We start from the raw sequence: 54,076 nt of genomic DNA on the forward strand, positions 1-54,076 counted from the left end.
GGGCCATGATCCACGTCATGGTCACCCGCCTGGCCCGCAACACGAAACCGGCCCAGGCAACCAGCACCTGAACCGGCTTCTCAAACGCTCACTCAGATCGGGGTGCCGGTCAGCGTCAACGCCGCCTTGTCGGCTGCCCAGAGGGCCACCAGGGCCACTCCGGGCACCGCGTGGCCGGCCAGGGCGAGCAGGACGCCGCCGGTCAGGAAGCCGGCGGCCTGGACGGCGAGCTTGGCCGGGTCGGGCAGCGTCACGGCGGCACGCGGCGAGCAGAACAGGCCCCACACCACGGCGATCACCAGCGGCGTGCCGAGCCCGGCCAGCAGGCGTACCGGCCAGCCGGCACCGAGCGTGAAGCCCCAGTATCCGGCTGAGCCCAGCAGGGCCAGTTCCAGCAGGAAGATCACGCCGAGCAGCAGGGCCTTCATCGGTTCTCCCAGGAGAGGTAGGCGCGGTCCAGGCCGGCGATCATCTCGCCGAAGGAACGGTCGGTGTCGCGGGGCAGCCCGAATCCGCCCGCCGCCTCCAGCGCGACGAACCCGTGCACGGCGGCCCGGAACATCCGGATGGCGTCGGTGGCGGCGTCGCCGTCGAGGCCGTACCCGAGCAGGATGGCGCGGACCGCGCCGACCGCGCGCTGCCCGGCGACCAGGTGGTCGGCGTCGGCCGGGTCGGGTGCCCGCTGGGCGGCCGGGTAGCGGCCGGGGTGCCGCCGCGCGTACTCCCGGTAGGCGGCGGCGACGGCGCGCAACGCGTCGCCGCCGGAGCGACCCGCGGCGGCGGCCGTGAGCACGTCGGCGATCTCGGCGGTGGCGAGCACGGCGAGCTTCTGGTGCAGCGCGTCCGCGCCCCGGACGTGCTTGTAGAGGCTCGGCAGCGCGACGCCGAGCCGGGCGGCGAGCGCGGCCAGGGTCAGCTTCTCGTAGCCGACCTCGTCGGCGAGCGCGGCGGCCTCTCGCACGACAGTCGCCGGGGTCAGACCGGCCCTAGGCACGCGCGGTCACCGCCAGGAACTCGACCAGGTCGGTGGCGGTGGCGTCGGGCTGGTCGGCGTGCGGGTAGTGCCCGGAGTCGGCGACCATCCGGGCCTCGGCCACGGCGAACAGCCGGCGCGCGGCGCGCGCCTCGGCGCCCGGGTCGGGGAAGTCCGGGTCCTTCGTGCCCATCAGCACCAGCACCGGCCGGCGCACCTCGGGCGCCCGGGCGGTCCAGTGCGGGTCGGCCGGGGCGATCACGCCGCGCACCGCGGCCATCCGGCCGCGCAGCTTGGCGACGAGCTCCTTGCGGTACGCGGCGTCGTCCGCCGGCCGCCCGCAGGGGAACAGCGTGCGGTGGAACAGCCCGAACAGCCGAGGGCTGCGCAGCACCGCCGCCTGCGCCACCCGCATCAGCGGGTTCGGCTTGGGCGTGCCGACGAACGGGCTGACCTGCACGATGCCGCTGACCAGGTCGGGCGCCTCGGCGGCGGCGAAGACGATCGCGGCGGCGCTGGACGAACTGCCGACCAGGGTGGCGGGCTCGCCGCCGAGCGCCCGCACCACGGCGAGCAGGTCGCCGCCGACGTGCTCGGGGGCGTACGTGGGCCAGTGCGGGCTGGAGTCGCCGTGCCCCCGGACGTCGACAGCGGCGACCCGGTAGCCGGCCGCGACCAGCCGGGGCGTCAGGTGCCGGAAGGCGGCCCGGTTCTCCCCCATGCCGTGCGCGAGGACCACGAGCGGCCCCGACCCGTGCACCTCGTAGGCAATCGTGCCGCCGTCCCGTGCCACCTGGCTAACCATCATAGCCTTAAAGCTAATGTCATTAGCCAAGTCCGTCAAGCTTGACCTCAACCCGAGGTGAGGTCGCACGATCCCGGGCATGCCGATCACCGCCGACTCGCACGTCCGCCTCGCCCGCCCGAGCCGTGACCTCGCCGCCGCCGAACGGTTCTGGACGCAGGGGCTGGGCCTGGACGTGCTCTACCGGAGCGAGGGCGGCCACGCGGACGAGCACGACCTGGTGATGCTCGGCCTGCCCGGGGCCGGCTGGCACCTGGAGCTGGTCGGCGGCGCGACGCTCACGGAGGAGCCGCGTCCCACCGGAGACGACCTGTTCGTGCTCTACCTCGACGGCCCGGCCGACGACGAACTGGTCCCGAGACTGGAACGGGCCGGCGGGACCAGGGTCTCCGCCGGCCCGTACTGGGACAGGTGGGGTGTCACGTTCGCCGACCCGGACGGCTACCGCCTCGTGCTGTGCACCCGGGCCTGGTCGAACGACTGACTCACTTCTTCGACAGCACCGCGCGGCCGAAGAACGCCAGGTTGGCCGGGCGCTCCGCGAGCCGCCGCATCAGGTAGCCGTACCACTGGTCGCCGTAGGGGACGTACGTCCGCACCGTGTAACCCTCGCCGACCAGGCGCTGCTGCTCCTCCGGGCGGATGCCGTAGAGCATCTGGAACTCGAACCGGCCCGGGTCGCGGTCGAACCAGCGCGCCCGGTCCTCGCCGATCGCGATCAGGCGCGGGTCGTGCGTGGCGAGCATCGGGTAGCCGTCGCCGGACATCAGCACGTTCATGCAGCGCACGTACGACTTGTCCACCTCGCGGGCGGACTGGTACGCCACCGACTCCGGCTCCTTGTACGCGCCCTTGCACAGCCGCACCCGCGACCCGGCCGAGGCCAGCTCCCGGCAGTCCGACTCGGTCCGCCGCAGGTACGCCTGGAGCACCGCGCCCGTACCCGGGTGGTCCTTGCGCAGCTTCGCCAGGATGTCCAGCGTCGAGTCGGTGGTGGTGTGGTCCTCCATGTCGAGCGTGACGGTGGTGCCCGCCGCGTCGGCCGCCGCGCAGATCGCCCGCGCGTTGTCGTACGCGAGCTGCTCGTCGAACATCTGGCCCAGCGCGGACAGCTTCACGCTGACCTCGGCGGCCGGGGTGAGCCCGGCGGCGGCGAGGCGGCTCAGCAGCGTGAGGTACTCGTCCCGGGTGGCGTTCGCCTGCTCCGGGGTGGTGGTGTCCTCGCCCAGGTAGTCGAGGGTGACCGCTTGGCCGTCGGCGACCAGCTCGCGGGTTGCGCGCAGCGCGTCGTCGGTGGCGGCGCCGGCGACGAACCGGCGGACGACGTCCCGGGTGAACGGGGCCGTCGCGACGAGCCGCTCCACCTGGGAAGACCGGGAGGCGGCGAGGATGACGGAACGGAGCATGAGCCGAGCGTAACGCTCACCACCGGGCCCCCGCCGGGTGCGTCCGAGGCCCGCCCCTCCCGTCCTCCGGCCCGGCCCGGGCACCCCCGGCTGGCGGGGATCGGCTACAACGTTCACGTGGATCGACGACACCCCCGGCGCCGGCTCCGCTCGGCCTCCGTGCAGCTCGGCGCGCTGACCGCGCTGGCCCTCGCGCTCTCCGGCTGCAACAACGGTTACGACGACGACGATGACGACTGCGCGCTCGGGCCGGCCGGCGGAGGCGGAGACACCGTCGCCGTGGCCCTGCTCGTGCCCGCGCCGGCCACCGCCGCGCGCGGCGAACCGGCCCCGACCGCCGCGCTGCCCGAGCGCGGTGGGTTCGGCACCCACCTCGCCTCCTGCGGCGGCTGACGTGCGCCGCGAGGCGAGCACGCCGCGCCCCGGCTGGGACGAGACCATCCGGGCCCAGGGCCTGGTGTACGTGGACACCGAGCTGCCCGACGGCGAGATCATGTCGTACTGGGACGAGACGGCCGCGTACTCGTTCACGCTCGACGAGGTGCTCCGGCTGGAGGAGGCCACGGAGGAGCTGCACCGGATGTCGGTGGCCGCCGCCGAGCACGTGGTGGCCCGCCGCCGGTACGCCGAGTTCGGCATCCCCGAGTGGGCCGCCGAGGCGGTCGCCCGTTCGCTGCGGGAGTCCCCGCCGACGCTCTACGGCCGGTTCGACCTCTGGTACGACGGCAGCGGGCCGCCGAAGATGCTGGAGTACAACGCCGACACCCCGACCGCGCTGGTCGAGGCGAGCATCGTGCAGTGGTACTGGCTGGAGCACACCCGCCCGGACGCGGACCAGTGGAACAGCCTGCACGAACGGCTGGTCGGCGCCTGGGCCAAGATCGGCGCCGGGCTGCACGAGCCGCGGGCGCACGTGCTCTGGTCCTCCGAGGAGGAGTCGGGCGAGGACCAGATCACCGCCGGCTACCTGGCCGAGACGGCCCGCCAGGCCGGGCTGGACGTGACGCTCATGCCGATCCAGCGGGTCGGCTGGGACGGGCGGCGCTTCGTCGACGCCGACGACCGGCCGATCACCACCTGCTTCAAGCTCTACCCCTGGGAGTGGATGCTCGCCGAGCCGTACGGGCGGCCGGCGCTCGACCCGGGCACCCCCACCACCTGGATCGAACCGGCGTGGAAGCTGCTGCTGTCGAACAAGGCGCTGCTCGCCGTCCTCTGGGAGATGTACCCGGGGCACGACTACCTGCTGCCCGCGTACCTGGACTCGCCGCGCGGCATGACCGAGTACGTGGCCAAGCCGCTGCTCGGCCGCGAGGGCGGCTCGGTACGCATCGTGACCGGCGACACGGAGATCACCAACCCGGGGATCTACGGCGACGAGGGCTTCTGCTTCCAGGAGTTCCGCGCGTTGCCCCAGTTCGAGGGCAACCGGACGGTGCTCGGGAGCTGGATCGTGGACGGCGAGTCGGCAGGCGCCGGGGTCCGCGAGAGCGAGAGCCTCATCACTGACGGTTACGCGCGGTTCCTGCCCCACTACATCGACGCACCGCGTGTGCTCTGAGTCGTCTACCGTTGGTGTCGTGAACTTCGACGCGTACGCCCGGACCGGGGTCGAGCTCGTCAACGCCCGGCTGGACGACCTGGACGGCCTGCGGGCCGTCTTCTCGGACGAGCAGGGCTGGATGCGCGACGAGGTCGCGGAACGGGACCTGGCGATCTTCCGGCGGGCGCAGAAGCGCCTCCGGGACGTCTTCGAGTACGGCACCTCGGGCCGGGACAACGACGCGGTGGCGGAGTTGAACGCGCTGCTGGAGGCGTTCCCGGTGCAGCCGCGCATCTCCGGGCACGACTCCTCCGACTGGCACATGCACGTGACCAGCCGGGGCGCGTCGGTCTCCTCCGAATACCTGGCCGGCGCGGTCTGGGGCCTGTCGGTGTGGCTGTGCGAGTACGGCAGCGCCCGCTTCGGAGTCTGCGCCGACGACCGCTGCGGCAACGTCTACCTGGACACCTCGTCCAACTGCTGCCGGCGGTTCTGCTCCGAGCGTTGCGCCACCCGCTCCCACGTGGCGGCGCATCGGGCCCGCAAGCGCGCCGCGGTCGGCGAGCAGGCCGTCCCGGCGCAGCCGCTGTCCCCGGTGAGCTGACCTCCGGCGCACTCCCCGGCCCTCGGGCCGACGCGCGCCGCCGCATCCGCAAGCGGCGCCCCAGCCGTGCGCGAGCGGCCGGGGCGGCGCGTGCCGGTCAGACGTCGACAGGTGACGGCGCGGTCAGGTTGGCCCGGGCGAACTCCAGCGACTCCCGCAGGTCCGCCTCGCGGACCGCGCGGCTCTTCGCGCCCCGGGTCGTCACCTCCACCGCCACCGAGCCGGTGAACCCCCGTCCGGCCAGCGAGCGCAGCATCTCCGCGCAGGGCTGCCCGCCGCGGCCGGGCACCAGGTGCTCGTCGCGTCCCTCGCCGGTGCCGTCGCCCAGGTGCACGTGCGCCAGCCCGGAACCCATCCGGTCGGCCATCGCCATCGCGTCGGTGTGCGAGGCCGCGCAGTGCGACAGATCCAGCGTGTACGAGGCGTACCCGATCTCGGTCGGATCCCAGCCCGGCGCGTACGGGACGAACTGCCGCCCCGCCATCCGCACCGGGTACATGTTCTCCACCCCGAAGTGCAGGCCGCCGAACTGCCCGGCGATCGTGTCGAGCCCGTCGGCGAAGGTGCGCGCGTAGTCACGCTGCCAGGTGAACGGCGGGTGCACCACGACGGTGGGCGCCTCCAACGTCTCGGCCAGCTCGGCGGCCTTACGCAGCCGCTCCCACGGGTCGGGGCTCCACACCCGCTGGGTGACGAGCAGGCACGGGGCGTGAACCGACAGCACCGGGACGCCGTAGTGCTCGGCGAGGCCGCGCAGCGCGCCCGCGTCCTGGCTGACCGGGTCGGTCCAGACCATCACCTCGATGCCGTCGTAGCCGAGCTCGGCGGCGAGCTGGAACGCCGCCGCGGTCCGTTCGGGAAAGACCGAGGACGTGGACAGGAGCACCGGAACGCGGTAAGTCACACCTCCGAGGGTAGCTCCAACCGCCAGCGAGCATCGGGACGAGCAACCGCAAAGCAACCCAGAGCGCTCGTACGGTCACATCGGCGTGAGCTGATCCAGCCGGCGCAGGATGACGCCCTCCCGCAGCGCCCACGGGCAGATGTCCACGCAGTCCACGTCGAGGCGGCGCATCACCGCCTCCGCCACCACCGCGCCGGCGAGGAGCTGGTGCGCCCGCTGCGCGCTGACCCCCTCCAGCTCGGGCAGCTGGGCCGGCGGGATGTGCCGCACGAACCCCAGCACCTGCCGCAGGCCGGTACGGGTCAGGCTGCGACGCGCCCACAGACCCGCACCCGAAGGCGCGGCCCCGGCCAGCCGGGCCAGCGTGCGGAACGTCTTCGAGGTGGCGACCGGACGCTCCCAGCCCACCGCCGTCAACTGCTCCACCACCGGGTCGAGCTGCGCGTCCACGTACGCCCGCAGTTCCTCCACGGCCTCGGCCGACGGCGGCGCCGTGCCGGCCGGATCCACGGCGAGCCGCTCCCGGCTCAGCCGCCCCGCGCCGAGCGGCAGCGAGATCGCCACATCCGGGTGCTCGTCGATGCCCGCGGCCAGCTCCAGCGAGCCGCCGCCGATGTCCATCGCCAGCAGCCGCCCGGCGGACCAGCCGAACCACCGCCGCACCGCCAGGAACGTCATCCGCGCCTCGTCCGCGCCGGAGAGCACCTCCAGGCGTACTCCAGTCTCGTCGCGGACGCGCGCCAGCACGTCGGCGGCGTTCGTGGCGTCGCGGACCGCACTCGTCGCGAACGCCAGCAGATCCTCGGCGCCCAGCCCGTCAGCCGCCGCCCGGGCCATGCCGACCGCCTTGACCAGGCCGTCCGCGCCGCCGTCGGTGAGCGCGCCGTCCGGCCCGATCTGCTCGGCCAGCCGCAGCACCACCTTCTCCGAGTGCGCCGGCCAGGGATGCGCGCCGTGGTGGGCGTCGACCACCAGCAGGTGCACCGTGTTGGAACCGACGTCGAGGACACCCAGTCGCATGGGGAAGACCCTAGGGCCAACACGTTTCGTCGGCTCGGCGGCCGGGCGGGGTCACCGCGCGTACGCTGGTCCGAGTGACAGGGCAGATCGAGCTTCACGTGCTGGTGGACGACCCCGAGGACCCGCGCAGCCGCGAGGTCGGGCTGGACTTCCCACGGGAGTGGATCGAGTTCGTCGACCCGGCCGACGCGAAGCACGTCGTCCGCGCCGACCTGACCTGGCTGCTGTCCCGCTGGACGTGCATCTTCGGCAAGGGCTGCCACGGCATCGTCGCCGGGCGGGCCGCCGACGGGTGCTGCTCGCATGGCGCGTTCTTCACCGACTCCGACGACGAGAAGCGTGTCCGGGCGGCGGTGAAGCGACTGACGCCGGAGACGTGGCAGCACTTCCGGCGCGGGTTCAAGAACTGGACCGAGAACGACACCGTCGACGGCAAGACGCCGGCCCGGCGTACCGCCACCCGCGACGTGGACGCCCCGTGCGTGTTCCTCAACGACGCCGACTTCGCCGGTGGGGGCGGCTGCGCGCTGCACGCCCAGGCACTGCGCGACGGGGTGCACCCGCTGGAGTACAAGCCGGACGTCTGCTGGCAGTTGCCGGTACGCCGCGACCAGGAGTGGCACAAGCGGCCGGACAACACGAAGGTGCTGATCTCCACGCTGGCCGAGTTCGACAGGCGCGGCTGGGGCGCGGGCGGGCACGACCTCGACTGGTGGTGTACGTCCTCCACCGACGCGCACGTCGGCGCCGAGCCGATGTACGTCTCGTACGGGCCGGAGCTGACCGCGCTGATCGGCGCGCCCGCGTACGCGAAGCTGGCCGAACTCTGCGCCGCCCGGCAGCGCCAGGGTCAGATCGCCCCGCACCCCGCAAGCGAGTAAGGAAGGGCCCCTTTTTAACGCCTCCGGTAGAGGAAGGGCCCCCTTTTAACGCTCCCGCAGCGCCGCGTCGACCAGGGCGCGGGCGCTCCGCTTCGCCGCGTCGGCGACCGCCGGGTCGCCGTCGAGCACCCCGGCGGCCAGGCCACCGTCGAGCAGCAGAGTGAGCTGGCGGGCGAGCGACTCCGGTTCGGCCGCCCCGGCCTGCCGGGCCAGGTCGGTCACCCAGGCCCGTACCGCGTTCTTGTGCGCGACGGTACGGGCGTGCACCGGGCTGCCGGCCGCTGACTCGGCCGCGGTGTTGATGAACGCACAGCCGTGGTAGCCCTCGCGGCGACAGGCCCCGCCGAGCGCGTCGAACATCCCGACGAGCTGCGCCCGCGCGTCGTCGCCGGCCGCCGCGGCCGCCGCCCGCAGTGCGCCGGACCACGCCTGGTCGACCTTGTCCAGGTACGCCAGGACCAGGTCGTCCTTGCGCGGGAAGTGCTTGTAGAGCGTGGCCTTGGCGACACCCGACTCGGCGATCACCGTGTCCACCCCGACGCCCCGCGGTCCGTACGCATAGAACAGCCGGAACGCGGTGTCCAGGATGCGGTCCCGGGCGGTGCCGGCGGGCGTGCGGGCCATTGTTCCTCCTCAGTCGCTCGGCGAAGTCTACAGACAGGTACGTCTCCTCACCCTTCAACTAGACAGACCTGTCTGTTAGTCTCGGTCCCATTGAGCGTGGCATCCGTGGTCGCGCCGTTGACCGAAGGACGGATTCGACATGCGCATCGCCATACTGGGCACCGGCATGGTGGGACGGGCCATCGCCGCTCGCGTGGCCGAGCTGGGACACGAGGTCGTCGTCGGCACCAGGGACGTCGCCGCCACCCGGGCCGGCGACTGGGGCGACTGGGCCGCCGACCATCCTGGCGTCACCCTGGCCGGGCACGCCGACGCCACAGCCGAGGCCGACCTGGTGGTGAATGCGACCAGCGGCGACGGATCACTCCCCGCGCTCGACGCGGCGGGCGCGGAGAACCTGGCCGGCAAGGTCCTACTCGACATCGCCAACCCGCTCGACTTCAGCAAGGGTTTTCCGCCCACCCTGTCGGTGCTCAACGACGACTCGCTCGGCGAGCGGATTCAGCGGGCGTTTCCCCGCACCCGGGTCGTGAAGGCGCTGAACACGCTCACCGCCGACCTGATGACGCACCCGCTGCAGCTCGCCGACGGTGACCACAGCGTCTTCGTCTCCGGTGACGATGCCGAGGCGAAGAAGGTGGTCGTCGACCTGCTCACCAGCTTCGGTCACTCCGACGTGATCGACCTGGGCGACATCACCACCGCCCGGGGCACCGAGATGTTGCTGCCGATCTGGCTGCGCCTCTACGGCCGGCTGGGCACTCCCCTGTTCAACGTCAAGGTCGTGCGCTGAGAACGCGTGAAGGCCGGCACCCTCTGCGGGTTGCCGGCCTTCACTGCGGGTGTCACTTGTTCCAGTGCTGGGCGACGAGGTCGGCGGCCTGCTGCTCCCACTGGGCGTAGTGGTCGGGGTAGGCGGAGACCTGGACGGTCTGGGCGGCCTTGGTCAGGGGCATGTCCTGCCAGCCGTCGACCTGCTTGAGGCCCTTGAGGAAGGCGGTGGTGGAGTATTCGGGGTCGGTGATCTGCTCGACGGTGCCCCAACCGGAGGAGGGGCGCTGCTGGAACAGGCCCTGCGAGTCGTGGTCGTTGCGGTCACCCAGGTGGCCCAGGTTCTCCAGCTTCGACTCCTGCAACGCGGTGGCGATCGAGACGACGGCGGCGCGCTCGTCCATGCCGGCCTTCTTCGTCGCCGCGATGATCGCCTTCACATTCGCGGTCTGCTCGTCGTTCAGGTCGATACGCGACTGCTCACCCTGCACACCGTGCGGGATCAGCTTGTCACCCTGCACGCTCACACTCACCGGCTTGGCCGCATGGGTGGTGGTGTCGGCCGCGTGGGCGGCGACCGGACCGGCGAACACACCACCGGTGAAAGCCAGACCAGCAATACCCAGAACGCTCTTCCGCAGAATCGTGTTCATCACAAGTGCTCCATTCGGGGGTCGACGCACCCGGGGGATGGGCGCGTGGCACCGTCAGGCGCTCAAGAAGACTGGGGGTTCTCGGCTGCTCGCGGGGCACAGGGGGTGCCTCTGTGCGGCGCCGGAAGCATGTCCAACGACCCGCGACCCGGCGTCATTCCCGGGCCGGCTCACGTCGCCGGAACCATCGTCAACGACCAGCCGGGCACGTCTGTTCCCGCAGGCCGTGCGGCCCATCAGGGGCGGAGCCGGTGCTCGTTCGTTCACCCGTCTACAACGCCCGGCACCCGCACACGATTCCGCCGTCAGAGTGCCGCCCACCACCCCCGACCCGGACACGCACGCCCACACGCCCCGGACCCGGCACCACACCCACACGCCGGGACCGGACACCCACGGGGAACGCCGAATCGGACATCACGCCGACAGAGCCGTCCAGCACCACCGCACCGCACAGCAGGCAGCCACCCAGCCCCACACGGTCGATCATGAGGTTAGCGGCGACAAACCGGACACCAAGCGCCGCCAACCTCATGATCGACGCGATCCCAGGCCGGGCTGACCGGGGCCGAGAACGCCCGCACTGCCGATCACACGCGCGATCTTGCAGTTCGAGCCCTTCCGGCGCCCCATTCAGGCGGTTTTCGGGGTACCGAAGTGCAAGATCGGCGAGCGAGGGCCGAGGGCGGCCGCGAAAGGGGATCAGGGCTCGAACTTGTAGCCCAAGCCTCGCACCGTGACGATGTAGCGCGGGGCGGACGGCTCCGGCTCGATCTTGGAGCGCAGCCGCTTCACGTGCACGTCGAGCGTCTTGGTGTCGCCCACGTAGTCGGCGCCCCAGACCCGGTCGATCAGCTGACCCCGGGTGAGCACCCGCCCGGCGTTACGCAGCAGCAGCTCCAGCAGCTCGAACTCCTTGAGCGGAAGCTGCACCCCGGCGCCGCCGACCGTCACCACGTGCCGTTCGATGTCCATCCGAACCGGGCCGGCGGCGAGCGTCGGCGCGCCCGTCTCGTTCGACTCGGCGGTCTGCCGGCGCAGCACCGCCCGGATGCGGGCGACCAGTTCACGCGGCGAGTACGGCTTGGTCACGTAGTCGTCGGCGCCGATCTCCAGGCCGACCACCTTGTCGATCTCGCTGTCCCGCGCGGTGACCATGATGATCGGCACGTGCGAGCGCTGGCGGAGCTGCCGGCAGACCTCGGTGCCGGACATCTCCGGCAGCATCAGGTCGAGCAGCACGATGTCGGCGCCGGTCCGGTCGAACTCGGTGAGGGCGGCGGGGCCCGTCGCGGCGACGGAGACCTCGAACCCCTCCTTGCGGAGCATGTAGGACAGGGCGTCGGAGAACGACTCCTCGTCCTCGACCACCAGTACGCGGCTCAACGGGTGTTTCCTTTCCTGTGGTCAGACCTGCCGGAGCTCGGCCGGGCCGGCCTCGATCCCAGCGGAGGCGAGTGTCGTCTCCAGGTCGTCCGGGGGGCGTGCGGGCAGCCGGAGGGTGAACGTCGACCCCCCACCAAGGGTGCTCGACACGTCCACCCGGCCGCCATGGTTGCTGGCGATGTGTTTGACGATGGCCAGGCCCAGGCCGGTGCCGCCGGTGGACCGGGAGCGTGCCTGGTCGGCCCGGTAGAAGCGCTCGAAGATCCGGTCGACCTCGTTCGGGGCGATGCCGATGCCCTGGTCGGCCACGGCGATCTCGACGTATTCCTCGGTGCCGGTGACAGTCACCCGGACCGTGGTGTCCTCGCCGGAGTAGTTGATCGCGTTCTCCACCAGGTTCGCCACAGCGGTGGCGAGTTGGCTGTCACTCCCGTACACCGTCAGGCCCCGCTGCCCGCCGACGGCGATCTCCACCCGGCGCGCGGTGGCCGCGGTGCGGGTGCGGTCGACGACCTCGGCGAGCACCCAGTCCACCGAGACCGGCTCGGGCGCGGGCTGCGGTTCGGCACCCTGGAGGCGGGTCAGTTCCAGCAGCTCCTGCACGAGGCGGCCGAGCCGGGTCGACTCGTGCTGGATCCGCTCGGCGAACCGCCGCGCGGCGACCAGGTCCTCGGACAGGTCGGGCGCGCCGTCGGCGGCCGGTTCGGTGGCGTCGACGAGCGCCTCGGCGAGCAGTTGCAGCGCGCCGATCGGCGTCTTCAGCTCGTGGCTGACGTTCGCGACGAAGTCCCGGCGTACCCGCGCGAGACGGTGCGACTCGGTGACGTCGACCGCCTCGATCGAGATGTAGCCGGAGCCCAGTCCCATCGCGCGCAGGTGCACGCCGAGCGGGTTCTCGCCGCCGCTGTCGCGGCCCCGGGGCAGGTCCAGCTCTATCTCGCGCCGCACGCCCGTGCGGCGGACCTGCCCGGCGAGGGTACGGATCAACGGGTGCGCCGCGATCGACCCCGGCGTCGCCCCGGTACGGAGCAGACCCATCGCCCGAGCGGCCGGGTTCACCAGCACCGGCACGTCGTCCGGGCCGAGCACCACCACGCCCGCGCGCAGCGAGTCGATCGTCTTACGGCCGAGCCCGGATAGGCCCCCCTGCTGGTCGTCCGGAATGGTCGTCCTCCCTGCGTCACGACGGAGGAGCCCGCCGCCCCCCGACGCCCGGCGGCGCCGCCATTCGTCAACGGGTCCGGACAGCAGCGCCCCGGCGACCAGCCCGGTCACCAGCGCTCCGGCCACCACGACGGCCACCGCCCATTCCACCCGGCGATCGTAGGGTCATTGTTAACCCGGGTATCGGGCACAAGGGGACGAACCACTCTCGCTTTCGGCAAAGTTCACCTGCGGGCCCAGCGTCGTTCATCCGCGTTCACCCTGGTGCCGACCGTTCGGCCTAGCGTGGGGCGCGCACCTGCTCCTGCCGTACCCCATGGGGGTGGCGGCCACCGACCCCAGGAAGTGACGATGCGCGACGAGTTCCGGGCCGACCTGCAGATTGTCAGCCAGTTGCTGGTGGACATGGCCGAGGCGGTACGCGCGGCCATGCGGCAGGCCACCAAGGCGCTGCTCACCGCCGACCGGACGGCCGCCGAAACGGTGATCGCGCGGGACGCCGAGATCGACGACCTCTACCGGCACGTGGAAGAGCGGGTCTGTGACCTGCTGGCCCGGCAGGCGCCGGTCGCCTCCGACCTGCGGGCGATGATCACCGCGTTGCACGTGGCAGCCGATCTGGAACGGATGGGCGACCTGGCCGACCACGTGGCGAAGACGGCACTGCGCCGGCACCCGTCCCCGGCGGTGCCGGCGGAGCTGCGGCCGGTCTTCACCGACATGGCCGGGATCGCCGACCGGATGGCCGAGAAGATCGGCTCGGTGCTGGCCAAGCCGGACGCCGACGTGGCCGCCGAACTGGACAGCGACGACGACGCGATGGACGACCTGCACAAGAGCCTGTTCGGCGTGCTGCTCGGCGACGACTGGCCGTACGGGGTGGAGACGGCCATCGACGCGACGCTGCTGGGTCGCTTCTACGAGCGTTTCGCCGACCACGCGGTGAACGCGGGCGAGCACGTGGTCTACCTGATCACCGGTTCCACGTCCGCCTGACCCCGTGCCCCCGCGCGCAAGGAAGGGCCCCTTGTTAACACCTTGGGTTCTAGGGATCGTTGCAACGCCTGACCTGATCAGGGGTTGCAGTGTTCGAGATCCGTGGGGATCGCCGGCCGCAGGGACCGAAGAAGCTTCGGGCAGATGGTCTTCAGCGTTACGGACTGCTGCGCCAGTACTTCCCCAAAAGCACCGACCTGGCCGTCCACAGCCCCGACCACCTCGCCACCGTCGCCGCCGAACTCAACGGCCGCCCACGCAAAACGCTCGGCTGGGACACCCCAGCCGAGCGCCTCGCTAAGCTCCTAGCCGTCACCGACTAGCCAACGTGTTGCAACGACCCCTTGAAACCGCCCACTGAGTGTTAACAAGGGGCCCTTCCTCTACCGCAGGCGTTAAAAAGGGGCCCTTCCTTACACCCAGGCTCAGCGGCCCTGGTTGGCGACCGCGGCGGCGGCAGCCTTCGCCGCGTCCGGGTCCAGGTACGTCCCGCCGAGCACCTGCGGACGCAGGTCGGCGTCCAGGTCGTAGCGCAGCGGGATGCCGGTGGGGATGTTCAGCTTGGCGATCGCGTCGTCGGAGATCTGGTCGAGGTGCTTGACCAGGGCGCGCAGCGAGTTGCCGTGTGCGGCCACCAGCACCGTCCGGCCGGCCAGGATGTCCGGCACGATCGAGTCGTACCAGTAGGGCAGCATCCGTTCGACGACGTCCTTGAGGCACTCGGTGCGCGGCATCAGCTCGGTCGGCAGCAGCGCGTACCGGGGGTCGCCGACCTGCGACCACTCGTCGGCGTCGTCGATCGGCGGCGGCGGCGTGTCGTACGAGCGGCGCCAGAGCATGAACTGCTCCTCGCCGTACTCGTCGAGGGTCTGCTTCTTGTCCTTGCCCTGTAGGGCGCCGTAGTGGCGTTCGTTGAGCCGCCACGACCGGCGCACCGCGATCCAGTGCCGGTCGGCGGCGTTCAGCGCCAGCTCGGCGGTGCGGATGGCTCGGCGCATCAGGCTCGTGTGCACCACGTCCGGCAGCAGGTCGTGCTCGCGCAGCAGCTCGCCGCCGCGCCGCGCCTCGGTCTCCCCCTTGGTGGTCAGGTCGACGTCGACCCAGCCGGTGAAGAGGTTCTTGGCGTTCCAGTCGCTCTCGCCGTGCCGCAGCAGGACCAGCGTCCCGACGGTGGGCCCCTCGCTCGCAGTCATGCCGATCATCCTGCCGTACGGCGCGGGCGGACACGCGGCGACCTGTGGTGACGACCACCACGTGGAAAACCTGATGACCACGCCTCCGGCCCGGCACTAGGTTGTAAGGCGTCTTGAAGAGATCGGTCATTACAAAGCGGGGGGCGTCGGGATGCGGACGGTACGGGGCTGGTTCCAGGACACAGCCGGTGGCCTGCCACGGACGTTCTGGTACCTCTGGGCCGGCACGCTGATCAACCGGCTCGGCTCGTTCGTCCTGATCTTCCTGGCCATCTACCTGACCCAGGAACGCGGCTTCTCCGCCTCCCAGGCCGGACTGGTCATCGGCCTCTGGGGCGCCGGCGGCGCGGTCGGCACCACCATCGGCGGCACCCTGACCGACCGCTGGGGACGGCGGCCCACGCTGCTCACCGCGCACGTCGGCGCGGCGGGCATGATGATCGCGCTGGGCCTCGCCCGGCCGCTCTGGGCGGTCGCCGTGGGCGCGCTGCTGCTCGGCGCGTTCGCCGAGGCGGCCCGCCCCGCCTTCGGTGCCATGATGGTCGACGTGGTGCCGGACAAGGACCGGCTGCGCGCCTTCTCGCTGAACTACTGGGCGATCAACCTCGGCTTCGCCTGCGCCGCCGTTCTCGCCGGCTTCGCCGCCCAGGGCAGTTACCTGCTGTTGTTCCTGGTGAACGCGACCACCACACTCGTGACCGCGCTCATCATCTTCGCCAAGGTCGGCGAGACCCGCGGCCCGGTCACCGCGCTCGGAGTCAAGGGGATGTCCGCGCCGGCCGGGGCGCTGCGCACCATCCTCGCCGACCGGGTGTTCCTCGGCTTCGTCGCGCTCAACCTGCTCGCCGCGCTGGTGTTCCTCCAGCACATCTCGATGCTGCCGATCGCGATGGGCGACTCCGGGCTCAGCCCCGCCACGTACGGCTCGGTGATCGCACTGAACGGCGTGCTCATCGTGGTCGGCCAGCTGTTCGTACCCCGGCTCATCAAGGGCCGCAGCCGCTCACACGTGCTGGCGCTCGCGGCACTGGTGATGGGTGCCGGGTTCGGGCTCACCGCGTTCGCCGACACGGTCTGGCTCTACGGCCTGACCGTGCTGATCTGGACCGTCGGCGAGATGCTCAACTCGCCGTCGAACGCCACCCTGATCGCGGAGCTGTCCCCGGCCGCGCTGCGCGGCCGCTACCAGGGCGTCTTCTCGCTGTCCTGGCAGCTCGCCGGCGCCGCCGCGCCGATCCTCGGCGGCCTGGTCCGCGAGCACGCGGGCAACAGCACGCTCTGGCTGGGCTGCGCGGGCATCGGCGTCGTGGCGGCGGTCGCCCACCTGATCTCCGGCCCGGCCCGGGAGCGCCGCGCGGTCGCGCTGCGCGCCGTGGGCACGCCCGTCACGCCGGTCACCGCCACCGCCTCCCCGGCGCCCGAGGCAGGCGAGGCCGCTGCGACCGCACCCGCCGCGCCGGTCCGGGCCGGTTCCTGAGTACGCCCCGACGCAGCCGCCCCGAGGCCTGTGGATACCGTACGGGACGGAATCGGTAAGGAAACCTTCCTGGAGGACTGGTGCACGGCCTGCGGCGCTGGTGGGACGACACGGCCGGCGGACTGCCGGCCACGTTCTGGTACCTCTGGTCCGGCCTGCTGATCAACCGGGCCGGCGCGTTCGCGCTGCTGTTCCTGTCGCTCTACCTGACCGCCGCGCGGGGCGCACCGCCGTCGCTGGCCGGGCTGGTGGTCGGCGCGTACGGGATCGGTGGTGCGGCCGGCACGCTGCTCGGCGGCGTCCTGGCCGACCGGTGGGGACGGCGGGCCACGCTGCTCGCCGCCCACCTGGCCGCCGCCGTCCTGATGGCGGCGCTGGCGTTCAGCACGCACCTGGCGGCGATCGCCGTACTCGCCACGCTGGTCGGGGTGGCGCACTCGATGCCCAGCCCGGCGTTCGTGGCCGCCATCGTGGACGTGGTGCCCGAGGCGCGCCGCTCCCGCGCGTTCAACCTGCAGTTCTGGGCGTTCAACCTGGGCATGGCGGTGGCCTCGCTGCTGGCCGGCATCCTCGCCGAGGCGAGCTTCACGGCGCTGTTCCTGGTCGACGCCGGAGCCACGCTGGCGGCTGCGGTGGTGATCGCGCTGAAGGTGCCGGAGACGCTCACCCGGCGGCCGGCGCTCACGCCACGGGCGGTGGTGGGACGCCGTCCCGGGCTGCACACCGCACTCACCGACCGCACGTTCCTGGTGTTCGTCGGGCTGACGTTCCTGCTGGCCGTGCTGACCATGCAGACCTCGACGATCATGCCGCTGGCGATGCGCGAGGACGGTCTGCGCCCGTCGGCGTACGGGCTGGTGGTGGCGCTCGGCGGGGCGCTCATCGTGGTCGGGCAGTTGTTCGTGCCCCGGCTCATCGAGCCGTACCGGAAGTCGAACGTGCTGGCCGTCTCCACCGGCCTGATGGCGCTCGGGTTCGGCGCGCTGACGGTGGCCGACGGGCTGCCGCTCTACCTCGGCGCGGCGGTGGTCTGGACGGTCGGGCAGATGCTCGCCGCGCCGCCGAACGCCCAGATCAACGCGGACCTCGCACCGCCCGAGCTGCGCGCCCGCTACCAGTCGGTGTTCTACCTGACGTTCCCGGCCGCGTCGTTCGTGGCACCGGCGCTCGGCGGGCTCAGCCTGGAACACCTCGGCGAGCGGCACTGGCTGGTGGTGGGCGCGCTCGGCCTGCTGGCCGCCGCCGGGCACCTGCTCGCCGGGCCGCGCCGGGAGCGGCGGGTGGCCGCGCTGCGGGCCGCGGCGGCGGAACCGGTGACGTCCGCCCGCTGACGGGCTCGGGAGATGACAACGGCAGAGCGCCCACCCCGACCCCCGTCGAGATGGGCGCTCGTACCGTACGCCCGGCGGCGGCGGGCGACACTCACCCCCGTAAGCGTCGCCCGCTCGCGCCGCCGGTTCCACGGGCGGCACCGTCCCCCAACGGTGTGCTCCACCCGATCTTCGCGTCTCGCCTGCGCGGATCTGATCGATCCACCGCTCCCCCGAACGAAAACAAGCGTGACGCGGTGCAATAAAGTTAGTTCGCCCGGATTCCGGATTCAACCCAGAACGCTGTCTTGCCCGTCACAGCACCCGTGTCGGAACCCGGCTGTCCGTGTCGTCGTCCCTGGAATGGCAAACACGGCGTTCCCGTCGGCCATTCCCGTAAACCTCAGCCGTCCTCGCGATTCGGGTTCTCGGTCCGGAAGAAGTTGCTCTGCCGGCCGTCCCGCATCTGCTCCTGGTAGATCAGGTTCAGCCGCCGCAGGTCGAACGTGCGGAACCAGTCGTCCCAGGTGATCTCCCGGATCCGGCTGCTCTCCCGGTACCCGGGGATGTTGAACGTCAGCACCCCGGGCCGGCCCTCACGTTCGGTACCGGCGATGGTGGCCGGCTTCGCGCCCCGCGCCCGCGCCCAGCGCTGGATCACCTCGTGGTTACGGGTGACCAGGCTCCGGCCCGGACGCTCCGGCCGGTCCGCGAGCGACGTGATGAGCTGCGACGATCCGATCGACCGGCTGGACGCCGGGCCACGGGTCGGCGCGGCCTGCGCACCCGGCGCCTTCCGGGCCGGTGCCGCCTTGGCCCGCGCCGGGGCGCCCTTGGCGCGCGAAGGAGCGGCCTTGGCCCTCGACGGAGTCGCCTTCGCCCGCGACGAGGTCGCCTTCGCCCGAGCCGGAGCCGCCTTGGCCCGAGCCGGAGCCGCCTTCGCCCGGGACGACGCAGCCGTGGCGCGGGCAGGTGCCGCCTTGGCGCGAGCCGGCATCGCCTTCGCCCGCGACGAGGTCGCCTTGGCGCGGGCGGGCGCCGCCTTGCGCGTACCCGTCGCCTTGGCCCGGGCGCCGGTGGCGCGTGCGGCCGGCGCGGCCTTCGCCGGCGACGTGGCGTTGCGGCGGGTGGTCCGCTTCGCCGCAGTGGTCTTCTTCGCGGCGGTGCGGGTCGCCGACGGCCGGCCGGCCGGGCCGGTGCTCCGCCGGGCGGCACCGCCCTCCCCGCGCATCGTTCGCGCCAGGGTCTTCACCAGTTCCGGCTTCCGCAGCGCGGAGATCCCGGAGACCCCGCGCCGCTTGAGCTGGCTGCGGAGGTCGTCCACCTTCATCCGGGAGATCGCCGACTCCGACACCCTCGGGGTGTTCGGCGTCTGATTGCCGGTTCGCCGCTTGGTCCGGGTCGCAGTCGTGCCGCGACCTGAGCTGTTGCGCTGAGCCATGGGACACGCTCCTCGACAGTCCGTCCTCGGCCCGCGGTGGGTCCCAGTGCTCCGCACCGCGCGGGGCGGCATACCCGTCAGGAGGGCTCCGAACCTCCGGCGGACGATCCGGCAGCGGCGGAGGGCTCGAAGAGGTGCGCGAACGCGGCCAGGTTGGCTGTCGACTCGCCGCGCTTGACCCGCCACTCCCACTCCCGGCGGATGGCGGTGCCGAACCCGATCTCCAGCATGCTGTCGAACGACTCGTCCGCGTACGTCAGCACGGAGCCGAGCAGCCGGTCCAGCTCGTCGGCGTCGACCCCGGCCAGGTTGACCCGCCCGGTCAGGTAGACGTCGCCCACCGCGTCGATGGAGAACGAGACGCCGTACATGCGGGCGTTGCGCTGGAGCAGCCACGCCCACAGCTCCTCGCGGCGCTCGTCCGGCTGGCGCATCACGAACGCCTCGACCCGCAGCGCGTGCTCACCCACGATCAGGTTGCAGATCGTCTTGAGCTTGTGTGTGCCGGGCAGCGTCACCGCGTACGACGCCTCGCCGGTGGACTCCCACTCCAGCTCGCGCTCCGCGCAGACGGACTCGATCAGCGCGGCGACCTCACTCCTGCGGCTCATCGCACCCACTCTACGACCGGCGCACCGGGGCCGCCCGGTGCGCCGGTGGAGATCACCAGGAGCACAGCGCGGCCGGTTCGCCGAGCCGCCGCGCCAGCCGGGCCCGGTGCTCGGTGATCGCCTCCCCGTAGACGGCGAGCAGGCCGGAGGCGGTGCGATGCCAGGAGAAGTCGCGGGCGTGCCGCTCGGCGCCGCGACCCAGCGCGGCACGGCGTACCGGATCGGGCAGCAGGCGGGCCAGCGCGCGGGCCCAGTCGACCGGGTCGTGCCCGTCGATGAGCATGCCGCTGACGCCGTCGCGTACCGCCGTCACCAGGCCGCCCACGGCGGCGGCCAGCACCGGCGTGCCGCACGCCTGGGCCTCCAGCGCGACCAGGCCGAACGACTCGTTGTGCGACGGCACCGCGACCAGGTCGGCGGCGCGGTAGAGGGCGGGCAGGTCCGCGCCGGTCTGCGGCGGGAGGAAACGCACCCGGTCGGCGATGCCGAGCGCGTGCGCCAGCTCGATCAGCGCGGTGGGCCGGTCCAGGCCGGTGCCGCTCGGACCGCCGCAGATCACCACGGTCAGCTCGCCGGCCAGCGCCGGATCCCGTTCACGCAGCGCGGCGGCGGCGCGGACCAGCACGTCCGGCGCCTTCAGCGGCTGGATCCGGCCGACGAACGCGACCACGTACCCGTCGGTCGGCAGGCCGAGCCGGCGGCGCGCGGCCCGGGTCGCGGCGTCCCGGTCACCCGCGGCGGGACGGAACCGTTCCAGGTCGACGCCGGGTTCCACGATCGCCACCCGGTCCGGCTCGGCCGCGTACCGGTCGAGCAGGTCGCGGGCCTCCACCCGGGTGTTGGCGACCAGCCGGTCCGCCTCGGTGACCACCTGCTCCTCGCCGATCACCCGGGCCTTCGGCTCGGGACGGTCCCCGGCGGCGAGGCGGGCGTTCTTGACCTTCGCGAGGGTGTGCGCGGTGTGCACAAGCGGTACGCCCCAGCGCTCCTTGGCCAGCCAGCCGACCTGGCCGGAGAGCCAGTAGTGCGAGTGGATCAGGTCGTAGTGGCCCGGCGGACGGGCCGCCTCGGCCCGCAGCACCCCGGCGGTGAAGGCGCAGAGCTGACCGGGGAGTTCCTCCTTGGTCAGCCCCTCCAGCGGCCCGGCGGTGACGTGCCGGACGGACACGCCGGGCGCCACCTCGACCACCGGGGGCAGGTCACCGGCGGTGGCCCGGGTGAAGATCTCCACCTCGACGTCGGCCTCGGCCAGCCGCCGGGCCACCTCAAGGATGTAGACGTTCATGCCGCCCGCGTCACCGGTGCCGGGCTGGTGCAGCGGCGACGTGTGCACCGACAGGGTGGCGATACGGCGGGGCGGCGGCCACGGAAGGGCACCTCGCTGACGACCGACACCGGTGTGCAAATCCGCCACGTCCGCTCCCTCTGTCACGGTTGATGCCGCCCCGCACGACCGGCGCTTCTCGGTCAACCCGTGTGCCGGATGTCATCTTCCCCATCGGGGTACGGAAATGCTTTCCGCCGGGTCCCGGGCGTGACGGACCTCATCCCGCCGCAGGGCCCGGCGACGGGAGACAATGTCCGGATGACTTCAGTCGCCATCGTCACCGGGGCGTCCAGCGGGATCGGCGCGGCCACCGCCCGCCGGCTCGCCGCCGAGGGATTCCACGTGCTGGCCGCCGCCCGGCGTACCGACCGGCTGGCCGCGCTGGTCGCCGAGATCGAGGCGGCCGGCGGCGCGGCGGCAGCGGTGGCCTGCGACGTGACCTCGGACGCGTCGGTGGCCGGCCTGGCCGCCGCCGCCGAGGCCGCCCCCGGGCCGGTCACGCTGCTGGTGAACAACGCCGGCGGCGCCCGCGGCCTGGATCCGGTCGAGACCGCCGACGTGGGCGACTGGCAATGGATGTACGACGTGAACGTGCTCGGCACGCTGCGCGTCACCAAGGCGCTGCTCCCGGCGCTGGAGCGCTCCGGCGCCGGCACGGTCGTGATCGTCAGCTCCACCGCCGGGCACGTGGTCTACGAGGGCGGTGGCGGCTACACGGCCGCCAAGCACGCGCAGACCACGATCGCCGGCACGCTCCGGCTGGAGCTGTGCGGCCGCCCGGTCCGGGTGATCGAGATCGACCCCGGCATGGTGAAGACCGAGGAGTTCGGCCTGGTCCGCTTCGGCGGTGACACCGACCGGGCCGAGGCGGTCTACGCCGGAGTCGCCGAACCGCTCGTTGCGGACGACGTGGCCGACTGCGTCACCTGGTGCGCGACCCGCCCGCACCACGTCAACATCGACCAGCTCGTGGTCCGCCCGCTGGCCCAGGCCGCGCAGCACAAGGTGCACCGGACGTCCTAATGGAGCGTCCGCTCGGCGTGGCCACCCGGGGGACCACCAACCCCAACCGGCTCCGGCGGGTGGACAACTGGATCGTCGAGACCTGCGGCGACGCGCTGCGCGCCGCCGCCGATCCGCTCGTGGTGGACCTGGGCTACGGCGCCACCCCGGTCACCCCCGTCGAACTGCGCGCCCGGCTGGCCGCCGGCGTCCGCGCCGACGTGCGGGTGGTCGGCCTGGAGATCGATCCGGTACGCGTGGCCGCCGCCCTGCCCGCCGCCGACCCGCCCGGGCTGACGTTCGCCAGGGGCGGCTTCGAACTGGCCGGACTACGTCCCGCGCTGGTGCGGGCGTTCAACGTGCTCCGCCAGTACGACGAGAGCGAGGTGGCCGACGCCTGGCACACGGTCACCGGGCGCCTCGCGCCGGACGGGCTGCTGGTCGAGGGCACCTGCGACGAGCTGGGACGGCTCGGCTCCTGGGTGCTGCTCGACGCCACCGGGCCGCGCACGCTCACCCTGTCGGCGAAGCTGACCATGCTGGAGAGCCCTGCCACGCTCGCCGAGCGGCTGCCGAAGGCGCTGATCCACCGCAACGTGCCGGGTGAACGCGTCCACGACCTGATCGAGGCGCTGGAGCAGGCGTGGCGCTCGGCCGCCGGCTACGCCCCGTTCGGCCCCCGGCAGCGCTGGTTGCGGACGGCCGAGGCGGTGAAGGAGTCAGGCTGGCCGATCCAGGACACCCCCCGCACGTGGCGCCACGGCTACCTGACACTCCCCTGGCCCGCCGTAGCTCCCCGCTGACCCCCGCCACCCCGCCCCGTCCCGCCCCCGCCCGCCGCCCTGCCCCCATCGATCTTGCAGTTGCCGCCCCCGCAAAGCGCGTAAGTCGAACATTCCGGGGGCCGAAACTGCAAGATCGGCGAGGTGAGGGGCGAGAGGGGCGAGGGGGTCAGATGGTGCAGTTGATGAGGACTGGCTCGGGGTGGAGGGTTACGCCGAAACGAGACTGGACGCCGTCGCGGATCTCGCGCGCCAGCGCCACCAGCGCGGCCGTACTGGCGGTGCCGGAACGGTTCGTGAGCGCCAGCGTGTGCTTGCTGGAGATGGCGACGCCCTCCGGGCCCGCGTACCCCTTGCCGAACCCGGCCTTGTCGATCAGCCACGCCGCGCTGACCTTCACCGCCCCGTCGGCACCCGGCCAGTGCGGCGGCTCCCCCACCTCGGCGGCGCGTTCCCGCATCTGCTCGAACACCTCGCCCGGCAGCACCGGGTTGGTGAAGAACGAGCCCACCGACCAGGTGTCCGGGTCGGCCGGGTCGAGCACCATGCCCTTGCCGGCACGCAGCTTGCGCACTGTGGCGCGGGCGTCGGCGAGCGGCACCCGGTCGCCGACCTCGACGCCGAGCGCCCGGGCCAGTTCGGCGTAGCGGACCGGGCCGGACAGCGGGGAGCGGGTGAGCCGGAAGTCGACGGTGAGCACCACCCAGCGGTCGCTGTACTTGAAGATGCTGCCGCGGTAGACGAACCCGCAGTCGGCAGCCGGGATGCGGACCACCCGGCGTTCCGTCCGGTCGTACGCCTCGACGGCGACGATCGTCTCGGCCACCTCCTGGCCGTACGCGCCGACGTTCTGGATCGGGGTCGCGCCGGCCGAGCCGGGAATGCCGGAGAGGCACTCCAGCCCGGACCAGCCGTGCTCGACGGTGGCGGCGACGAGGTCGTCCCACGGCTCGCCGGCTTCGACACGTACCGTGACGGTGTCGCCGTCCTCGGCGACGGCCCGGAACCCCCGGGAGCGGACGAGCACGACGGTGCCGGGGAAGCCCTGATCGCCGATCACGACGTTGCTGCCGCCGGCCAGCACCAGGACGGCCTGCTCGCGGGCTTCCGCTTCCTGCACCTTCAGCACGATCTGGGTGGCGTCCTCGGCGGTCTCCAGCCGCCCGGCGGGTCCGCCGAGCCGGAGCGTGGTGTAGCGCGCCAGGGTGGCCGGATCGGTCGGTTCACCGGCAGTAGCCGGTTCGGCGTAGACGTCTGACACGCCTTTCACCCTAGGCTGAGGGGTAGCCGGAGCACCCACTGGTGGCCCGGTCACCCCCGGGAGGATGGCGATGAGCAGACTGCACCACACGAAGGACTTCTGGATCGGCGCGCTGCGTACGGAGGGCCCCGCCTTCGCCGCGGCGGTGGCCGAGGCGCCGCCCGAGACACCCGTGCTGTCCTGTCCCGGCTGGACTGTCACCGACCTCGCTCATCACCTGACCCGCGTGTACGTCTGGGCGGGCACCGTGCTGTCCACGGGCGGCACCACCCGCCCGGAGCGGCACGACCCGGAGCCGCCGGCGGGTCTGACCGCGGCGCAGTGGTACGCGCAGGAGTACGAGCGGATCACCGCGCTGCTGGAGGCGACGGATCCGGAGGCGCCGGCCTGGAACTTCGCACCCCAGCCGAAGAAGGCGGCCTTCTGGCCTCGCCGGATGGCGCACGAGACGGCCGTGCACCGCTGGGACGCCCAGCTCGCGATCGGTGCGGGTGATCCGATCGAGGCGAAGCTCGCGGCCGACGGGGTGAGCGAGGTGCTGGACACCTGGCTGCCGGCGGGACGGCGGGTGCAGCCCGGGCAGTGGCGCGGCGTGGTGCAGTTGAACGCGACCGACGCGGCGCAGGAGTGGTACCTGCGGTTGCGGGGTGAGGGGGTCGCGCTGCTGGACACCGCGACGATCCTCGACCACGACGACCACCGCGCGCGGGCGCAGGTGTCGGGTACGGCGAGCGATCTGCTGCTGGCGCTGATGGGCCGGATCAGCTTCGACACGCTGGACGTGGCGGGCGACCCGGCCCTGCTGGGGGGCCTGCGGGTCGGCTGACGACGGGCACCGGACGGAGAGGGGCGGCGGCCACCCCTCTCCGTTTCTTTTTGGACAGCTCTGAGAGCGCTCTCTTGACAAGGTCCGGGACCCTCCACCACGCTGTCGTGAGAGCGCTCTCTTAGTTCCGGAACCGCCTTCCACCACCCGTTTCGACGACCCGAGAGGTCAGGGACAGCATGCTCACCTTCACGCGCCGCCGCCTGGCGGCGGTGGCCCTGGTCGCCGCCACCGCATTGCTCGGCACCACCGCCTGCGGCGGCGGTGACGATGCCGCCGCCGACGGGCCGATAACGCTCACCGTCGACGTCTTCGGCCAGTTCGGTTACGCCGATCTCTACCAGGAGTACATGGCCAGCCACCCCGGCGTGAAGATCGTCGAGCGGGGCACCGGCGGCAACCTCGACGAGTACTCCCCGAAGCTCACCCAGTGGCTCGCCGCGGGCAAGGGCGCCGGCGACGTGGTCGCCATCGAGGAGGGCCTGCTCGTCGAGTACAAGGCCAACCCGCAGAACTTCGTCAACCTGCTCGACCACGGCGCGGCCGACCTGAAGGGCAACTTCCTCGACTGGAAGTGGAACCAGGGACTCACCGCCGACGGCAAGCAGCTCATCGGCCTCGGCACCGACGTCGGCGGCATGGCGATGTGCTACCGCACCGACCTGTTCGCCAAGGCCGGTCTGCCCACCGACCGGGAGGCCGTGTCCAAGCTCTGGCCCACCTGGCAGGACTACATCAAGGTCGGCGAGCAGTTCACCGCGAAGAAGACCGGCGCCTCGTTCCTGGACGCCGCGACCAACACCTTCAACACGATCCTGCTCCAGACCGCCGGCAACAGCAGCGGCTACAGCTACTACGACACCGGCAACAACCTGGTCGTGGGCAGCAACCCGGCGGTGAAGCAGGCGTACGACACCACGATGGACATCATCGACTCGGGGCTGTCCGGCAAGTACGGTTCCTGGTCCGAGGAGTGGGTGTCGGCGTTCAAGCAGTCGAAGTTCGCCACCATCGCCTGCCCGGCCTGGATGACCGGCGTGATCGAGGGCAACGCGGGCGCCGCGGCCAAGGGCAAGTGGGACATCGCCCAGATCCCCGGCAACGGCGGCAACTGGGGCGGCTCGTTCCTCGCCGTGCCGAAGCAGAGCAAGCACCAGGCCGAGGCGATCGAGCTGGCCAAGTTCCTGACCAGCGCCAAGGGTCAGATCGGCGCGTTCAAGGCGAAGGGCCCGCTGCCGTCGTCCCCGCAGGCGCTGGAGGACCCGGCGATCATCGACTCGAGGAACGCCTACTTCTCCGAGGCGCCGGTCGGGAAGATCTTCGCCGAGGGCGCCAAGAGCCTGAAGCCGGTCTACATGGGACCGAAGAACCAGGCCGTACGCACCGAGGTGGAGAACGCCGTCCGCTCGGTGGAGCTGGGCAAGCGCTCACCGGAGCAGGGCTGGACCGACGCGGTCGCCAACGCCGAGAAGGCCGCCGCCAAGTAACCCGAGCAGCGCGTGCGGGCGGCCACCCGGCCACGGGGGCCGCCCGCACGGCGGAAAGGAGTCCCGGGTCATGGCCGTCCAGCTCGACGCCCGCCCGCCGGTCGCACCGGCACCCCGCCCCACCCGTCCCGGCCTGGGCAACCGGCTCAGCCGGATCGACACCAAGTACTCGCCGTATCTGTTCATCGCCCCGTTCTTCCTGCTGTTCGGCGTCTTCGGGGCGTACCCGCTGGCGTACACGTTCTGGGTCTCGCTGCACGACTGGGACCTGCTCGGCGCCGAGCACCCGTTCATCGGCTTCGACAACTACACCCAGCTGCTCGCCGACTCGGACTTCTGGCACTCGGTCGTCAACACGCTGGGCATCTTCGTGATCTCCACGGTCCCCCAGTTGCTCGCCGCGCTCTGGCTGGCCAACCTGCTCAACCGGCAGTTGCGCGCCCGTACCACCTGGCGGATGGCGGTGCTGATCCCGAACGTCACCTCGACCGCCGCCGTGGCGATCGTGTTCGCGGTGCTGTTCGGCCGCGAGTTCGGCATGATCAACTGGCTGCTCGACCACGTCGGGATCAGCGCGATCGACTGGAAGGCGAACCGGTTCGCCGCGTGGGTCGCCATCTCCACCATGGTCGACTGGCGCTGGACCGGCTACAACGCGCTCATCTTCCTGGCCGCCATGCAGGCCATCCCCCGCGACCTGTACGAGTCGGCGGCGATCGACGGCGCCGGCCGGGCCCGCCAGTTCTGGTCCATCACGGTGCCGCTGCTCAAGCCGACGATCATCTTCGCGGTCATCATCTCCACCATCGGCGGCCTCCAGCTCTTCACCGAGCCGCGGATGTTCAACTCCGGCACCAACGCGATCCGCGGCGGACCGCTGCGCGAGTCGCAGACGGTGACCATGTACATGTTCGAGAACGCCTTCGCGCCGCACTACAACTTCGGCTACGGCTCGGCAGTCGCCTGGCTGCTGTTCGCCCTGATCGCCGTGGTCGCGGCGATAAACGTCCTGCTCCTGCGCCGGCTCGGCGGCGGCTCCCGCAAGGAGGTCTCCCGATGACCCGCCTCTGGTCGGCAAGCCGGCTCACCTACCTGGCGCTGACGCTCTCGGCCGTCCTGTCGATCTTCCCGATCTACTGGATGTTCGTGGTGGCCAGCCGGACCAGCGACACCATGGGCCAGGTGCCGCCGCCGCTCACCCCGGGCGGCAACCTCGGCGCCAACATCGCCCGGCTGTTCGACAACACCGACGCGTACTTCCTGACCGGCCTGATCAACTCGGCGATCGTGGCCACCACGGTGACGATCTCGGTGGTGTTCTTCTCCACGCTGGCCGGGTTCGCGTTCGCCAAGCTGCGCTTCCGCGGGCGCAACGCGCTGCTGCTGGTCATCGTCGCCACCATGATGGTTCCCACCCAGCTCGGCGTGATCCCGCTCTACCTGCTCATGACGAAACTGAACTGGAACGACAGGCTGCCCGCGGTGATCGTGCCGGCGCTTGTCACAGGCTTCGGCGTGTTCATGATGCGCCAGTACGCCGGCCAGGCCGTGAGCACCGAGCTGATCGAGGCGGCCCGGATGGACGGCTGCAACACCGCGCGGATCTACTGGAACGTCGTGCTGCCCGCGCTGCGCCCGGCCGCCGCCGTCCTCGGCCTGCTCACGTTCATGACCACCTGGAACGACTTCCTCTGGCCGTACGCGGTGCTGAACGACCCGGAGAACCCGACGGTCCAGCTGTCGCTGCGGGCCCTCTCCGACGGGTACTACCAGGACATGTCGCAGGTGTTCACCGGCACGGCCATCGCCACGCTGCCGCTGCTGCTGGTGTTCATCGTCTTCGGCCGCCAGATCATCGGCGGGATCATGGAAGGTGCGGTCAAGGCATGAGCAACGTCCGATTCCCGGAGGGCTTCGTCTGGGGCGGGGCCACCGCCGCGTACCAGATCGAGGGCGCCGCCCGCGACGACGGTCGCGGCCCGTCGATCTGGGACACCTTCAGCCGTACGCCGGGCGCGGTGTTCGCCGGCCACACCGGCGACGTGGCCTGCGACCACTACCACCGGTACGCCGAGGACGTCGCACTGATGGCCGACCTGGGGCTGCGGGCGTACCGGTTCTCGGTGTCCTGGCCCCGGGTGCGGCCCGACGGCACCGGCCCGGCCGAGCCGCGCGGGCTGGACTTCTACGACCGGCTGACCGACGCGCTGCTGGACGCCGGCCTCGACCCGATCGTCACGCTTTACCACTGGGATCTGCCGCAGGCGCTGGAGGACCGGGGCGGCTGGACCGTCCGGGAGACCGCCGAGCACTTCGCCGAATACGCGCTCGCCGTGCACGGCCGCCTCGGCGACCGGGTCCGCACCTGGACCACTCTCAACGAGCCGTGGTGCTCGGCCTACCTCGGGTACGGCTCCGGGGTGCACGCGCCGGGACGCCGCGACGCCGGTGACGCGTTCCGGGCCGTACACCATCTGCTGCTCGGCCACGGCCTGGCGGCGCGGGCGCTGCGCGCGGCGGGCGCGGAAACGCTCGGGATCACGCTCAACCTGGCCGACGTGCAGCCGGCGGACGCGGGCAGCGCCGCTGACGCCGAGGCGGTCCGGCTGGTCGACGGCCTGCACAACCGGATCTTCCTGGACCCGCTCACCGGCGCCGGCTACCCGGCGGACGTGCTGGCCCACGTCAGCCGGATCGTCACGCCGGACTTCATCAGGGACGGGGACGAGAAGCTGATCGCCGCGCCGCTGGACCTGCTGGGCCTGAACTACTACGCACCCACCTACGTGGCCGGGCGTGCGGGCGGCGCGGGCGGCGACGCGTACCCGGGGACCGCCGGGACCGTCGAGTTCCTGCCGCCGGCCGGTCCGCTGACCGACATGGGCTGGTCGATCGAGCCCGCCGGGCTGACCCGGCTGCTGGAACGCGTGGCTGCCGACCATCCCGGACTACCCCTGATGATCACCGAGAACGGCGGGGCGTTCCCCGACACCGGCCTCGACGAGCAGGGCAGGGTGGCCGACGCCGACCGGGTCGCCTACCTCGACGGGCACCTGCGCGCGGCACACGAAGCCATCGCCCGCGGCGTGGACCTGCGCGGTTATCTCGTATGGTCGGTGCTGGACAACTTCGAATGGGCCGAGGGTTACCGGAAGCGGTTCGGGATCGTCCACGTCGACTACCTGACCCAGCGGCGCACACCAAAGCACAGCGCCCGCTGGTACCAGGAGGTGATCGCCCGGAACGGGCTGTGACGAGGTGGTGGTTACGGGGATGACGACGGCACAGCGACCGACCCTGGAGGCGGTGGCCCGGCTGGCCGGCGTGTCCCGGGCCACCGTCTCCCGGGTGGTGAACGGCTCGACCACTGTCGCCGAGCCGATCCGGCAGGCGGTACGCCGGGCGGTCGAGGAACTCGGGTACGTCCCGAACCTCGCCGCCCGCAGCCTGGTCACCCAGCGGACCGACTCGGTCGCGCTGGTGATGCCCGAGGCGGCCACCCGGGTGTTCTCCGACGACCAGGTGTTCCCGGGCATCATCCGGGGCGCGGCACAGGAGCTGGAGGCGGCGGACAAGCAGCTCGTGCTGATGCTCGCCGGTTCGCCGGCCGGGCACGAACGGGTGGAGCGGTACACCACCGGGCGGCACGTCGACGGGGTGCTGTTCGCCTCGCTGCACGGCGAGGACCCGCTGCCCGGCCGGCTGGCCCGGCTCGGCATCCCGGTGGTGTGCAGCGGGCGGCCACTGGACGGCGCCGACGTGCCGTACGTGGACGTGGACCACGAGGGCGGCGTGAGCACTGCGGTGCGGCACCTGATCGCGAGCGGTCGGCGGCGGATCGCCACCATCGCCGGGCCGCAGGACATGGTCGCCGGGATCGAACGGCTGATCGGCTACCGCACCGCGATCACCGAGGCCGGGCTGCCGGAGCTGGTCGCGTACGGCGACTTCACCCGCGAGTCCGGCACCGCCGCGATGCGCGAACTGCTCGCCGCCGACCCGGAGCTGGACGCCGTGTTCGCCGCCTCCGACCTGATGGCGCACGCCGCCCTGCGCACGCTGCGGGAGGCCGGGCGGCGGGTGCCCGAGGACGTGGCGGTGATCGGGTTCGACGACATCGAGACGGCGGCGTACACCGAGCCGCCGCTGACCACGGTGCGGCAGCCGATAGTGGAGCTGGGCCGGTCGATGACCCGGCAACTGCTGCGCATCGCGGCGGGCGAGACGATCGAACAGGCGCTGGTGCTGCCGACCGAGCTGGTGCTGCGCGAGTCCGCGTAAGGAAGGGCCCCCTCTTAACGCCTCAGGTAGAGGAGGGGGCCCTTATTAACAGCCCGCCGGGTGACAGCCAGCCGGGTGACAGCCGCCGCGCGTTAACCGGTCGCGGGCGGGCGGGCGGCGGGGCTAGGGTCCGCCGGATGAGTGGAGCCGAGATCCGTCCCGCCCGCCCCGACGACGCGCCCGCCGTGGTGGCGTTGCGCGCGCTCGTCTACCCGTACCTGGTTCGCGGCGTCGAGTCGACCCGCCGGATGATCGCCGAACCACCGGCCGGCGAGGACTGGGCGGCCTGGGTCGCCGAGGCGGACGGGCAGGTCGTGGGCTGGGTGTCCGCGTACCGCAACACGCAGACCTCGACACCGGGAGTGGGCGAGATGGCCCTGCTGCACGTCCACCCGGAGCACCGCCGCCGGGGCACCGGCACCGCGCTGTTCGACACCGCGCTCGACCACCTGCGGACGCTCGGGACCACCCGGGTGCTGACCCATGCGCGAACCGAGTCGCTGCCGTTCGCGCAGCGGCACGGCTTCACACCGAGCCGGGAGCTGCGCTACTCGGCACTGGACCTGAGCACCGCCCCGCCGATGCCGCAGGCGCCGCCGGGCGTACGACTGGTGTCCGCCGCCGGGCTCGACCCGCGCCAGGTGCACCGGGTCGACGCCGAGGCGTCCCGGGACGAACCGGGCGACGTGCCGACGGACTCGCTCGGCTTCGACCTGTGGCTCCACGAGTGCTGGGACAACCCGGGGCTGGACCGGGAGGCGAGCACGCTCGCCGAGGTGGACGGCGACCTGGTCGCGCTGAGCCTGGTGAAGCGCGACGGCGACCGGATGTGGTCGGACTTCACCGGCACGCTGCCCGCGTACCGGGGGCGAGGGCTGGCCCGGCTGGCCAAGCAGGCCGCGCTGCACGCCGCCGCCGCGCGCGGGGTACGCACCGCGTACACCTCGAACGACGAGGCGAACGCGCCGATGCTGGCGGTGAACGAGCGGCTCGGCTACCGGCCGGTGGGCAGCCAGTGGTCGTGCCGGCGCACGCTCAGCTGAGCCCGGCTGCCACCCGCACCGCTGTGGCGTACGTGTCAGCGCCGAACAGCACCAGCCGCGCCTCGGTGACGTGCTCCGGAGTGGCCGCGTGCAGCACGGTGAGCGCCTGCGCCACCGCGTCCTCGACCGGCCAGCCGAAGATCCCGGCGGAGATGAGCGGAAACGCGATCCGGAGGGCACCCAGCCCGTCGGCGACGCGCAGGCTGTTGGCGTAGCAGTCACGCAGCAGCGCCGAGCGGTCCTCGCGCGGCGAGAAGACCGGGCCGACCGTGTGCACCACCCAGCGGGCGGGCAGGTCGCCGGCGGTGGTGGCGACGGCCTGGCCGGTGGGCAGCCCGCGCCCGTAGCGGGAGGCGCGCAGCGCGCGGCACTCCTCCAGGATCGCCGGGCCGCCGCGCCGGTGGATCGCGCCGTCCACTCCCCCGCCGCCGAGCAGCGACGAGTTGGCGGCGTTGACTATCGCGTCGACCTGCTGCGCGGTGATGTCCCCCTCGATCAGGACGGTGTCCATCTCAGCTCTCCTCGATCGGCTGGCCCAGCGAGCGGCGGGCCAGCAGCGCGGCCCCGGCGACGGCGGCCGGCATGACCAGCACCGCGCCGAGCGGGATCAGGAAGCACAGGAAGACCGCCACCCCGAAACCGAGCGCTGCCGGCCGGTCGGCCCGCAGCCGCGCCCGCCGGTCCGGCAGCCGCATCCCCCGCCGGTAGAACGGCGCGCCGACCAGCTCCAGCGCCAGGAACCAACCACCCACCAGGGCGCCGACCACCGGGACCACCGTCTGTCCCACCACCGGGATGAAACCAGCGGCGAACAGGGGTACGCCGATCAGCGCGGACAGCGCCACCAGGCGCAGCGAGTCGGCGAGGCTGCGTCGCAGCGAGGACCAGAACGGCACGTCCACGGCGCCGGGGGTGCCGCCGAGCCGGTCCTCGACCCGCTCGGAGATCGCCTCGTAGAACGGGTCGCCGATGACGAGTGTGACGGCGGTGAACGTGAGCACCCCGACCAGCCCGGCGACCCCGACCACCGCCAGCCCGGCGGCGACCCGCAGCAGCCCGCGCCAGGGCGACGACCAGTCGTCGGCGAACGGGGTGAGCCAGCCCGCCAGGTCGTCGACGAAGTAGAGCAGCGTGGCGAACAGGGCCACGTAGAGCGCGCCGGTGATCAGCGCCGGGATCACGCCGAGCAGCATCAGCTTCGGGCTGCGGACGTACATGCCGAAGCCGCGCAGCAGCAGGCCGGCGCCGCCGAGGAAGCGGGTGGCCGCGCCGGTGACCGGCGCGATCGTACGGGAGGCGTTCACGACGGCACAGCCTAATCTGCCGGTGCACCACAATGGGCGGGTGCGTGCGTCCCGGCTGATCTCGCTTGTGCTGCTGCTCCAGTCGCGGGAGACGATGACCGCCGCCGAGCTGGCCCGCGAGCTGGAGGTGTCCGAGCGGACCGTCTACCGGGACGTGCTGGCGCTCTCCGCCGCCGGCGTTCCGGTGTACGCGGACCGAGGCCGGGCCGGCGGCTACCGGCTGCTGGGCGGCTACCGGACCCGGCTGACCGGGTTGAGCCGGGACGAGGCCGAGGCGCTGTTCCTGGCGGGGTTGCCCGGCCCGGCCGGGGACATGGGACTGGCCGACTCGGTCGCCGCCGCCGAGCTGAAGGTGCTCGCCGCACTGCCGCCGAGCCTGCGGGACGCGCCCGCGCGTACCGGGCAGCGGTTCCACCTGGACGTACCAGGCTGGTTCCGGGAGACCGCGCCGCCGCCGGCCCTCGCCGAGCTGGCCCGGGCGGTCTGGCGGGACCGGATGGTGGAGTTGCGCTACCGGCGCGGGGACCGGGAGGTGACCCGCACGCTGGCGCCGTACGGGCTGGTGCTGAAGAACGGGGTCTGGTACCTGGTCGGCCGGGTCGGTGACGGCTGGCGGACGTACCGGGTGGACCGGGTGGTCGCGGTCGAGGTGGGCGCCGACGGCTTCGAGCGGGACGAGGGCTTCGACCTCGGGGCGTACTGGCGGGAGCAGGCGGGCGCGTTCCTGCGGGAGCTGCTGCGGGAGCGGGTGACGGTGCGGCTGGGCCCGGCCGGGTTGCGGGCGCTGCGGCACCTGGTGGACGCGCCGTTCGTCTACACCGAGGCGGTGGACGCGGCCGGGCCGCCGGACGAGCAGGGCCGGCTGGTGCTGCGGCTGCCCGTCGAGTCGGTCGACGTCGCGTACGGCCAGTTGCTGGCGCTGGGCCCGGAGGTGGAGGTGCTGGCGCCGCCGCGGCTGCGGGCACGCTTCGCCGAGGCGACCCGCCGCGCGGCGGCGCTCTACACCGATCCGCCGTCCGACGATCAGCGGTAGCCGTCCGGGTCGGCCGGCTTACCAGGCTTGACCACCTCCTCGTAGTAGCGGGCCCAGTGCGGGCGGCTGCCGTCGACGTCGGTGAAGCCGTACACCTGGGCCAGGCCGCCGCTGTCGAGAGACTGCCCGTTCCAGCGGGCCCGGTCCGGGTCGGCGGCCAGGGCGGCGACCGCGCGCCCGACGAACGCCGGCGTCTCCGACATGACGAAGTGCGGCTCGGTGGTCGCGCCGTCACGCCAGTTCGCCTCGGTGACGCCGTAGTGTTCGAGCATCGCCTCCGAGCGCAGCCAGCCGGGCGTGAGCGCGACGGCGGTGCAGCCGTGCGGGGCCAGCTCGTGGGCCTGGCTGAAGCCGAGGCGGTTCACCGACACCTTGGCGAGGTCGTAGAAGACCGACAGGCGGTACTCGCTGTCGTTGTGCTCCTTCGTGCCGTCGCCGACCTCGACGACCAGGCCGCCCGGGTTGCGGATCAGCAGCGGCAGCGCGAAGTGGCTGGTGATGATGTGCGTATCGACAGCGAGCCGCAGCGTGCGGAAACCGGCGTCGAGCGGCTGTTCCCAGACCGGCTTCTCCCAGGTGATCAGCGGGTCCGCGCCCCAGACGTCGTTCACGAGCACGTCGAGCCGGCCCTGCTCGGCGTCGATCCGCTCGACCAGGCCGCGTACCTGCTCGGGGTCGAGGTGGTCGACGGCGACGGCGATGCCGGTGCCTCCGGCGGCGGTGACCAGCTCGGCGGTCTCCTCGATCGTCTCCGGCCGGTCCATCTCGGAGCGGCGCTCGCGGGTGGTGCGGCCGGTGGCGTAGACGGTGGCCCCGGCGGCGCCGAGCTGCACGGCGATCTGCCGGCCGGCGCCCCGGGTCGCGCCCGCGACGAGCGCGACGGTTCCGGTCAGTGGTGAGTTCATGAGACCACCGTGTCACCGATACCTGACAGCGGAAGTCCGGTTTCCCCGGAGAACCGGATGGGCGATCATCACCGGTATGCACCTGCTGCTGTCCGGGATCGTCGGCTCGGTCGCGTACGGGCTGGCCGGTCCCGGCTCGGACACCGACCGGATCGGCGTGTTCGCCGCGCCCACTGTCGCGTTCCACGGCCTGCGCCCGCCGCGCGAGTCGGTGGTGACCACCGACCCGGACGTCACGCTGCACGAGGCCCGCAAGTACGCGCTGCTGGCGCTCAGCGGCAATCCGACCGCCACCGAGCTGATGTGGCTGCCCGACGACTGCTACGAGACACGTACCGGGTTCGGCGAGGAGCTGATCGCGATCCGGTCTGCGTTCCTCAGCGCGTCCCGGGTCCGCGACGCCTACCTCGGGTACGCCTCGCAGCAGTTCCGCAAGCTCGCCGGCCGGCCCGCCGACGCCGGTGGGCGGCGTCGCTCGGCGAAGCACGCCCGGCACCTGGCGCGGCTGCTGCACCAGGGCCGGGCGCTGTACGCGACAGGCGTGCTGGAGATCCGCCTCGCCGACCCGGAGTGGTTCCGCGCGTTCGGCGAACGGGTCGCCGGTGGCGCGCTGGACGAGGCGCAGGCCCTGGTGGCGGCCGCCGAGGCGGAGTTCGACCGGACCCGTTCGCCGCTGCCGGAGCGCCCGGACGAGGAGACAGTGGAACGGTGGCTGCTCGCCGTCCGGGCGGCGTACCTGCCGCGCTGAGCGGTCACTGCACGTCGAACTCGTTGCCCTCCGGGTCTGCCATCGTGGTGTGCGCGCTGCCCCGGTCGGCGACCTCGGCCAGCACCGTCGCGCCGAGCGCGGTCAGCCGCTTCACCTCGGCCGCCCGCCCGTCCGGACCGACGTGCAGGTCGACGTGGAGGCGATTCTTCACCCGCTTGGGTTCGGGGACGGCCTGGAACAGGAACCGCCGGCCCAGCCCGGTGCCGCTGGCCGGGTCGACCGGGTCGTCCGGGTGGCGTACCGCCGCCAGCTCGCGCCATGCCTTGCGGCCGTCCACCTCGACGTACGCCTCCGGCGGCACCGCACCGGCGGCGGCCAGCCGCTCGATCAGCACGCTGTTGTCCTCGACCTGGTAGCCGAGCGCCTCGGCCCAGAAGCGGGCCAGCCCGATCGGGTCGGCACAGTCGATGACGAGTTTCCAGTCCCGCGCCATGTGTCCTCCGTGGTCAGCTGGTGTAACCAGTTATAGTGGTTACGTGACGAACGGCGCAAGCGGACTCACCCTGATCAGTCCTGAAGGCACGAGATACCGCTTCGACCCGGGCGCGCTCTGCCTGGAACTGCTGACCACCGGCGGTCCGGGCGCGTTCGCCCGCTACGAGGTGCTGCACCGGCCGGACGACCTCGCGGGCTGGCTGGCCGTGTCCCGGCTGCGCCTGGACCCCGCCACCGTCACCGTCGGCACGGACGACCTGGCCGCCGCCCGCCGGCTGCGCGACGCGCTCTGGCGGGTGGCGCAGGCGCGTACCCGAGACGAGGCCCCGCCCGCCGCGGACCTGACGGTGGTGAACGACGCCGCGGCCGGGCTGCCGCTGAGCCCGCAGGCCGGCTCCGACGGCAGCCGGTCCTGGCGTACGCCGCTGACCGGCGCGCAGGTCGTCGCGACGTTCGCCCGGGACGCGGTCGACCTGCTCACCGGCCCGTACGCGGACCGGATCCGGGAGTGCGGCGCGCACGACTGCTATCTGGTCTTCGTGGACACCTCGCGGCCGGGGCAGCGCCGCTGGTGCGCCATGGAGCGCTGCGGCAACCGGCAGAAGGCACGCGCGCTGCGGTCCCGGCGCGCGCCCGGCTGACTCAGTCCGCCAGGCGCACGCGTACCCGGCGGTTGGCCCGCCCCTTGCTCTCCACCTTGACCACCTGGACCTTGCCGATCTGGGCGGTGGAGGCGACGTGCGTGCCGCCGTCGGCCTGCACGTCCAGCCCGACGATGTCGACGATCCGCACCTCCTGCTCCTCCGGCGGGATCAGGTTCGACTGGGTACGGATGATGTCCGGCAGCGCGAGCGCCTCGGCGCGCGGCAGCACCCGCACGGCCACCGACCGGTCGGCGGCCACCTCGGCGTTCACCAGCTCCTCGATGCGGGCCTTGAAGTCCGGCGGCACCTCGGGGAGGTTGAAGTCCATCCGCGCCTCGCCCGGCTCCATGTTGCCGCCCGTGACGAGCGCGCCGAAGTCGCGGAACACCACGCCGCAGAGCACGTGCAGCCCGGAGTGGGTACGCATCAGCATGGTCCGGCGGGCGTCCTCCACCGCGCCGGCCACCTCGGTGCCGACCGGCGGCACCGGATCGCCCTCGGCTGGGATCAGCCACAGGTCGTCGCCCTTGCGGGTGCCGACGATCCGGGTCTGTACGCCCTGCCAGAGCAGCACCCCGTGATCCGGCGGCTGCCCGCCGCCGCCGGGGTAGAACGCGGACCGGTCCAGCACGATGCCCTGCTCGGGATCGGCCGCCAGCACCCGGCAGGTCCACTCGCGCAGGGTCGGGTCCGCGAGGTCGAGCCGGTGGGTACGGCCGTGGTGTGTGACGCCCATGGACGGCGACGTTACCCGTTCAGGAACTCCGAGAGGCGCTCCCGCAGGTCGGCGCGCTCGGTCCAGAGCACGCCGGGCCTGTCGTACACGTGCAGTGTGGCGTTCGGCAGCGCGGCGGCGAGCCGTTCGGCGACGGCGACCGGGTGCAGGTCGTCCTCGGCGGCGGCGATGACCAGGGCCGGCGCGGTGACCGCGGCGAGCGACCCGGCGTCGTCGAGCGGGGCCTGGGCGGGCAGGTCGGCCAGCCCCGGCGCGAGCCCGTCGCGCAGCAACTGGTCGAGTCGTTGCCGCAGGTACGCCCACCCGGCCGGGGTGTTGCGCACCGACGGCGGCAGTTCCAGCGACACCGCGTCGGCCAGTGCCGAGGCGTCGCCCTCGGCCACCGCGTCGAGCAGGCCGGTGAGCCGGGCGCGGGCCACCTCACCGCGAGGTGTGTCCAGCACGGCGGGCAGGAAGAAGACGAGTCGCTCGAAGCGTTCCGGGCTCTCCGCGAGCAACCGGCAGAGCGCGCCCGCGCCGAGACTGGCGCCGAACGCCCGGGTCGCACCACTCAGGTCTGCGACGGCGCGCAGGTCACGGGCGAGGTCCAGGTAGCTCCACGGCCCGGGCGGGGAGTCGGAGCGGCCGTGCCCGCGGAACTGGAAGAAGATGCGCCGCCCGACGACGCCGCTGCCGAACGGGCGGGTGGTGGCGATGCCACTGCCCAGCCCGTGCGCGAACACGGTGACCGGGTCACCGGTGCCGGTGACAAGCCGTTCCAGGCTCACCCCGTGCGGGGTGGCGACCAGCTCCGTCTCCGGCTCGGGCAGCGCGGGACGCCCGGTCCGGGGCGCGCCGGGGCCGGGCCCCCAGGTGCGGGGACCGCCGTCCGGCGGCGGAGGCCAGCGGAAACCTCTCACCAGGACCCTCGGCCGTCGTGCAGATCCCGCAAGCCGGGCCGCACGTCGAGCAGGTAGATCAGACCGGCGGCGATGCCGATCAGTCCGAACAGGCTGATCGGGCCGAAACCGAGCAGGGTCAGCAGCAGGCAGACCGCCAGGATGGCGACCCAGCCGCCCTTGGGCAGCGTGCCGAGCGCGGCGAAACCGTCGCCGCGCTGGGTGACCGCGTGCACCAGCGCCACTCCCTGTACGACCAGGGCGAAGACGAGCAGGATCAGCTGGATCACGTCTTGGACTGCGAACGCGAAGATCGGCGCGGCGATGGCCATGGGGGCAAGCTTATGCCGAGACCCCGGAAACGTCCGACAAGACGTTGTCCGGGGTCCGGTGGAGCATCAGGTCACTCGGCGGCCGGGCGGGTCCGCTTCGCGGCCTTCGGCAGCTTCGCCGACGGGGTGGCCGGCTTGGTCGCCTTGGTGACGGTCGTCTTGGCGACGGCCTTGGTGGCGGTCGCCTTGGTGGCGGTCGCCTTGGTGGCGCGGGTGCGCTTCACCGCGGCCGGCTTGGCGGCCACCGCCTCGGCCACCTCGGCCGGGCTGGGCACCTCGGTCGTCGCGGCGGCCTTCGGCGCGGTCGCCGGCTTCGGGGTGATCTCGGTCTTCGGGGCCACGTCGACGCCGGTGGCCTCGGTGGCCTCGATGTCGGCGTTCACCGTGTCGGCGGCCTCCAGCACGCCGGCGCCGACGACGCGCTCACCGCGGGCGACCAGCTCGGCGTACGCGGCCAGTGCGCGCTCCTGCGCGGCGTGCGCCCCGGCCACCACGACGGCGGCGTTGCGGGTGGCGGCCTCGCGGAGCTTGTCCAGGTTGGCGGCCTCGCGCAGCTTCTCCAGGTTCGCCGCCTCGCGGAGCTTCTCCAGGTTGGCCGCCTCGCGGAGCTGGTCGAGGTCGGTGGCGACGGCGCGCTCGCGCAGCCCGGTGGCGGTCTGGTTGGCGGTCTTCAGCGTCTCGGTGGCCTTCTGGCGCAGCTCGAAGCCGGTGACGACGGCCTTGCCGCCGAGGTCGGTCACCACCCGGGTGCCGAGGCCGCTGACCACGGTGGGCAGCTTGCGCAGCTGCTCCAGGGCCAGCTCACCGGCACCGGCGGCGGCGTAGAGGGGTGCGGGGATGCGGTTGGTCTTCGGCTGGGTGGTCATGACTGCTCCTCTTCGGCCGCACCGGCGGCCTTCCGGGCCGCCCGGCGGGCGGTCGTGTCCTGCGGGGCGGCGGTGGTCGGGGCGGGCGCGGTGGTCGGGGCGGGCGCGGCACCCGCTTCGGTGACGGCTACCGATTCGAGGACCGCCTCGGTCGGCGTGCCCTCCGGCGTGACCGGACCGGTCGCGGCCGCCGCCACCGTCGCCGGGGCCTCCGGCGCGGAGGCCGGCTCGGTCGCGCCGGCCTTCTCGGCCGTGGCGGCCGTCTCCGCCGTCGTGGCCGCCTCGGTAGCCTCGGCCAGGCGGGCGTTCTCGCGCCGGAACGTCTCGTAGATCTGGGTGAGCGACTGCTTCTGGGCCATGGTCAGCTCGGGGTCGACGGCGATCGCCGCGAGCACGCCCTGGCCCTCCTTGTCGTCCAGCAGTCCGGCACGCAGGTACATCGCCGGGGTGGAGACACGAAGCGCGCTGGCGAGCTGCTGGAGCACCTCGGCACTCGGCTTGCGCAGCCCGCGCTCAATCTGGCTCAGGTAGGGATTGCTGACGCCCGCCTGCTCGGCGAGCTGGCGCAGTGAGATCTTCGCGTTGCGCCGCAGGTCGCGAATGAACCCGCCGACATCGGGAAGGTCCTTGCTGGTGGCCATGACTCAACGCTAGCTCGGTCCGCTAACTCCTGCAAGCAAAACGCTAGCCAGAGTTAGCAGGGTCACCGACGGTGGGTTGCGGAGGCCATGTCCGGTCCGTACCGTTCTCCCCCGTGACCAAGATCGATATCAACGGTGCCCAGCTCGCGTACGACGAGAGCGGCACCGGCACCGCCGTGGTGCTGCTGCACGCCGGCATCGCCGACCGGCGGATGTGGCGCGGGCAGATCCCGGCGCTCGCGCAGCGGCACCGGGTGATCGCGCTGGACCTGCGCGGCTACGGCGAGTCGGAGCTGCCGCCCACGCCGTTCGCCCACCACGACGACGTGGTCGGACTGCTCGACGCGCTGGGCGTCGAGCGGGCTGCGCTCGTCGGCTGCTCGTTCGGCGGCCGGGTCGCGGTGGACACCGCGCTCGCCCACCCGGAGCGGGTCTCGGCGCTGGCACTCTTCGGCGCCCCGGTCTCCGGCAACGAGTGGTCCGAGGAGACCGAGCAGCTCTGGGAGGAACTGGTCGGCGACGTGGACCCGGCGGACTTCGCCGCCACAGCCGCCGGTGAGGTGCGGTTCTGGGTGGTCGGCCCGACCCGCCGCCCCGAGGACGTCGACCCGGAGCTGATCCGGTTCGCCGAGGAGATGGACCGCCGGGCGCTCGCCGCCGAGCAGGCGCTGAGCGCGATCGAGGTGGGCGAACTGGACCCGCCGGCCATCGACCGGCTCGGCGAGCTGCGCGTACCGGTGCTTGTGGGCACCGGCGCCGACGACCTGGCCGACATCCGGCGCCTGGCCGACCGCATCGCCGACGAGGCCCCCCAGGGCGTACGCATGCCGGACGTCCCCGGCGCGGCCCACCTGCTCCCCTTGGAGCGCCCCACCGAGACGAACGCCGCCCTCCTGCCCTTCCTCCCCTGACCCCCTCCCCCCCGTCGCCGCGTTGATCTTGCACTTGCGGCCCCCGGTGCGCCTGGAATGCGCGTTTCGGCTGGGCGGTAAGTGCAAGATCGCGGGGGGTGGCGGGCGGGGGCGGGGTTACCAGAGGGGTCGGACGGCTCCTACCGGGAGGCCGCCGCCCAGCAGGGGTGACTCGGCGTACTCGGTGAGGATGGGGGCGCGCACGTCCAGGCCGGCCAGGGCGGACACCAGGACGGGTGTGCGGGCCCTCGCGGCGCCGTCGTCGATCTTCAGGGCCACGGCGCCGACCTCCGGGATCGCCGCCGCGATCACACCCTCCGCGCCGATCTTGGCGAGCAGACCGGGTACGCCGCGCATCAGCCGCGTGTCCTCCGCCTGGGTGCCGCCGACAAGCTCCGGGTACGCCCGCATCGCGTCCGCCACCGTCCGCTCGACGGTGCCCGGCTCGGCCTCGACCAGCCGCAGGAACGCCCGCGCCAGCCCGGTCAGCGAGACGGCGAGCACCGGCGCGCCGCAGCCGTCCACCCCGACCGCCGCCGCCCGCTCGCCGGTGAACTCCTCGATCGTGGCGGTCAGGCACTGCTGGAGCGGGTGCTCGGGCCGCCAGTAGCCGTCCAGCGGCCAGCCCGCGGCCAGGCAGGTGCGCACCATGCCGGCGTGCTTGCCGGAGCAGTTCATCAGCACCCGGGCCGGGCCGCCGCCGGCGCGCAGCACCGCCTCCCGGGCGGCCTCGCCGAACGGCAGGTCCGGCGGGCAGTGCAACGCGTCCTCGGTCAGGCCGGCGTCGCGCAGCAGCGCTGTCACCCGCTCGACGTGGAACTCCTCGCCGGCGTGGCTGGCCGCGACGAGCGCGATGTCGGCCGGGTCGGTGAGCGGCAGGCCGGCCCGGAGCATGCCGATCGCCTGCATCGGCTTGCTCGACGAGCGGGGGAAGATCGGCGAGGTGACGTCACCGGCCCCGGCGACCGGCTCACCGGCGGCGTCGAGCACCACCACGGAACCCCGGTGGACGCCCTCCACGAAGCCGGACCGGACCACCTCGGCGAGCGGCACGCCGCCCTCGTACGTTTTTCCCACGGTATGGACGGTACCGAGGGGACGGACCCGGTCGGCGGCGGGGTGACCTGCGACGTCGACCGGGGCGGTACGGGGTCGGAGCGGGGTGCGCCGCTTACCGGACGGTAGCCGGGACGCCGAGCAGCGTACGGGCCTCGGCGGTGGTCAGCGGGGGCCGCTGAGCGAGCTGGGCGAAGCCCACCGCCCGCGCGACGAGCTGCATGTTGGACTCCACCGGGCGGCCCTTGGCGTACGTGACCGTGTCCTCCATGCCGACCCGCAGGTGACCACCGGTCGACAGCGAGGCCAGCATCACCGGGATGGTGCTGCGCCCGATGCCGGTGGCCGCGAACGTGGTGCCCTCGGGCAGGTCGCGCAGCATCTGCTGGGCCGCGACAAGGGTGGCCGTGGTGCCGGGCATGCCACCCGGTACGCCCATCACGAAGTCGACGTGCACGTGCCCGCCGTGGGGCAGGCCGTACTTGCCGAGCAGCCGCTGCAGGGCGGTGAGGTGGCCCAGGTCGAAGATCTCGTACTCGGGGACGACGCCCCGCTCCTGCATCCGGGTGTGCAGGTCGACGATGAACTCCCACCGGTTGAGGAACACGTCGTCGCCGAAGTTGACGGTGCCCATGGTGCAGGAGGCCATGTCCGGCGCGGCGTCGAGCACCGCCAGCCGGGCCGACTCCGGGTCGGTCACCGCGCCGCCGGAGGAGAGCTGCACGATCAGGTCGGTGCTCTCCCGCAGCGCCGCCACCGTGTCGCGCAGCCGCCCCTGGTCGAGCGTGGGCCGCGCGTCGTCGTCACGGATGTGGACGTGGATCACGGCGGCGCCGAGCGCCTCGCACTCCTTGGCGGTCACCAGCAGCTCGTCGAGCGTCACCGGCAGCGCCGGTACCTCCGCCTTCGCCGACTCCGCGCCGGTGGGGGCAACCGTGATCAACGTCCCTGTCGTCATGCCCCGGATCCTAGACCGGTGCCCGACGCCGGGTCGACCGGAGGATTTCCGGTGCGGGCGGCGTTAAGAAGGGACCCTTCCTCTACCGGAGGCGTTAATAGGGGGCCCTTCCTTACACATCGATGGCGGCGGCGCTCTCGCCGACGAGCAGGCGGGCGTCGTCGGGCGTGTTGCGCTTCAGCACGGCGAGCGCCACCTGACCCAGCTCGTAGTGCTGCACGGCGGTGCCCACGAAGCCGACCGTCCGGCCGTCGAGCGTCACCGGCGTGCCGGCCACCGGCGGCTGGTCGCTCGCCACGCCGTCCAGGTGCAGCAGGACGAGCCGGCGGGGCGGCTTGCCGAGGTTGTGCACCCGGGCGACCGTCTCCTGCCCCCGGTAGCAGCCCTTGTCCAGGTGCACGGCCGGGGCGATCAGGTCCACCTCGGCCGGAATCGTCCGGTGGTCGGTGTCCACCCCGGCCCGGGCCCGCTTGGCGGCCACCCGGATCGCCTCGTACGCCCACAGCCCGGCCACCGGCACCCCGGCGCCGCGCAGTTCCGCCACCACCCCGTCCATGGCGGCCCGGGGCACGAGCAGGTCGACGCCGAGCGCCACCCGCCGGGCCCAGCCGCCGACCGGCAGCGGCTTGACGTCGTACACCGCTGACGGCCGCGCGGGCAGCACGCCGGAACGGAACTTCGGACCCGGCACCGCTGCTACGTCGGGAGCGGCCAGCCCGGTGACGCCGAGGGTGTCGAGCGCGCCGGGCGCCTCCGGCCCGACGAGCGACAGCAGTGCGTGGTCGGCGGTGGCGTCGCGCGGGTCGACCCTGCTGAAGAACCGCATCTTCTCCAGGTACGACAGCAGGCCCTCGGTCATCCCCGGCTCGGTGTCGAGCCAGGTGGTCTCGCCGTCGTCGGCGACCATCGCGTGCTGCTCGACGTGCCCGTGCGGGGAGAGCACCAGCAACTCGGTGCCCTGCCAGGGGGCCAGCGCGGCCAGGTGCTGGCTGGTGAGCGTGTGCAGCCAGCTGATCCGCTCCTCGCCGGGGACCGCGACCACGCCCCGGTGCGAGCGGTCGACCAGGCCCACGCCGGTGGCCAGGAGCCGCTGCTCGCGCATCGGGTCGCCGTAGTGGGCGGCCACCGGGCCGACCCCGGCCGCCCGGTGGGCCGGTTCCGGCTGGTCCCGGGTCTGGTCGTCGATGGCGTCGGTGGTCACCGCGCCCGCGATGTCGATCATGCGCGTTCCCCGTCCTGTGCGCAGCGGCCGCAGACCCCGAAGAGCGCGACGTGCCCGATGTCGACCTGGAATCCGCGCTGCTCGGCCAGTTGGTCGGCGAGCGGGCGGAGCATCTCGGGGGCGATCTCGTCGATCGCCCCGCACTCCCGGCACACCAGGTGCACGTGCTGGTGCTCACCCGCCGCGTGGTAGGTCGGCGAACCGTGCGACAGGTGCGTGTGCGTCACCAGGCCGAGCCGTTCCAGCAGCTCCAGCGTGCGGTAGATGGTGGTGATGTTGACTCCGGCCGCGACCTCGCGGACCGCTGTGTGCACCTGCTCCGGGGTGGCGTGCCCCAGATCCAGGACGGCCTGGAGCACCAGCTGCCGCTGCGCCGTCAGCCGCAGCCCGCGCGAGCGGAGCATTTCCGCGAGGGAGGATTCGGACACCCTTCGATCATAGTTCGGCCGCCGCGCCGGCCGGTCCGCCGCCGGGGGTACGCCACTACGCTGCGCCAGTGGGTACGACACGGGTGGCGGTGCTCGGCCGGGGGCTCGTACCGGCGGGTGAGCCGGTGCTGCGCGGCGACGACCGGGGTGTCCTGCACGGCGACGGCCTGTTCGAGACGCTGCACCTGCGCGACGGCCGCCCCTGGCTGCTGGAGCCGCACCTGGCCCGGCTGCGGGCCGGCGCGGCGGCGATCGACCTGCCGCTGCCCCCTGACGCCGCGCTCGTCGAGCTGCTGGACAGCGTGCGCGCCGGCTGGCCCGCGCAGACCGAGGGCGCGTTGCGGCTGGTCTGCACGCGGGGACCGGAGGGCGGTGGGCCGCCCACGGTGTACGCCACGCTGGGCGGGGTGCCGGAGTCCGCCCGGGCGGCCCGGCGGGACGGGGTGACGGTGGCCACTCTGCCGCTCGGGGTGGCCGCCCGGTCCCGCCCGGAGCTGGGGTGGCTGCCGAGCGGTGTGAAGTCCACCTCGTACGCGCTCAGCACCGCCGCCCGGCGCTGGGCGCAGCGGACCGGCGTGGGCGACGTGCTCTGGGTCTCGACCGACGGCTACGTGCTAGAGGGGCCCACAGCCAACGTGGTGTGGCTGCGCGGCGGCCGTCTCCTCACGGTGCCGGCGGCACCGACCGGCATCCTGCCCGGCGTGACCGCGAACCACCTGCTGGAACGCGCAGGTGAGCTGGGCCTGACCGCAGCCGAGCACCTGCCCACCGTCGCCGACCTGCACGAGGCCGAGGCCATCTGGCTGACCAGTTCGCTGCGCGGCCCGGTGGAGGTCACGGCCCTGGACGGAACCCCTCGCCCGGGTTCCCCCCTGACCCCGCACCTGCAAGCTCTCCTGAACTTTCCCCGGCCCCCACTCGGTCGATCATGAAGTTGGCGGCGTTCGTTGTCCGATTCGTCGCCGCCAACCTCATGATCGACGCGATCATGCGCAGGGGCAGGGCAGGGCAGGGTCAGCCGGCTACCCGAGTGAGGCGGGCGGAGAGGTGCGGGCTCAGGGGCTGGCCCACCGCGGCCATCTCCTGCGCGTACAGCAGGGCGCCCTCGACGATGCCGAACAGCCGGGCCCCGGCGGTGACCTCCTTCGCCGTGGCGGTACGCACGACCGCGTCGGTGGCGAACTCGATCTGGGTGCCCTTGCGCTTGCCGATGTGCAGCTCCATCACGCCGGTCGGCGTGGTCATCAGCGCCTCCAGCTCGTCCGTCACCCGCTCACCGTCGAGCACCGGACGCCACCAGCCCACCTCACGGCCGGCGGGACGGACCGGGCGGCTCTGCTCGTCCAGGATCCACGCCCGGGACTCGTAGAACAGGAACGGCCGGCCGTCGTGGCTGATCCGGATCTCCTGCGCGTAGTCGAAGTCCTCGATCGTCGGGAACCCACCCCGGCCCCGGCCGCGCCAGACCCCGATGTACGGCAGCAGGCCGTCCAGGCTCGGGTGCAGCTTCGGGCCGACGCGCAGGTCGTGGCTCTCCTCGTACGGGTACTCCTCGACCGGCGGCGCGTTCAGCCACGGCGGCTGAAGCGGATTCTCACTATTCACAGCGCCACCTTCGTTCGCGACTGCGGGGCTCGCAAAACCGGCTCACTCCTCGCGCTCACCATCTACCTCTAGCGATTCGCACTGCGACATAGACCAGGCCACCCGCGAGCGCGCCCAGGCCGGCGACCAGCAGGCTGACGAACCCGATCTCGGTAACCATCCGGGCCATCCTATGCTGGCGTCATGGCGCGCACTCTCGTCGTCAAGGCCACCGCCGGCGCGGACTCCCCGGAACGCTGCGCCCAGGCGTTCACAGTCGCCTCCACCGCAGCCGCGGCCGGGGTGGACGTGTCGCTCTGGCTCACCGGCGAGTCCACCTGGTTCGCACTCCCCGGGCGGGCGGAGACGTTCGAGCTGCCGCACTCCGCGCCGCTCGGCGAACTGCTGCACGTGGTCCTGACCACGGGCCGGGTGACCGCCTGCACCCAGTGCGCGGCCCGGCGGGACATCGGCCCGGGCGACGTCATCCCCGGCGTACGCATCGCGGGCGCCGCGGTGTTCGTCGAGGAGGCGATGACCGAGGGCGCGCAGGCGCTCGTCTACTGAGCGACCCGCCCGGGTCGTCCACTCTGACCGGTGAGCCGATCCTGACCCGACATGTCCGGATTACGCCTACCATGTGAACGTGAGTGAGGCGATCCAACAGTTCTTCGCGTCGCTACCGGCGCGCGCCGCGGCGGTGCTGAACAGCCCGATCGGCGGCACGCTTCAGATCGACCTGGCCGACGGCAACCGGACCGAGCACTGGTACGTGACGCTGGCCCCCGGATCGGCCCAGGTGAGCCGGGAGGAGCAACGGCAGGCGGACGGCGTGCTGACCCTCTCCACCGAACTGTTCGAGAAGCTGGTCACCGGCCGCGAGGCCGGCATGGCCGCGGTGCTGCGCAACGAGGCCACGTTCAGCGGGCACGTCGTGCTGTTCCTGGCGTTCCGCCGGTTCCTGCCGACCCGGCCCGACGTACGGGATCCGCGGGACGCCGCCCGCGACCACGTCCGGCGGCTGGCGTGAAGGAGCGGGTCAGCATCCTCGACGGCAACACGTTCCTGGTCAGCGACGATCGCGGCAACATCCAGCCGTCGTACGACTTCCCCACCGGGCTGTTCTCCTTCGACACCCGGTTCCTCTCCACCTGGATCCTCACCCTCGACGGGGAACCCCTGCACGCGCTCTCCATCGACGACTCACTGTCGTACAAGACGCGGTTCTTCCTGGTCCCCGGCGAGCCGACGCACTACCTGGACGCGAAGGTCTCGGTGATCCGCAGCCGCGCGATCGGCGGCAGCATGGACGAGGAACTGACAGTGCTCAACCACTCCGAGCAGGAGATGGAGTTCCGGCTCCGGCTGGAGATCGGCTCCGACTTCGCCGACCTCTTCGAGATCAAGCACAAGCGGGACAAGAAGGGCACCACCACGCCCAGCGTGGAGACGAACGCGCTGCGGCTGACCTACCGCCGGCAGGCGTTCCACCGCGAGACGATGGTGACCAGCAGCGCGCCGGCCGAGGTCGACGAGAGCGGGATGACGTTCCGGATCCGGGTCGGCCCGCACGGCGAGTGGACCACCCGGCTGCACATCGACACAGTCATCTACGGCGCCCGGGGCGAGGACATCCGGGCCATCCTGCCGCTGGGCGGCCAGCGGACGGCGGCCGACATCGAGGCGGAACAGAGCGCTCTGATCAGCCGGGCGCCGAAGCTCGGCTGCGACTGCGAGCCGCTGGCCGGGGCGTACCGGCGCAGCCTCAACGACCTGGCCGCGCTCCGATACGAGTCGATCACGCTCGGCGTCCGGTTGCTCGCCGCCGGCCTGCCCTGGTTCATGACGCTGTTCGGCCGGGACAGCATCTTCACCTCGCTGCAGGTGCTGCCGTTCCTGCCCGAGATGGTCAAGCCCACGATCGTCATGCTCGCCGGACTCCAGGGCAGCCGGGTCGACGACTTCCGGGACGAGGAGCCCGGCAAGATCCTGCACGAGCTGCGCTACGGCGAGACCGCCGGCTTCGAGGAGCAGCCGCACTCGCCGTACTACGGCGCCGCCGACACCACGGCGCTGTTCGTGATCCTGCTCGACGAGTACGAGCGGTGGACCGGCGACGCCGACCTGGTGCGCAAGCTGGAGCACGAGACGCGGGCGGCGCTGACCTGGCTGGACACGTACGGCGACCTGCTCGGCACCGGTTACGTCTGGTACATGTCGCGGAACCCGGAGACCGGCCTGCCGAACCAGTGCTGGAAGGACTCGCCGGACGCCATCTCCTACGCCGACGGGCGGATGCCCGAGTTCCCCCGGGCCACGTGCGAACTCCAGGGGTACGCGTACGACGCGAAGCTGCGCGGCGCCCGCCTGGCCCGCACGTACTGGAACGACCCGACGTACGCCGACCGGCTGGAACACGAGGCGGCGGCGCTGAAGGAACGGTTCAACCGCGACTTCTGGATCCCGGACCGCGAGTACTACGCGCTGGCGCTCGACCCGCTGGGCCGCCAGGTGGACGCGCTCACCTCCAACATCGGTCACCTGCTGTGGAGCGGCATCGTCGACGAGGCCCGCGCCCCCGCCGTCGCCGCCCATCTGCTCGGCCCACGCCTGTTCTCCGGGTGGGGTGTGCGGACGCTCGCCGACGACCAGGGCCGGTACAACCCGGTCGGCTACCACGTCGGCACGGTGTGGCCGTTCGACAACTCGATCATCGCCTGGGGCCTGTGGCGGTACGGCTTCCGCCAGCAGGCCGGCCGGATCTGCGACGCTCTGCTCAGCGCGTCGCACTACTTCGACGGGCGGCTGCCCGAGGTGTTCGCCGGCTACGAGCGCGGCCTCACCGACTACCCGGTGGAGTACCCCACCGCGTGCAGCCCGCAGGCGTGGTCCGCCGGCACGCCGCTGCTGCTGCTCCGGGTGATCCTGGGACTGGAACCGCAGGGCGATCACCTGATCATCGACCCGGCCGTGCCGCCCGGGATGGGCCGGGTGGAACTGCTCGACATTCCGGGCCGCTGGGGCCGGGTGGACGCGCTGGGCCGCAGCCGGGAGCCGCACGAGGAACAGCCGTCGCCACCGGCGCTCACCCTGCCCGGCGGCTGACGTCAGGCCCGGCAGGGCGTGGTGACCGCCACCCGGACCCGCTCACCGGCCCGCAGCGCCAGCACCGCCGGGTCGCCCGGGCGTGCGTACGCGTCGGCCGAGTCCACCACCGGCGCGGCGCCGCCGCCGAACGCGGCGGCCAGCGGTCGGTCGGCCGGCACCGCGGCCTCGGACCGGGCCGTGCGGACGGTCCCGCCACCCGGGCAGGGCGCGGCCAGCACCTGGACCGGCCCGGTCGCGCCGCCCCAGCGGCCCAGCGCCGACGCCAGCACGGCCGACTCGGCGGCGGCGTCGGCGGACGGAGCCCGGTAGCCGGAGCCCGCCGGGCGGCAGCCGGTGTCGGCGGTGAGCAGCACCCGGCCCGGGCCACCGGCCCGGCCCTCGACCGTCACGAACTCGCCCGCGTCGGCGCGCAGCAGCGGCTCGCCGTCGAGCGTCGACACGCCGGCCCGCCAGCCCGGCGGCAGCCGGTCGGCGATGCCGCGCAGCACCTCGCGTACGTCGTCGCCGCCGATCGCCACCTCGACGCCGCGCTCCAGCGTCGCGCCGTCGTCCATCGGCGTGATCCGGCAGCCGCGCTCGAGCCGGTCCGGCAGGAGCGCCGGTACGCCCGCAGTGCCGGCCGCGGCGGCCAGCTCACCGATCGCCCGGTCCACCACCGGGCCGGCCTGGTCCAGCGAGCGCTGTTCCTTGACAGTCGGCGCGTCGGTGCGTACCGACCACCAGGTCAGTCCGGCGAGCAGCACGGCCCACGCCACGGTGGCGACCGCCAGCCAGCGCAGCCGGCGTCGGCCGCCGGGGCCGGGCCGGCCGGGCGGGGTGGGCGGGGCGTAACCCGTCTCGACGGCAGTCACCCGGCAATGGTGTCACGGACGGGCGAGCCGCCCGGCCGCGCCTCGGCACCTCGCTCAGGCCGGCACCGACCGGCGGGACAGCAGCCACAGCAGGTAGAAGGGACGCTGCCGCAGCTCGCCGCGACGGTCGGCGTACTGGTCGGCGGCGAGCACGGCGGAGAAGAAGCCACCCGCGCCCAGCATGCCGAGCACCGGCGCCAGATGGGTGCCCTCGACCGCCACCAGGGTCGCCGCGACAGTCGCCACCGCCGCGCCGGCGGCCTGTACGGCCGAGCGCCGGGACACCCGGGCGACCTCGGCCCGGGCCGCCCGCACCCCCCTCCTGGATCTCCGCGTCGAGCTTCGCGAGCTGCACCAGCGCCCGATCCGGATCGGTGTCGACCTCCAGCATCCGGCCCCGCAGGTACGCCTGGGTCGCGGCGAGCGCGTCGCCCTCCTGGGTCAGGATGGCGCAGTAGTCCCGCAGCGAGGTGCCCTCGATCATCGGCAGGTCGAGCTGGAGCAGCGGGGTCACCAGCCGCGCCTTCACCGGATCCCCGCTCGGCACGTCGACGACCCGGTGCCCTTTGACGATCAGGTCGAGCGTGCGGTCCGGGTTGTCGCCCAGCTCGATCCGGCCCATGGTGTCGAACGGCGAGGAGGTGGACTGGGCGTCCGGCGCGCGCGACTCCAGGTGGCTGCGGCGGAAGGTCTGCGGGAAGTAGACGAGCTGACCCAGCTCCAGCAGCGGCGCGCAGTCCCGCAGGTACGCGCCGAGGCGGTCCAGGTCGTCACATTCGGCGTAGAGCTCGTCGATCCGGATGTCCTCGTACCGGCAGCGCGGCTCGCAGTGATCCGGATCCTTGCCGCACCTCTTGCAGATCTCCCGGTGGGCCAGATAGCAGCGCTCGCCGCCCGGCTGGGAGAGGACCAGCTTGGCCGTGACGAGCGTGGCCCGTTTGGTCAGGAACGACAGGTCGGTGTCGAGGCTGGCCACCGAGACGTCGAACGGGCGCGACCGGCCGGACCCGTCGGCGCGCTGGAGTTCGCGGGCGATCTCCTCGCCCCGGTTGCCGTCGATGAAATCGATCAGATAGCGGCGGGCGTGGGCAGCGGCATCGTCGTCGGGCACCTGATCCCCCTCCGGCGCGTCCGGGGCGCACCGCCCTCCAGCCTGCCAGCCACTGTCGAGGCGCACAGTCGCCGGAACGGCTCGTGGCCCGCCACCCGGGTGGGGTGGCGGGCCACGATCTCCAGCGTGGGTCAGGCGGCGACCGAGACGGTCACCTCGTTGATCCCGCGGGCCGCTGCCACGGCGGTGTCGCCGTTGCCGTGGCGGGACAGCGCCCGCAGCGTCCACGAACCCGGCGCGGCGAAGAACCGGAACTGCCCGGCCGCCGACGTCACCACCTCGGCGGTGAACTCGCCTGTCGAGTCGAGCAGGCGCACGTACGCGCCCGGCACGACCTCACCGGACTCGGCCAGCACACGGCCGGTGATGACGGTCTCCTTCTCCAGGTCCAGGCTCGCCGGGAGGGGGGCGGACTGGTCCGGTGCGGCGCAGCCGGCGGCAGCCGTCGAGGCGGCGGAGGCGGCGGAGGCGGCGGTCATCAGGCCTCCCCCGGCTCGTCGCCGAGCGCCACCGGCACGCCGACGAGCGAGCCGTACTCGGTCCAGGAACCGTCGTAGTTCTTCACGTTGCGGTGCCCGAGCAGCTCCTGGAGCACGAACCAGCTGTGCGAGGAGCGCTCGCCGATCCGGCAGTACGCGATCGTCTCCTTGCCGTCGTCCAGCCCGGCGTCGGCGTAGATCTTGCGCAGCTCGTCGTCGGACTTGAACGTGCCGTCCTCGTTCGCCGCCTTGGACCAGGGGACGCTGATCGCGGTCGGGATGTGGCCGGCCCGCTGCGCCTGCTCCTGCGGCAGGTGGGCGGGGGCGAGCAGGCGGCCCGCGTACTCGTCGGGGCTGCGCACGTCGACCAGGTTCTTGGTGCCGATCGCGTCGACCACCTCGTCGCGGAACGCGCGGATCGAGGTGTCCGGCTCCTGCGCGACGTACTGCGTCTTCGGCCGCTCCACCACGTCGGTGACGAGCGGACGGGCGTCCAGCTCCCACTTCTTGCGGCCGCCGTCGAGCAGCTTGACGTCGCCGTGGCCGTAGAGCTTGAAGTACCAGTACGCGTACGCGGCGAACCAGTTGTTGTTGCCGCCGTACAGGATCACGGTGTCGTCGTTGGCGATGCCCCGGTCGGACAGCAGTGCCTCGAACTGGCTCTTGTTGACGAAGTCCCGGCGGACCTGGTCCTGCAGGTCGGTACGCCAGTCGAGCTTGACGGCGCCGGCGATGTGCCCGGTGTCGTAGGCCGAGGTGTCCTCGTCGACCTCGACGAAGACGACGCCCGGGGCGCCGAGGTTCTTCTCGGCCCACTCGGCCGAGACGAGTGCGGTGTCGCGACTCATCAGATCACTCCCTGGTGAGGATGGTTTGGTGAGCCTGCGCGTGGATATCGATGTCGATGGTTGTCGCACCACACGCGGACCCTGAGCTAGGAACGGATCACGGGTACGTGCGACGGCGCCGCTGCCGGGCGTTGAGGAGGGGGAACCGGGGAAGGTTCGTGGACCCTGGTGGCCGCCGTTCAGGCGGCCGGAGACAGCCCCGCCGTCAGATGACGGGGCGACACAGGCAGGTGGCCACGCGGCACAGGTCGACCGCGCGCCGTTTGGTGAGGTGGGTCCCCATGGGCAGGGAGATTACCAGCCGAGGCGACAGGTGCCACCAGGCCGACCAGCATCCGGGACGGCCGGACCGCTCCCCGGACCGGCCGCGTGCGGCTTTCAGCCCGCGGAGTTGATGGGCACGTTCGCCGCGTCCGCCGTGACCACCAGGCCCTCCGGCTTCGGCTCCACCTTGCGCAGGTTGAGCTGGAACGGCAGCTCCGGCAGCGGCACGTCGATCGAGATGCCCTGCGCGTACCGGGTCAGCGCGGCACGCGCCAGCGGCACGTTCGGCAGGCCGTCCGCGGTGAGGTCGTTGAAGCGCAGCGCCACCTTGTTGCCGGCCACCGTGACGTCGGCGGTGCCGTTGACGGTGAGCTTGATGCCGAGGACGTCCACCGGGGCGGTGACGGCGAGCTTGCCGTTGCGCTCGCCCAGCGTCAGCCCGGGACGGTCCAGCAGCTTGGCCAGGCTCTCGTAGGTGACGGTGCCCCGCCCGTCCACGCTCTCGGCCACCACGTCGCCCCGGCCGGAGCGCAGCGTGTCCAGCGAAGCGGTCACGTTGCGCGCGTCCACGTCCAGCTTCGGCACCTCGACCGCGTCGCCCTGCACGTCACCGTGTACGTCGGTGAGCTGGATCGAGATGCGCTCGTACCGGCCGTCGAGCACCTGGGTGAGGAACGGGAAGCCACCCACCTCGACCTGCGGCGCGGCGGACTGCGCGTCCTGCTTGGCGATCTCCTGCCGGACCTGGTCGGCGATGGCGCGCTCGGCCACGCCGGCGGCGACCCGGTCGGCGACCACGAGCAGCCCGGCCAGCACCAGCAGCAGGACGAGGAAGCCGATCAGCACCTTCCGGCCCCGTCGCCGGGGTCGGCCCTCCGCCGGATACGCCTCTGCCACGCCGCCTCCCGTCCTCGCCGCCGTCACCGCGCCTCGCGGCGCAAC

The 54,076-nt window shown here is 72.7% G+C and carries 62 protein-coding genes and 1 pseudogene; 27 read left to right on the forward strand and 36 right to left on the reverse strand.

Translation table 11 applies throughout. The features are described from left to right. Nucleotides 1–92: 92 nt before the first annotated feature. Genes NMK34_RS27880 through NMK34_RS27890 form a run of 3 tightly spaced genes read right to left on the reverse strand, consistent with a single transcriptional unit; the run spans nucleotide 93 to nucleotide 1,781 of the window. Nucleotides 93–428: a YrdB family protein gene (locus NMK34_RS27880; protein ID WP_318335818.1), complete on the reverse strand. Its 336-nt coding sequence runs from the start codon at nucleotides 426–428 to the stop codon at nucleotides 93–95. Beyond that, nucleotides 425–994, reverse strand: a complete 570-nt coding sequence (locus NMK34_RS27885; protein ID WP_318335819.1) for a TetR-like C-terminal domain-containing protein — start codon at nucleotides 992–994, stop codon at nucleotides 425–427. The genes NMK34_RS27880 and NMK34_RS27885 overlap by 4 nt, the downstream gene beginning before the upstream one ends. Next, nucleotides 987–1,781, reverse strand: a complete 795-nt coding sequence (locus NMK34_RS27890) for an alpha/beta hydrolase (RefSeq protein ID WP_318335820.1) — start codon at nucleotides 1,779–1,781, stop codon at nucleotides 987–989. The genes NMK34_RS27885 and NMK34_RS27890 overlap by 8 nt, the downstream gene beginning before the upstream one ends. A gap of 76 nt (nucleotides 1,782–1,857) precedes the next feature. On the opposite strand from NMK34_RS27890, the gene NMK34_RS27895 reads away from it, so the two are divergent. After that, nucleotides 1,858–2,262 (forward strand): VOC family protein, encoded by a 405-nt coding sequence (locus tag NMK34_RS27895; protein ID WP_318335821.1) that lies wholly within the window; start codon nucleotides 1,858–1,860, stop codon nucleotides 2,260–2,262. A 1-nt stretch (nucleotide 2,263) separates the two neighbouring features. On the opposite strand, the gene NMK34_RS27900 is transcribed toward NMK34_RS27895, so the two are convergent. Beyond that, nucleotides 2,264–3,184 (reverse strand): proline dehydrogenase family protein, encoded by a 921-nt coding sequence (locus NMK34_RS27900; RefSeq protein WP_318335822.1) that lies wholly within the window; start codon nucleotides 3,182–3,184, stop codon nucleotides 2,264–2,266. A 117-nt stretch (nucleotides 3,185–3,301) separates the two neighbouring features. On the opposite strand from NMK34_RS27900, the gene NMK34_RS27905 reads away from it, so the two are divergent. The 3 genes from NMK34_RS27905 to NMK34_RS27915 are packed head-to-tail and all read left to right on the forward strand — an operon-like array spanning nucleotide 3,302 to nucleotide 5,331. After that, entirely contained in the window at nucleotides 3,302–3,577 is a 276-nt protein-coding gene (locus NMK34_RS27905; protein ID WP_225319763.1) for a hypothetical protein, read from the forward strand. Between the two features lies 1 nt (nucleotide 3,578). Further along, the gene (locus NMK34_RS27910) at nucleotides 3,579–4,745 is read left to right on the forward strand and encodes a glutathionylspermidine synthase family protein (protein WP_318335823.1); all 1,167 of its coding nucleotides are present in this window, start codon (nucleotides 3,579–3,581) and stop codon (nucleotides 4,743–4,745) included. A gap of 19 nt (nucleotides 4,746–4,764) precedes the next feature. Then, entirely contained in the window at nucleotides 4,765–5,331 is a 567-nt protein-coding gene (locus NMK34_RS27915; RefSeq protein WP_318335824.1) for a CGNR zinc finger domain-containing protein, read from the forward strand. A 97-nt stretch (nucleotides 5,332–5,428) separates the two neighbouring features. On the opposite strand, the gene NMK34_RS27920 is transcribed toward NMK34_RS27915, so the two are convergent. Continuing rightward, nucleotides 5,429–6,235: a sugar phosphate isomerase/epimerase family protein gene (locus tag NMK34_RS27920; RefSeq protein WP_013288771.1), complete on the reverse strand. Its 807-nt coding sequence runs from the start codon at nucleotides 6,233–6,235 to the stop codon at nucleotides 5,429–5,431. Between the two features lie 75 nt (nucleotides 6,236–6,310). Then, complete coding sequence (locus NMK34_RS27925) at nucleotides 6,311–7,255, reverse strand: Ppx/GppA phosphatase family protein (protein WP_318335825.1); 945 nt, start codon at nucleotides 7,253–7,255, stop codon at nucleotides 6,311–6,313. Nucleotides 7,256–7,329: 74 nt separating this feature from the next. On the opposite strand from NMK34_RS27925, the gene NMK34_RS27930 reads away from it, so the two are divergent. Further along, entirely contained in the window at nucleotides 7,330–8,136 is an 807-nt protein-coding gene (locus tag NMK34_RS27930; protein ID WP_318335826.1) for a hypothetical protein, read from the forward strand. 45 nt (nucleotides 8,137–8,181) lie between these two features. Here NMK34_RS27930 and NMK34_RS27935 read toward each other — a convergent pair whose 3' ends face one another. After that, entirely contained in the window at nucleotides 8,182–8,760 is a 579-nt protein-coding gene (locus NMK34_RS27935; protein ID WP_318335827.1) for a TetR/AcrR family transcriptional regulator, read from the reverse strand. 139 nt (nucleotides 8,761–8,899) lie between these two features. On the opposite strand from NMK34_RS27935, the gene NMK34_RS27940 reads away from it, so the two are divergent. After that, nucleotides 8,900–9,553: an NADPH-dependent F420 reductase gene (locus NMK34_RS27940; RefSeq protein WP_318335828.1), complete on the forward strand. Its 654-nt coding sequence runs from the start codon at nucleotides 8,900–8,902 to the stop codon at nucleotides 9,551–9,553. A 52-nt stretch (nucleotides 9,554–9,605) separates the two neighbouring features. On the opposite strand, the gene NMK34_RS27945 is transcribed toward NMK34_RS27940, so the two are convergent. The 3 genes from NMK34_RS27945 to NMK34_RS27955 all read right to left on the reverse strand — a co-directional run bounded on the left by NMK34_RS27945 (nucleotide 9,606) and on the right by NMK34_RS27955 (nucleotide 12,884). Continuing rightward, a complete protein-coding gene (locus tag NMK34_RS27945) occupies nucleotides 9,606–10,184 on the reverse strand; it encodes a hypothetical protein (RefSeq protein ID WP_318335829.1) in 579 nt (192 codons plus the stop codon). Nucleotides 10,185–10,886: 702 nt separating this feature from the next. Beyond that, entirely contained in the window at nucleotides 10,887–11,570 is a 684-nt protein-coding gene (locus tag NMK34_RS27950; protein ID WP_135242192.1) for a response regulator, read from the reverse strand. A 21-nt stretch (nucleotides 11,571–11,591) separates the two neighbouring features. After that, nucleotides 11,592–12,884: a sensor histidine kinase gene (locus NMK34_RS27955; RefSeq protein WP_318335830.1), complete on the reverse strand. Its 1,293-nt coding sequence runs from the start codon at nucleotides 12,882–12,884 to the stop codon at nucleotides 11,592–11,594. A 201-nt stretch (nucleotides 12,885–13,085) separates the two neighbouring features. Between NMK34_RS27955 and phoU the strand changes: the two genes are divergently transcribed. Beyond that, nucleotides 13,086–13,730, forward strand: a complete 645-nt coding sequence (phoU, locus tag NMK34_RS27960) for a phosphate signaling complex protein PhoU (protein WP_013288777.1) — start codon at nucleotides 13,086–13,088, stop codon at nucleotides 13,728–13,730. Between the two features lie 161 nt (nucleotides 13,731–13,891). Then, nucleotides 13,892–14,053, forward strand: a pseudogene (locus NMK34_RS27965) (IS30 family transposase); the annotation flags it as partial. A 102-nt stretch (nucleotides 14,054–14,155) separates the two neighbouring features. On the opposite strand, the gene NMK34_RS27970 reads toward NMK34_RS27965, so the two are convergent. Continuing rightward, the gene (locus tag NMK34_RS27970; RefSeq protein WP_318335831.1) at nucleotides 14,156–14,923 is read right to left on the reverse strand and encodes a phosphoglyceromutase; all 768 of its coding nucleotides are present in this window, start codon (nucleotides 14,921–14,923) and stop codon (nucleotides 14,156–14,158) included. Nucleotides 14,924–15,074: 151 nt separating this feature from the next. Between NMK34_RS27970 and NMK34_RS27975 the strand changes: the two genes are divergently transcribed. After that, complete coding sequence (locus tag NMK34_RS27975; protein WP_318335832.1) at nucleotides 15,075–16,400, forward strand: MFS transporter; 1,326 nt, start codon at nucleotides 15,075–15,077, stop codon at nucleotides 16,398–16,400. Nucleotides 16,401–16,480: 80 nt separating this feature from the next. Further along, nucleotides 16,481–17,731, forward strand: coding sequence for an MFS transporter (locus NMK34_RS27980; protein WP_318335833.1), 1,251 nt, complete (start codon nucleotides 16,481–16,483; stop codon nucleotides 17,729–17,731). 382 nt (nucleotides 17,732–18,113) lie between these two features. On the opposite strand, the gene NMK34_RS27985 is transcribed toward NMK34_RS27980, so the two are convergent. The 3 genes from NMK34_RS27985 to mshA form a co-directional block, all read right to left on the reverse strand. Continuing rightward, nucleotides 18,114–19,040 (reverse strand): hypothetical protein, encoded by a 927-nt coding sequence (locus tag NMK34_RS27985; RefSeq protein WP_318335834.1) that lies wholly within the window; start codon nucleotides 19,038–19,040, stop codon nucleotides 18,114–18,116. A 188-nt stretch (nucleotides 19,041–19,228) separates the two neighbouring features. Continuing rightward, nucleotides 19,229–19,762, reverse strand: a complete 534-nt coding sequence (locus NMK34_RS27990; RefSeq protein ID WP_318335835.1) for a YbjN domain-containing protein — start codon at nucleotides 19,760–19,762, stop codon at nucleotides 19,229–19,231. A 52-nt stretch (nucleotides 19,763–19,814) separates the two neighbouring features. After that, nucleotides 19,815–21,176 carry a D-inositol-3-phosphate glycosyltransferase gene (gene mshA, locus NMK34_RS27995; RefSeq protein WP_318335836.1) on the reverse strand — a complete coding sequence of 454 codons (1,362 nt, stop codon included), beginning with the start codon at nucleotides 21,174–21,176 and terminating at the stop codon, nucleotides 19,815–19,817. Nucleotides 21,177–21,347: 171 nt separating this feature from the next. Between mshA and NMK34_RS28000 the strand changes: the two genes are divergently transcribed. After that, nucleotides 21,348–22,112 carry an SDR family NAD(P)-dependent oxidoreductase gene (locus NMK34_RS28000; RefSeq protein WP_318335837.1) on the forward strand — a complete coding sequence of 255 codons (765 nt, stop codon included), beginning with the start codon at nucleotides 21,348–21,350 and terminating at the stop codon, nucleotides 22,110–22,112. Continuing rightward, on the forward strand, nucleotides 22,112–22,894 hold the full coding sequence (locus tag NMK34_RS28005; protein WP_318335838.1) for a class I SAM-dependent methyltransferase: 783 nt from the start codon (nucleotides 22,112–22,114) through the stop codon (nucleotides 22,892–22,894). The genes NMK34_RS28000 and NMK34_RS28005 overlap by 1 nt, the downstream gene beginning before the upstream one ends. Nucleotides 22,895–23,042: 148 nt before the next feature. Here the strand turns inward: NMK34_RS28005 and NMK34_RS28010 are convergent, their stop codons facing one another. Next, complete coding sequence (locus NMK34_RS28010; protein ID WP_318335839.1) at nucleotides 23,043–24,134, reverse strand: UDP-N-acetylmuramate dehydrogenase; 1,092 nt, start codon at nucleotides 24,132–24,134, stop codon at nucleotides 23,043–23,045. Between the two features lie 70 nt (nucleotides 24,135–24,204). On the opposite strand from NMK34_RS28010, the gene NMK34_RS28015 reads away from it, so the two are divergent. The 7 genes from NMK34_RS28015 to NMK34_RS28045 all read left to right on the forward strand — a co-directional run bounded on the left by NMK34_RS28015 (nucleotide 24,205) and on the right by NMK34_RS28045 (nucleotide 31,771). Further along, complete coding sequence (locus tag NMK34_RS28015; protein WP_318335840.1) at nucleotides 24,205–24,960, forward strand: maleylpyruvate isomerase family mycothiol-dependent enzyme; 756 nt, start codon at nucleotides 24,205–24,207, stop codon at nucleotides 24,958–24,960. A gap of 179 nt (nucleotides 24,961–25,139) precedes the next feature. After that, nucleotides 25,140–26,447, forward strand: a complete 1,308-nt coding sequence (locus tag NMK34_RS28020; RefSeq protein WP_318335841.1) for an extracellular solute-binding protein — start codon at nucleotides 25,140–25,142, stop codon at nucleotides 26,445–26,447. Nucleotides 26,448–26,517: 70 nt separating this feature from the next. After that, entirely contained in the window at nucleotides 26,518–27,507 is a 990-nt protein-coding gene (locus NMK34_RS28025; RefSeq protein WP_262013203.1) for a carbohydrate ABC transporter permease, read from the forward strand. Further along, a complete protein-coding gene (locus tag NMK34_RS28030) occupies nucleotides 27,504–28,337 on the forward strand; it encodes a carbohydrate ABC transporter permease (protein WP_030504579.1) in 834 nt (277 codons plus the stop codon). The genes NMK34_RS28025 and NMK34_RS28030 overlap by 4 nt, the downstream gene beginning before the upstream one ends. After that, the gene (locus NMK34_RS28035; protein WP_318335842.1) at nucleotides 28,334–29,701 is read left to right on the forward strand and encodes a GH1 family beta-glucosidase; all 1,368 of its coding nucleotides are present in this window, start codon (nucleotides 28,334–28,336) and stop codon (nucleotides 29,699–29,701) included. Before NMK34_RS28030 ends, NMK34_RS28035 begins: the two co-directional genes overlap by 4 nt. A gap of 19 nt (nucleotides 29,702–29,720) precedes the next feature. Further along, complete coding sequence (locus tag NMK34_RS28040; RefSeq protein ID WP_318335843.1) at nucleotides 29,721–30,728, forward strand: LacI family DNA-binding transcriptional regulator; 1,008 nt, start codon at nucleotides 29,721–29,723, stop codon at nucleotides 30,726–30,728. A gap of 137 nt (nucleotides 30,729–30,865) precedes the next feature. Further along, nucleotides 30,866–31,771: a GNAT family N-acetyltransferase gene (locus NMK34_RS28045; RefSeq protein WP_318335844.1), complete on the forward strand. Its 906-nt coding sequence runs from the start codon at nucleotides 30,866–30,868 to the stop codon at nucleotides 31,769–31,771. Here the strand turns inward: NMK34_RS28045 and NMK34_RS28050 are convergent. Both NMK34_RS28050 and NMK34_RS28055 read right to left on the reverse strand, forming a co-directional pair. Continuing rightward, nucleotides 31,764–32,282 carry an O-acetyl-ADP-ribose deacetylase gene (locus NMK34_RS28050; RefSeq protein ID WP_318335845.1) on the reverse strand — a complete coding sequence of 173 codons (519 nt, stop codon included), beginning with the start codon at nucleotides 32,280–32,282 and terminating at the stop codon, nucleotides 31,764–31,766. The two genes, NMK34_RS28045 and NMK34_RS28050, sit on opposite strands and share 8 nt — an antisense overlap. 1 nt (nucleotide 32,283) lies before the next feature. Then, entirely contained in the window at nucleotides 32,284–33,075 is a 792-nt protein-coding gene (locus tag NMK34_RS28055) for an EI24 domain-containing protein (RefSeq protein ID WP_318335846.1), read from the reverse strand. Nucleotides 33,076–33,115: 40 nt separating this feature from the next. On the opposite strand from NMK34_RS28055, the gene NMK34_RS28060 reads away from it, so the two are divergent. After that, nucleotides 33,116–34,108 carry a YafY family protein gene (locus NMK34_RS28060; RefSeq protein WP_318335847.1) on the forward strand — a complete coding sequence of 331 codons (993 nt, stop codon included), beginning with the start codon at nucleotides 33,116–33,118 and terminating at the stop codon, nucleotides 34,106–34,108. Here the strand turns inward: NMK34_RS28060 and NMK34_RS28065 are convergent. Then, a complete protein-coding gene (locus NMK34_RS28065) occupies nucleotides 34,099–35,013 on the reverse strand; it encodes an SDR family oxidoreductase (protein ID WP_318335848.1) in 915 nt (304 codons plus the stop codon). The genes NMK34_RS28060 and NMK34_RS28065 overlap by 10 nt on opposite strands. A 76-nt stretch (nucleotides 35,014–35,089) precedes the next feature. On the opposite strand from NMK34_RS28065, the gene NMK34_RS28070 reads away from it, so the two are divergent. Continuing rightward, nucleotides 35,090–35,761 carry a DNA polymerase beta superfamily protein gene (locus tag NMK34_RS28070; RefSeq protein WP_318335849.1) on the forward strand — a complete coding sequence of 224 codons (672 nt, stop codon included), beginning with the start codon at nucleotides 35,090–35,092 and terminating at the stop codon, nucleotides 35,759–35,761. Nucleotides 35,762–35,765: 4 nt separating this feature from the next. On the opposite strand, the gene NMK34_RS28075 is transcribed toward NMK34_RS28070, so the two are convergent. Further along, entirely contained in the window at nucleotides 35,766–36,215 is a 450-nt protein-coding gene (locus NMK34_RS28075) for a VOC family protein (protein ID WP_318335850.1), read from the reverse strand. Nucleotides 36,216–36,258: 43 nt separating this feature from the next. On the opposite strand from NMK34_RS28075, the gene NMK34_RS28080 reads away from it, so the two are divergent. Further along, on the forward strand, nucleotides 36,259–36,858 hold the full coding sequence (locus NMK34_RS28080; protein ID WP_318335851.1) for a CGNR zinc finger domain-containing protein: 600 nt from the start codon (nucleotides 36,259–36,261) through the stop codon (nucleotides 36,856–36,858). Between the two features lies 1 nt (nucleotide 36,859). Here NMK34_RS28080 and NMK34_RS28085 read toward each other — a convergent pair whose 3' ends face one another. The 5 genes from NMK34_RS28085 to NMK34_RS28105 form a co-directional block, all read right to left on the reverse strand. Then, nucleotides 36,860–37,597 (reverse strand): alanyl-tRNA editing protein, encoded by a 738-nt coding sequence (locus NMK34_RS28085; RefSeq protein ID WP_318335852.1) that lies wholly within the window; start codon nucleotides 37,595–37,597, stop codon nucleotides 36,860–36,862. Nucleotides 37,598–37,608: 11 nt separating this feature from the next. Next, a complete protein-coding gene (locus tag NMK34_RS28090; RefSeq protein ID WP_318335853.1) occupies nucleotides 37,609–38,496 on the reverse strand; it encodes an alpha/beta hydrolase in 888 nt (295 codons plus the stop codon). Next, a complete protein-coding gene (locus NMK34_RS28095; RefSeq protein WP_013288803.1) occupies nucleotides 38,493–38,807 on the reverse strand; it encodes a DUF2516 family protein in 315 nt (104 codons plus the stop codon). The genes NMK34_RS28090 and NMK34_RS28095 overlap by 4 nt, the downstream gene beginning before the upstream one ends. Before the next feature lie 71 nt (nucleotides 38,808–38,878). Then, entirely contained in the window at nucleotides 38,879–39,673 is a 795-nt protein-coding gene (locus tag NMK34_RS28100; protein WP_318335854.1) for a hypothetical protein, read from the reverse strand. Beyond that, entirely contained in the window at nucleotides 39,670–40,314 is a 645-nt protein-coding gene (locus NMK34_RS28105; protein ID WP_318335855.1) for a helix-turn-helix transcriptional regulator, read from the reverse strand. Before NMK34_RS28105 ends, NMK34_RS28100 begins: the two co-directional genes overlap by 4 nt. A gap of 113 nt (nucleotides 40,315–40,427) precedes the next feature. Between NMK34_RS28105 and NMK34_RS28110 the strand changes: the two genes are divergently transcribed. Further along, the gene (locus NMK34_RS28110; protein WP_318335856.1) at nucleotides 40,428–41,225 is read left to right on the forward strand and encodes an alpha/beta hydrolase; all 798 of its coding nucleotides are present in this window, start codon (nucleotides 40,428–40,430) and stop codon (nucleotides 41,223–41,225) included. Between the two features lie 117 nt (nucleotides 41,226–41,342). Here NMK34_RS28110 and NMK34_RS28115 read toward each other — a convergent pair whose 3' ends face one another. The 4 genes from NMK34_RS28115 to NMK34_RS28130 all read right to left on the reverse strand — a co-directional run bounded on the left by NMK34_RS28115 (nucleotide 41,343) and on the right by NMK34_RS28130 (nucleotide 44,865). Further along, nucleotides 41,343–42,302 (reverse strand): asparaginase, encoded by a 960-nt coding sequence (locus tag NMK34_RS28115; RefSeq protein ID WP_318335857.1) that lies wholly within the window; start codon nucleotides 42,300–42,302, stop codon nucleotides 41,343–41,345. Nucleotides 42,303–42,396: 94 nt separating this feature from the next. Beyond that, nucleotides 42,397–43,239: a 3-keto-5-aminohexanoate cleavage protein gene (locus tag NMK34_RS28120; RefSeq protein WP_318335858.1), complete on the reverse strand. Its 843-nt coding sequence runs from the start codon at nucleotides 43,237–43,239 to the stop codon at nucleotides 42,397–42,399. Between the two features lie 112 nt (nucleotides 43,240–43,351). Then, nucleotides 43,352–44,461, reverse strand: coding sequence for a folate-binding protein (locus NMK34_RS28125; RefSeq protein ID WP_318335859.1), 1,110 nt, complete (start codon nucleotides 44,459–44,461; stop codon nucleotides 43,352–43,354). Further along, entirely contained in the window at nucleotides 44,458–44,865 is a 408-nt protein-coding gene (locus tag NMK34_RS28130) for a Fur family transcriptional regulator (protein WP_318336444.1), read from the reverse strand. The genes NMK34_RS28125 and NMK34_RS28130 overlap by 4 nt, the downstream gene beginning before the upstream one ends. Before the next feature lie 92 nt (nucleotides 44,866–44,957). Between NMK34_RS28130 and NMK34_RS28135 the strand changes: the two genes are divergently transcribed. Next, nucleotides 44,958–45,821, forward strand: a complete 864-nt coding sequence (locus tag NMK34_RS28135) for an aminotransferase class IV (protein ID WP_318335860.1) — start codon at nucleotides 44,958–44,960, stop codon at nucleotides 45,819–45,821. An 82-nt stretch (nucleotides 45,822–45,903) separates the two neighbouring features. Here the strand turns inward: NMK34_RS28135 and NMK34_RS28140 are convergent, their stop codons facing one another. Both NMK34_RS28140 and mtfM read right to left on the reverse strand, forming a co-directional pair. Beyond that, nucleotides 45,904–46,494, reverse strand: a complete 591-nt coding sequence (locus NMK34_RS28140; protein ID WP_026268511.1) for an FABP family protein — start codon at nucleotides 46,492–46,494, stop codon at nucleotides 45,904–45,906. A 55-nt stretch (nucleotides 46,495–46,549) separates the two neighbouring features. Further along, nucleotides 46,550–46,654 carry a small membrane protein MtfM gene (mtfM, locus tag NMK34_RS28145; RefSeq protein WP_013475110.1) on the reverse strand — a complete coding sequence of 35 codons (105 nt, stop codon included), beginning with the start codon at nucleotides 46,652–46,654 and terminating at the stop codon, nucleotides 46,550–46,552. A 23-nt stretch (nucleotides 46,655–46,677) separates the two neighbouring features. Here mtfM and NMK34_RS28150 point away from each other — a divergent pair, with 23 nt between their 5' ends. The 3 genes from NMK34_RS28150 (at nucleotide 46,678) to NMK34_RS28160 (ending at nucleotide 49,578) form a co-directional block, all read left to right on the forward strand. Then, nucleotides 46,678–47,040 carry a DsrE family protein gene (locus NMK34_RS28150; protein WP_013288814.1) on the forward strand — a complete coding sequence of 121 codons (363 nt, stop codon included), beginning with the start codon at nucleotides 46,678–46,680 and terminating at the stop codon, nucleotides 47,038–47,040. Nucleotides 47,041–47,113: 73 nt separating this feature from the next. Next, a complete protein-coding gene (locus NMK34_RS28155) occupies nucleotides 47,114–47,503 on the forward strand; it encodes an SCP2 sterol-binding domain-containing protein (RefSeq protein ID WP_013475109.1) in 390 nt (129 codons plus the stop codon). Then, nucleotides 47,500–49,578, forward strand: a complete 2,079-nt coding sequence (locus NMK34_RS28160) for a glycogen debranching N-terminal domain-containing protein (RefSeq protein WP_318335861.1) — start codon at nucleotides 47,500–47,502, stop codon at nucleotides 49,576–49,578. The genes NMK34_RS28155 and NMK34_RS28160 overlap by 4 nt, the downstream gene beginning before the upstream one ends. 2 nt (nucleotides 49,579–49,580) lie before the next feature. On the opposite strand, the gene NMK34_RS28165 is transcribed toward NMK34_RS28160, so the two are convergent. From NMK34_RS28165 to NMK34_RS28190, 6 genes are all read right to left on the reverse strand, one after another. Further along, nucleotides 49,581–50,432: a hypothetical protein gene (locus NMK34_RS28165; protein WP_318335862.1), complete on the reverse strand. Its 852-nt coding sequence runs from the start codon at nucleotides 50,430–50,432 to the stop codon at nucleotides 49,581–49,583. Between the two features lie 54 nt (nucleotides 50,433–50,486). Then, nucleotides 50,487–50,747, reverse strand: coding sequence for a hypothetical protein (locus NMK34_RS28170; RefSeq protein WP_318335863.1), 261 nt, complete (start codon nucleotides 50,745–50,747; stop codon nucleotides 50,487–50,489). Nucleotides 50,748–51,674: 927 nt separating this feature from the next. Then, nucleotides 51,675–52,022, reverse strand: a complete 348-nt coding sequence (locus NMK34_RS28175; protein WP_318335864.1) for a DUF1416 domain-containing protein — start codon at nucleotides 52,020–52,022, stop codon at nucleotides 51,675–51,677. After that, nucleotides 52,022–52,870, reverse strand: a complete 849-nt coding sequence (locus NMK34_RS28180; protein WP_318335865.1) for a sulfurtransferase — start codon at nucleotides 52,868–52,870, stop codon at nucleotides 52,022–52,024. Before NMK34_RS28180 ends, NMK34_RS28175 begins: the two co-directional genes overlap by 1 nt. A gap of 205 nt (nucleotides 52,871–53,075) precedes the next feature. Beyond that, a complete protein-coding gene (locus NMK34_RS28185) occupies nucleotides 53,076–53,153 on the reverse strand; it encodes an Ms5788A family Cys-rich leader peptide (protein ID WP_310503780.1) in 78 nt (25 codons plus the stop codon). Nucleotides 53,154–53,248: 95 nt separating this feature from the next. After that, nucleotides 53,249–54,031 carry a DUF2993 domain-containing protein gene (locus NMK34_RS28190; protein WP_318335866.1) on the reverse strand — a complete coding sequence of 261 codons (783 nt, stop codon included), beginning with the start codon at nucleotides 54,029–54,031 and terminating at the stop codon, nucleotides 53,249–53,251. Nucleotides 54,032–54,076: the final 45 nt, after the last annotated feature.

Origin of the sequence: Micromonospora sp. BRA006-A, from assembly GCF_033433935.1 — a bacterium.
In the GTDB taxonomy this organism is placed as follows: Bacteria; Actinomycetota; Actinomycetes; order Mycobacteriales; family Micromonosporaceae; genus Micromonospora; species Micromonospora aurantiaca.

Coding starts and splice junctions, on each gene's coding strand:
- NMK34_RS27900 (WP_318335822.1), bottom strand. CDS start 3,184: ATGCTCCGTTCCGTCATCCTCGCCGCCTCCCGGTCTTCCCAGGTGGAG.
- NMK34_RS28005 (WP_318335838.1), top strand. CDS start 22,112: ATGGAGCGTCCGCTCGGCGTGGCCACCCGGGGGACCACCAACCCCAAC.
- NMK34_RS28150 (WP_013288814.1), top strand. CDS start 46,678: ATGGCGCGCACTCTCGTCGTCAAGGCCACCGCCGGCGCGGACTCCCCG.
- NMK34_RS27945 (WP_318335829.1), bottom strand. CDS start 10,184: ATGAACACGATTCTGCGGAAGAGCGTTCTGGGTATTGCTGGTCTGGCT.
- NMK34_RS28025 (WP_262013203.1), top strand. CDS start 26,518: ATGGCCGTCCAGCTCGACGCCCGCCCGCCGGTCGCACCGGCACCCCGC.
- NMK34_RS28000 (WP_318335837.1), top strand. CDS start 21,348: ATGACTTCAGTCGCCATCGTCACCGGGGCGTCCAGCGGGATCGGCGCG.
- mtfM (WP_013475110.1), bottom strand. CDS start 46,654: ATGGTTACCGAGATCGGGTTCGTCAGCCTGCTGGTCGCCGGCCTGGGC.
- NMK34_RS28015 (WP_318335840.1), top strand. CDS start 24,205: ATGAGCAGACTGCACCACACGAAGGACTTCTGGATCGGCGCGCTGCGT.
- NMK34_RS28035 (WP_318335842.1), top strand. CDS start 28,334: ATGAGCAACGTCCGATTCCCGGAGGGCTTCGTCTGGGGCGGGGCCACC.
- NMK34_RS28040 (WP_318335843.1), top strand. CDS start 29,721: ATGACGACGGCACAGCGACCGACCCTGGAGGCGGTGGCCCGGCTGGCC.
- NMK34_RS27935 (WP_318335827.1), bottom strand. CDS start 8,760: ATGGCCCGCACGCCCGCCGGCACCGCCCGGGACCGCATCCTGGACACC.
- NMK34_RS28175 (WP_318335864.1), bottom strand. CDS start 52,022: ATGACCGCCGCCTCCGCCGCCTCCGCCGCCTCGACGGCTGCCGCCGGC.
- NMK34_RS28100 (WP_318335854.1), bottom strand. CDS start 39,673: ATGACCACCCAGCCGAAGACCAACCGCATCCCCGCACCCCTCTACGCC.
- NMK34_RS28105 (WP_318335855.1), bottom strand. CDS start 40,314: ATGGCCACCAGCAAGGACCTTCCCGATGTCGGCGGGTTCATTCGCGAC.
- NMK34_RS28095 (WP_013288803.1), bottom strand. CDS start 38,807: ATGGCCATCGCCGCGCCGATCTTCGCGTTCGCAGTCCAAGACGTGATC.
- NMK34_RS28020 (WP_318335841.1), top strand. CDS start 25,140: ATGCTCACCTTCACGCGCCGCCGCCTGGCGGCGGTGGCCCTGGTCGCC.
- NMK34_RS27895 (WP_318335821.1), top strand. CDS start 1,858: ATGCCGATCACCGCCGACTCGCACGTCCGCCTCGCCCGCCCGAGCCGT.
- NMK34_RS28120 (WP_318335858.1), bottom strand. CDS start 43,239: ATGACGACAGGGACGTTGATCACGGTTGCCCCCACCGGCGCGGAGTCG.
- NMK34_RS27940 (WP_318335828.1), top strand. CDS start 8,900: ATGCGCATCGCCATACTGGGCACCGGCATGGTGGGACGGGCCATCGCC.
- NMK34_RS27925 (WP_318335825.1), bottom strand. CDS start 7,255: ATGCGACTGGGTGTCCTCGACGTCGGTTCCAACACGGTGCACCTGCTG.
- NMK34_RS27880 (WP_318335818.1), bottom strand. CDS start 428: ATGAAGGCCCTGCTGCTCGGCGTGATCTTCCTGCTGGAACTGGCCCTG.
- NMK34_RS27890 (WP_318335820.1), bottom strand. CDS start 1,781: ATGATGGTTAGCCAGGTGGCACGGGACGGCGGCACGATTGCCTACGAG.
- phoU (WP_013288777.1), top strand. CDS start 13,086: ATGCGCGACGAGTTCCGGGCCGACCTGCAGATTGTCAGCCAGTTGCTG.
- NMK34_RS28180 (WP_318335865.1), bottom strand. CDS start 52,870: ATGAGTCGCGACACCGCACTCGTCTCGGCCGAGTGGGCCGAGAAGAAC.
- NMK34_RS28050 (WP_318335845.1), bottom strand. CDS start 32,282: ATGGACACCGTCCTGATCGAGGGGGACATCACCGCGCAGCAGGTCGAC.
- NMK34_RS27975 (WP_318335832.1), top strand. CDS start 15,075: ATGCGGACGGTACGGGGCTGGTTCCAGGACACAGCCGGTGGCCTGCCA.
- NMK34_RS28185 (WP_310503780.1), bottom strand. CDS start 53,153: ATGGGGACCCACCTCACCAAACGGCGCGCGGTCGACCTGTGCCGCGTG.
- NMK34_RS28125 (WP_318335859.1), bottom strand. CDS start 44,461: ATGATCGACATCGCGGGCGCGGTGACCACCGACGCCATCGACGACCAG.
- NMK34_RS28130 (WP_318336444.1), bottom strand. CDS start 44,865: ATGCTCCGCTCGCGCGGGCTGCGGCTGACGGCGCAGCGGCAGCTGGTG.
- NMK34_RS28085 (WP_318335852.1), bottom strand. CDS start 37,597: ATGGGCGTCACACACCACGGCCGTACCCACCGGCTCGACCTCGCGGAC.
- NMK34_RS28030 (WP_030504579.1), top strand. CDS start 27,504: ATGACCCGCCTCTGGTCGGCAAGCCGGCTCACCTACCTGGCGCTGACG.
- NMK34_RS28075 (WP_318335850.1), bottom strand. CDS start 36,215: ATGGCGCGGGACTGGAAACTCGTCATCGACTGTGCCGACCCGATCGGG.
- NMK34_RS27985 (WP_318335834.1), bottom strand. CDS start 19,040: ATGAAGGTGGACGACCTCCGCAGCCAGCTCAAGCGGCGCGGGGTCTCC.
- NMK34_RS28045 (WP_318335844.1), top strand. CDS start 30,866: ATGAGTGGAGCCGAGATCCGTCCCGCCCGCCCCGACGACGCGCCCGCC.
- NMK34_RS28070 (WP_318335849.1), top strand. CDS start 35,090: ATGCACCTGCTGCTGTCCGGGATCGTCGGCTCGGTCGCGTACGGGCTG.
- NMK34_RS28065 (WP_318335848.1), bottom strand. CDS start 35,013: ATGAACTCACCACTGACCGGAACCGTCGCGCTCGTCGCGGGCGCGACC.
- NMK34_RS27970 (WP_318335831.1), bottom strand. CDS start 14,923: ATGACTGCGAGCGAGGGGCCCACCGTCGGGACGCTGGTCCTGCTGCGG.
- NMK34_RS27990 (WP_318335835.1), bottom strand. CDS start 19,762: ATGAGCCGCAGGAGTGAGGTCGCCGCGCTGATCGAGTCCGTCTGCGCG.